Origin of the sequence: Hafnia paralvei (assembly GCF_020150375.1) — a bacterium.
Lineage (GTDB): Bacteria > Pseudomonadota > Gammaproteobacteria > Enterobacterales > Enterobacteriaceae > Hafnia > Hafnia paralvei.
On record NZ_CP083737.1, the window covers coordinates 1 to 56,957 of the forward strand.

Consider the following 56,957-nt stretch of genomic DNA (forward strand, 5'->3'; position numbering starts at 1 on the left):
GTGTCACTTTCGCTTTGGCAGCAGTGTCTTGCCCGATTGCAGGATGAGTTACCTGCCACAGAATTTAGTATGTGGATCCGTCCTTTACAGGCGGAACTGAGTGACAATACCCTGGCGCTGTATGCTCCTAACCGTTTCGTATTGGATTGGGTTCGTGACAAATATCTCAACAACATCAACGGATTGTTGAACGATTTTTGTGGTAGCGACGCACCTGTTCTCCGTTTTGAAGTTGGAACCAAACCTGCGACGGCTGCTATACCCGTTCAAAGTCCGGTGATGGCCAGTGTTTCAGCGCCGGTCATTCAGACTGCGGCTCGCAACGTGGCGCCTATGCGTCCTAGTTGGGATAACTCTCCCGCGCAGCCTGAATTGTCTTATCGCTCGAATGTGAATCCTAAGCATACGTTTGATAACTTTGTTGAGGGTAAGTCTAACCAACTGGCCCGCGCGGCGGCGCGTCAGGTGGCTGATAATCCTGGGGGTGCTTATAACCCGCTGTTCTTATACGGTGGTACGGGTTTAGGTAAAACTCACCTTCTGCATGCGGTAGGTAATGGCATTATGGCTCGCAAAGCCAATGCTAAAGTGGTTTACATGCACTCTGAGCGTTTTGTTCAGGATATGGTCAAAGCCCTGCAAAATAACGCAATCGAAGAGTTCAAACGTTACTATCGTTCCGTTGATGCTCTGCTTATCGATGATATCCAGTTTTTTGCCAACAAAGAGCGTTCGCAGGAAGAGTTCTTCCATACCTTTAACGCTTTGCTTGAAGGTAATCAGCAAATTATTCTGACGTCAGACCGCTATCCAAAAGAGATTAATGGCGTAGAAGATCGTCTGAAATCGCGTTTTGGTTGGGGGCTGACCGTAGCCATTGAGCCACCAGAGTTAGAGACACGCGTTGCGATTCTGATGAAAAAAGCTGATGAAAATGACATTCGTCTGCCGGGCGAAGTCGCCTTTTTCATCGCAAAACGTCTACGCTCTAATGTACGTGAGCTTGAGGGCGCACTGAACCGAGTGATTGCGAATGCCAACTTTACCGGCCGCGCTATTACCATCGATTTTGTGCGTGAAGCGCTACGTGATCTGCTTGCCTTGCAGGAAAAACTCGTCACCATCGATAATATCCAGAAGACGGTGGCTGAGTATTATAAAATCAAGGTGGCAGACTTACTGTCTAAACGTCGTTCCCGCTCAGTTGCCCGTCCGCGTCAAATGGCGATGGCGTTAGCAAAGGAGCTGACTAACCACAGCTTGCCAGAAATCGGTGATGCTTTTGGTGGTCGTGACCATACAACGGTCTTGCATGCCTGTCGTAAGATTGAACAGCTGCGTGAAGAAAGCCACGACATCAAAGAAGATTTTTCTAATTTAATCAGAACGTTGTCATCCTAATCAAATAACAGTCATCGTAGCGATATGAAATTTATTGTTGAACGTGAACATCTGCTAAAGCCGTTGCAACAGGTGAGCAGCCCGCTGGGTGGCCGACCAACGTTGCCTATTCTTGGTAATCTGCTGTTGCAGGTTGAAGACGGCCATCTATTGCTGACAGGCACCGACCTTGAAATGGAAATGATCGCCCGAGTTCCTCTTGCTCAAGAGCATGAGACAGGGGCAACAACGGTACCTGCGCGTAAGTTTTTCGATATCTGCCGTGGTCTGCCAGACGGTGCGGAAATCACCGTTGTTTTAGACGGCGATCGCATGCTGGTACGTTCTGGGCGTAGCCGCTTTTCTCTGTCTACGCTGCCTGCTGCTGATTTCCCTAATTTGGATGACTGGCAGAGCGAAGTGGAATTCACGCTGCCACAGGCGACGCTGAAAAAGCTGATTGAGGCAACTCAATTCTCTATGGCTCATCAGGATGTGCGCTATTACCTGAACGGTATGCTGTTTGAAACCGAAGGTGAAGAGTTGCGCACCGTGGCGACCGATGGTCACCGCCTTGCGGTATGTTCAATGCCTATTGGTCAGAGTGTGCCGAGCCATTCCGTCATTGTGCCGCGTAAAGGTGTTATGGAGTTGTCCCGTTTGCTGGATGGTGGTGAAACGCCGCTACGCCTGCAAATTGGTAGCAACAATATTCGTGCTCATGTAGGTGGTTTCATCTTTACTTCTAAGCTGGTCGACGGTCGTTTCCCTGACTATCGCCGCGTATTGCCGAAGAATCCGGACAAAACGTTAAAAGCAGGTTGTGATGAGCTCAAGCAAGCATTTGCACGTGCTGCCATTTTATCCAATGAAAAATTCCGTGGCGTACGTCTGTATGTCAGCCATAACCAGCTGAAAATTACGGCGAATAACCCTGAGCAGGAAGAAGCGGAAGAAATTCTAGACGTCAACTACGAAGGAACCGATTTAGAAATCGGTTTTAACGTGAGCTACGTTTTGGATGTGCTCAACGCTCTCAAATGCGAAGACGTGCATATGCTGCTGACTGACTCAGTATCCAGCGTACAGATTGAAGACGCGGCCAGCCAGTCGGCGGCCTATGTAGTCATGCCAATGCGCTTGTAACCATACCCATCATACTTCGAACTGCACGTGCGTTGGCTGCCTTCGTTCACCCAGTCACTTACTGACGTAAGATGCTGGGGATTCGCTCAGTGACCACCTTCTTGCAGCCCGAATTTTTTAGGGTATATGAATGTTGGCTTTGCTCGGAATAGCTTTTGATGGCTTTAACGCGTCTGACGATCCGCGATTTTCGCAATATTGAGTCTGCGGATCTCGCTCCCGCTGAGGGATTCAACTTTCTGGTCGGTGCTAACGGCAGCGGAAAAACCAGCGTGCTCGAAGCTATCTATACGCTGGGGCATGGGCGGGCTTTTCGTAGCTTGCAGGCAGGGCGAGTGATTCGTCACGATCAGAATGAATTTGTGCTGCATGGCCGCATTGATACCGGTGCCGAGCGTGAGCTTTCGGTCGGACTGAGCAAAAGTCGGGCGGGTGATAGTAAAGTGCGTATTGACGGTAGTGATGGGCATAAGGTGGCTGAGCTCGCGCAAATGTTGCCGATGCAGCTTATCACGCCGGAAGGTTTTACTTTATTGAATGGCGGGCCAAAGTTTCGGCGCGCTTTTCTCGACTGGGGATGTTTTCACAGCGACCCTGGTTTTTTTGTTGCTTGGAGCAATCTTAAGCGGTTACTCAAGCAGCGTAACGCGGCGCTTAGACAGGTTACGCGTTACTCTCAACTACGTCCTTGGGATCAGGAATTGATTCCGCTGGCTGAACGTATTAGTGCATTACGCGCGCAGTACAGCGCGGCGATAGCGGAAGATATTAGCGCTACCTGCGCGCAGTTTCTGCCTGAGTTTGCGCTAACGTTTTCATTCCAGCGTGGTTGGGATAAAGAAAGCGACTACGGAGAGTTGCTGGAGCGTCAATTTGAACGCGACAGAGCTCTGACCTATACCGCAGTGGGTCCACACAAGGCTGATTTCCGCATCCGGGCAGAAGGTACACCGGTTGAGGATTTACTTTCCCGTGGACAACTGAAATTACTGATGTGCGCGCTGCGTTTGGCACAGGGTGAATATCTTACCCGCCACAGCGGTCGCCGTTGCCTGTACCTTATCGATGATTTTGCTTCTGAGCTGGATACCGGTCGCCGACGTTTATTGGCCGACCGTTTGAAGGCAACTGGCGCGCAGGTTTTTGTGAGCGCAGTAAGTGCAGAACAGGTCTCCGATATGGTTGATGAAAAGGGCAAGATGTTCCGCGTGGAACAAGGTAAAATAGCGGTTTAATCACAGTTTTTTAATGAGCGAGAAAGGCTGATGTCAAATACTTATGACTCCTCAAGTATCAAGGTATTAAAAGGGCTGGACGCCGTGCGTAAACGCCCGGGCATGTACATCGGTGATACCGATGACGGAACCGGTCTGCACCATATGGTATTCGAGGTGGTGGACAACGCGATTGACGAGGCGCTCGCTGGCTACTGTAAAGACATTATCGTTACCATCCATAGCGACAACTCGGTGTCGGTGCAGGATGATGGCCGTGGTATTCCTACTGGCCTGCATGAAGAAGAAGGTGTTTCTGCCGCTGAAGTTATCATGACCGTGCTGCATGCCGGTGGTAAGTTTGATGATAACTCCTACAAAGTTTCTGGCGGTTTGCACGGCGTGGGTGTTTCCGTGGTTAACGCCTTGTCTGAGAAACTGGAATTGGTTATCCGCCGTGAAGGTAAAGTTCACGAGCAGACCTACGCGCATGGCGTACCTCAATTCCCTCTGAAAGTGGTTGGTGACACTGAAACGACCGGTACAACCGTGCGTTTCTGGCCAAGTATGGAGACGTTCTCCAATCATACTGAATTCCAGTATGACATTTTGGCTAAGCGCTTGCGTGAGCTCTCTTTCTTGAACTCCGGCGTGTCTATCCGTCTGCGTGATAAACGCGACAACCGTGAAGATCATTTCCACTATGAAGGCGGTATCAAAGCGTTCGTAGAGTATCTGAACAAGAATAAAACGCCGATCCATCCAAACGTGTTCTATTTCTCTACCGTGAAAGATGATATCGGCGTTGAAGTGGCGTTGCAGTGGAACGATGGCTTCCAGGAAAACATCTACTGCTTTACCAACAACATTCCACAGCGCGACGGTGGTACTCACTTGGCCGGTTTCCGTGCCGCGATGACACGTACCCTGAATAGCTATATGGAAAAAGAAGGCTACAGCAAAAAAGCCAAAGTTAGCGCCACCGGTGACGATGCGCGTGAAGGTTTGATTGCGGTTGTTTCTGTTAAGGTTCCAGATCCTAAGTTCTCTTCTCAGACTAAAGATAAGCTGGTTTCTTCTGAGGTGAAAACTGCGGTTGAAACCCAGATGAACGAACTGCTGGCCGAATATCTGCAAGAAAATCCGGGCGATGCAAAAATTGTCGTTGGCAAAATCATTGATGCGGCTCGTGCGCGTGAAGCAGCGCGTAAAGCGCGTGAAATGACACGTCGTAAAGGCGCATTAGATTTAGCCGGTCTGCCGGGCAAACTGGCTGACTGTCAGGAACGCGACCCAGCCCACTCTGAACTGTACTTAGTGGAAGGGGACTCTGCGGGCGGCTCTGCAAAACAGGGGCGTAACCGTAAGAATCAAGCGATCCTGCCGCTGAAAGGTAAAATCCTGAACGTCGAGAAAGCGCGTTTCGATAAAATGCTTTCTTCTCAGGAAGTTGCCACGCTGATTACCGCACTGGGCTGTGGTATCGGTCGTGACGAATATAACCCTGACAAGCTGCGTTATCACAGCATCATCATCATGACCGATGCCGACGTCGACGGTTCGCACATTCGTACGCTGCTGTTGACCTTCTTCTATCGCCAGATGCCTGAAATCATCGAACGTGGTCATGTGTTTATTGCTCAGCCTCCACTTTATAAAGTGAAAAAAGGCAAGCAAGAACAGTACATTAAAGATGACGATGCGATGGATCAGTACCAGCTTTCTATCGCCTTGGATGGCGCTGAGTTGCACATTAATGCGGATGCGCCAGCGATGTCCAACGAGCATTTAGAGAAGTTGGTGACCGAGCACTATCAGGTTCAAAAACTGATTGGTCGTATGGAGCGTCGTTATCCTAAGGCGCTGTTGAACCAGTTGATCTACCATCCAACGTTGGTGGAAGCTGATCTTGGCGATCAGGCTAAAGTTCAGCAGTGGATTGAGTCTCTAGTGAATATCCTGAACGAGAAAGAAGTTCACGGGAGTACGTACTCTGCGATTGTGACTGAAAACCGCGAGCGTCAGATGTTTGAACCGTCGCTGCGTATTCGTACTCATGGGGTTGATACTGATTACCCATTGGACTTCGATTTTATTCACGGCGCGGAATACCGTCGCATCTGCAACTTGGGCGGTACGCTGCGTGATATGATCGAAGACGGTGCGTTTGTGATGCGTGGTGAACGCCGCCAGCCGATTACCAGCTTCGAGCAGGCATTGGAGTGGTTAGTGAAAGAGTCTCGCCGCGGTCTGGCTATCCAGCGCTACAAAGGTCTGGGTGAAATGAACCCAGAGCAGCTGTGGGAAACCACCATGGATCCGCAAAGCCGTCGTATGTTGCGTGTTACTGTGAAAGATGCTGTGGCCGCTGACCAGCTATTCACCACATTGATGGGCGATGCGGTTGAACCTCGTCGTGCATTTATTGAAGAGAATGCTCTGCGTGCAGCAAACCTAGACTTCTAATCTTAAAGAAGTTAGCGAGAAGGGACGATTTATCGTCCCTTTTTTTATGTATTTGATCCTCATTTTTACCTCTCATAAGCAATGACAACCTGACCTAGATTGATTACCGTTACACTATTATTTTGATCCGAAGGGAAAATGTGATGTCGATTAAACTGATTGCTATAGATCTGGATGGAACCTTACTTAATAACGATCGGGCGGTTGCCCCTGCGGTGAAACAGGCTATTTTGGCGGCTAAAGCTCAGGGCGTACACGTATTGCTGGCGACGGGACGTCCGTTTATCGGCGCGCAGCAATATTTACGAGAGTTGGAGTTGGATAAAACGGGATGCTACTGCCTCTGCAATAACGGCGGTCTAATTGTTCATGCCGAAAATGGGGAACCGCTGTTCGAAACGCTGCTCGATAATGCCGACTATCTATATCTCGAATCACTATCTCGTCAGGTTGGCTCTCATTTTCACGCACTCGATCATCACAAGCTGTATACCGCAAACCGTGATATCAGCAAATACACCGTTCACGAGTCGTTTATCACTGGGATTCCACTATATTTTTGTCCTGCTGATGAAATGGATAAAGATATTCGATTCCCAAAAGTCATGATGATTGACCACCCTGAAGTGCTTGATGCAGCGATTGCGCGTATCCCTCAGGAAGCTTACGAACGCTATACCATGATGAAAAGTAGCCCTTATTTCCTAGAAATTCTGAACAAAGATGCAGATAAAGGGAAAGGCGTTGCACGCATGGCTGAATTCCTAAATATTCCACGTGAAAATGTGATGTGTATTGGCGATCACGGCAACGATTTGGCGATGGTAAAATATGCAGGCGTTGGTGTGGCGATGGGAAATGCTGAACCTTCCATTAAGGAAGCTGCTCAGTTTGTTACCACGACCAATCAGGAAGATGGCGTGGCTGTAGCAATCAACAAATTTGTATTTGAGAAGTAGAAGAGTCATTGAGTTTTTTTATAATTTCGCAACAGGGTGCTGGTTTTGACCTTTCAGTTACCGTCAGTTCTGTGAAAGGTTTCGTACGCCCATAACACCGAGTATCTCCTAAGCATCGTGTCTGCGTCCGAGCAAGGCGGCTCAATCGCCGCCGCCTTGCATCCCGGCTTGGCACCCCCTACCAGCCCGCTGCGCGGGTGCCCTCGTTTCATCATTTCGGTCTTAACGGAACGAACGGCAATCGCCATCCTGGCTCCTCCGTTCTTTCGCCTACATCTCTGTAGGCGAATCCTAACCTGCATGATTTACTCGGCTGAAGGTGCTCACACTTCAAATACACCTCACATCCCGTACGAGAAGAAAGCAAAACGGTGTAACTCGTACCTTCGGGCGCAAGGCCTGATGAGCCTGCATGATGTTTTCGAATAGGGTAGGCATCGTGTTTCCTTGTTTTTTCAATACTAAACAGATCAGTAAATCAACGCCTACAAATTGAACTAATTAGCCCGACAAATAAACCCCAGATGATTAAGAGCAGTAAACTGTCAATAATTGTCTATTTTGTGATCCAAATTGTAGTACCAAATTATATTTTAACAATACAATGTGTGCATTGGTGAGTGTGATTGGTTTTTGTTTTGTACTTCACTGATGCGGTTATTTTATTCGTTTGGCGGTAAAGTATTGAGCGATTAGCCCATCTCTATCCAAATGGAAAAATACAATGAACAAGACTGAATTGAGCAAAACCGACCGCATCATCGTTGAAATGGGACGACAAATTATCAGTGGGAAGTATGTCCCTGGAGCGGCGCTACCTGCGGAGGCGGAGTTATGCGAAGAGTTTCAAACATCGCGCAATATTATCCGCGAAGTATTTCGTGCGCTTACCGCTAAGCGATTGGTTGAGGTGAAACGGTATCGAGGGGCTTTTGTTGCGCCTCGTAACCAGTGGAACTACTTGGATACTGATGTTCTGCAATGGGTACTTGCAAATGATTATGACCCTCGTCTGATTAGCGCATTGAGTGAGGTACGTAATCTGGTCGAGCCGTCAATTGCTCGTTGGGCTGCTGAAAGAGCAACGTCTAGCGAGTTGGCGGTCATTGAGGCCGCATTAAATGACATGACAATGAACCACCAAGATTTTGATGCATTTAACGAGGCAGATATTCGTTTCCATGAAGCCGTATTGTCGTCGGTACATAACCCAGTGTTACAGCAGTTAAGTGTTGCGATTAGCTCTCTGCAACGGGCTGTATTTGAACGTACTTATATGCCAGATGAAGACAACATGCCGAGAACATTACGTGAGCACCAAACTCTGTATGACGCAATCCGTCATCAGAATGCTGATGCAGCAGAGAAAGCAGCATTAGCCATGATCGCCAGCTCGACAAGGCGTTTAAAGGATGAGACATGAGTGAAAATTTTATAGCGATTGATTGGGGCTCGACAAATTTACGAGCATGGCTTTATGTTCAAGGGTTGTGCGTTGATTTTCTAAGCTCAGAATCCGGTGTCACTCGTTTACAAGGGCAGACGCCACAACAGGTTTTTAGTCACCTGATGCAGCCGTGGTTCCAAGATTATGGTGATCTTCCGGCTATTATGGCGGGAATGGTTGGCAGCAATGCCGGATGGCAGGTTGTTCCGTATCTGCCCTGCCCAGTTGCATTAGGTGAGGTCACTCAACACCTGACAACAATCCGATCACCAAATTCTTCAGTGATCCACATTATTCCTGGGTTATGTATTAATCGTCCCGATAATTCCAATGTGATGCGTGGCGAAGAAACGCAGATTATAGGCGCTCACCAATTACACAAATCCTCACGTTATTTAATGCCGGGTACGCATAGCAAATGGGTGCAGATGTCAGGGGATTATGTTGATGATTTTCGCACGGTGATCACGGGTGAATTGCATTATTTACTGCTTCAACATGGGCTTATTGGCGTAGGTATCGGTGAGCAGCATGTCTCACAGGACGCATTCCGGCAGGGGTTGGACATCGGATTTAATGATGCTGGCGTGATACGAAATCTGTTTGAGGTCCGTGCGGCACATCTTCTTGGAAATAGAAGTAAAGGTACGGTGAGCGATTGGCTGTCTGGGGTGCTGATTGGTAATGAGGTTGCACAGATGCAACAGACCTACGCATTACACGCCAGCGACAGTGTGACGCTTATTGGTAGCCCAAAGCTCAATGAACGTTATGTCACTGCTCTGAATTTTGCCGGTATTGCCTATCAAACGATTGACGGTGATATCGCGTTTCAAACCGGAATAAGGAGCATTGCCAATGACTTGGGTTACTAAGTTACCGTTAATTGCGATCTTACGTGGGATTAAACCACAAGAAGTTGAAGAACATATTACTGCGTTATTGGCGGCTGGTTTTGATGCTATAGAGATCCCTTTGAATTCACCAGATTGGGAAAAAAGTATTGCCCTAGCCGTGAAGCTCTTTGGTCATCGCGCTTTAATTGGGGCTGGTACTGTCCTGAAAAGCGAGCAGGTAGATCTACTGCATTCCCTCAACAGTAAACTCGTTGTGACACCGAATACTGCACCCGACGTTATCCGCCGAGGTGTTGGATATCAAATGCAGGTCTGTTGCGGTTGTGCAACGGCAACAGAAGCATTTCAAGCAATAGAGGCTGGTGCGCAGGCGCTGAAAATTTTCCCATCGGCGGCATTTGGTCCTGACTATGTAAAAGCACTGAAGGCGGTTCTCCCTGCAACAATACCCGTGTTCGCGGTGGGGGGCGTCACACCGGAAAACCTGCATGAATATCTTAATGCGGGTTGTGTAGGCGCAGGTTTAGGCAGCGATTTATATCGCGCTGGGCAGGAGGTGCAACGTACGGCTCAACAGGCACAGGCTTATGTGAATGCCTATAAGGATGCGGTGAAATGAAAATTACTAAATTAACCACTTATCGTTTACCCCCAAGGTGGATGTTCCTGAAAATTGAAACTGATGAAGGCATTGTAGGGTGGGGAGAACCTGTCATTGAAGGTAAGGCCAAAAGCGTTGAGGCCGCTGTTCATGAGCTTAGCGAATATATTATTGGTCAGGATCCCGCACGGATTAACGATATTTGGCAGACGCTCTATCGGGGAAGTTTCTACCGCGGTGGCCCTATTCTGATGAGCGCAATTTCAGGCATCGATCAGGCGTTGTGGGATATCAAAGGAAAGGCGTTAGGGGTTCCTGTCTATCAACTGCTTGGTGGTTTGGTACGCGATAAAATTAAGGCTTACAGTTGGGTGGGGGGGGATCGTCCTGCCGACGTTATTGATGGTATTAAGAAGCTGATGGCGGGTGGGTTTGATACTTTCAAGCTCAATGGCTGTGAAGAGATGGGTATTATTGATAATGCTCGCAAAGTTGATGCGGCTATAGCGGTTGTGGCTGAGATCCGAGCTAAGTTTGGCAATACGATTGAGTTTGGTCTCGATTTTCATGGCCGCGTTGATGCGCCGATGGCCAAAATCTTAATCAAAGAACTTGAGCCTTATCGTCCGCTCTTTATCGAAGAACCGGTGCTTGCTGAACAAGCAGAATACTATCCACGCCTTGCTGCCCAGACGCATCTGCCTATAGCGGCGGGGGAGCGCATGTATTCTCGGTTTGATTTCAAGCGAGTGCTAGCGGATGGTGGTTTAGCCATTGTACAGCCCGATCTTTCCCATGCAGGGGGAATTACCGAATGCTTTAAAATAGCGGCGATGGCAGAAGCTTATGACGTTGCTTTAGCACCGCACTGCCCGCTAGGGCCAATTGCATTAGCGTCATGTTTGCATTTGGATTTTGTTGCACGCAATGCGGTGTTGCAAGAGCAAAGCATGGGGATTCACTACAACCAAGGCGCAGAGCTCCTCGACTACGTGGTCAATAAAGAAGACTTCAACATGGTTGATGGGTATTTTTCACCGCTCATGAAACCAGGCCTTGGCGTTGAAATTAATGAAGAGAAGGTGATCGCATGCAGTAAGAATCCACCAGACTGGCATAACCCGGTTTGGCGATACTCTGATGGTGCCGTTGCTGAATGGTAATTAACTTTCGTCATTGAACTTGTATCTGCGTTAGCTACTTTTGGTCACCCGAATCATTTGCTTGCCGCCGTGATACAAATCTAATTTTTTAGTTAACCATAGAAGTTAAAAATACGAATAACAATAACAAATAGTCGATGGCGTATTTTCTCCGCCGGGGATTCGTGCGCCTAAAAATCGCCTGAGCTAACAGGCTAATAAAAATATAATTAATCCGATAAGTGAGAAGAACATGAGTGATATAACACTATCTTCCGCACCAACTAAAAGGCGTTATTTAACGCTACTGATGATTTTTGTGACTGTAGTAATTTGCTATGTTGACCGTGCTAATTTAGCCGTGGCTTCGGCACATATTCAGGCCGAATTTGGTATTAGTAAATCAGAAATGGGATATCTCTTTTCTGCTTTTGCATGGACATATACTTTGTGCCAAATACCTGGTGGCCGTTTTCTCGATCGTGTAGGTGCAAAAACAACCTATTTTGTTGCCATTATGGGATGGTCTATAGGGACTTTATTTCAGGGATTTGCCAATGGTTTAGTCTCGCTTATCACACTGCGAGCGGTGACTGGAATGTTTGAGGCTCCCGCATTTCCTACCAATAATCGTATCGTAACCAGTTGGTTTCCTGAGCAAGAGAGAGCATCCGCGGTCGGTTTTTATACTTCTGGCCAGTTTGTTGGGCTCGCATTTCTGACACCGTTACTGATTTGGTTGCAGGAAATGACCAGTTGGCATTGGGTATTTATTGTTACTGGTGCGGTAGGTATTCTCTGGGCGGCTTTATGGCGTTTTGTCTATCAGCCTCCGCGTAAAAGTAAATATGCTAATCAGGCAGAGCTTGACCATATTGCTAACGGTGGCGGTATGATTGATGGTGATGTTGCGGCAGGTAAAAAAATGGCTGCGCCGTTAACCATATCAGACTGGAAATTGGTATTTCATCGTAAACTGGTCGGGGTTTATATTGGTCAGTTCGCCATCGCCTCGACGTTGTGGTTCTTCCTGACGTGGTTCCCTAATTACCTCACGCAAGAAAAGCATATCACTGCTTTGACCGCAGGATTTATGACAACCGTACCGTTTATGGCCGCTTTTGTGGGCGTTATTCTTTCAGGAGTTGTGGCGGATAAACTACTAAAGAGTGGTAAGTCGATTGGTTTTGCGCGTAAGACGCCGATTATTTGTGGTCTATTGTTATCAACCTGCATTATGGGGGCCAATTATACTAATGACCCTGTGTGGATCATGATACTGATGGCATTAGCGTTTTTTGGTAACGGATTTGCATCTATTACGTGGTCGCTCATTTCTTCTTTAGCACCTATGCGTTTGATCGGACTCACCGGTGGCGTATTTAATTTTATTGGTGGTTTAGGAGGAATAACGGTTCCATTAGTTGTTGGTTATTTAGCCCAATACTATGGTTTTGCTCCATCATTAACTTATATTGCGGTGGTGGCGTTAATGGGGGCGCTTTCCTACATATTGTTAGTCGGAGATGTGAAACGTATTGATTAAACCCAATGCTCCCTTGGATTATCTCTGTGGGAGCAGGTCGTTTCTGGTCAATGCCTATCCCCGACAAGACCTCTCGGTCGGTATTTTCTGCCTGAATGAGAAATACATCGGTAAGCTTCTGTGATTGAGGTCTTCGCTTGGTTTATGCTAGTGAGATAATGCGTTTATTTTGCTGAAGGAATCCACCATGTCTCGCTATGCTGAAAAACAGCTCACGTTCGATCCGCGAGGGCACCAGCTCACCAATATTAATGTCTGGACACCTGACAGTGAATGGTTAGCTTACGACGTTCGCCCTAGCGGCTCCTCTTTTACAGGCTTGTGTATTGAGCGGGTCAGGGTGGCTGATGGTCAGGTGGACGTGGTGTATCGTGCTCAGCATGGGGCTCATGTCGGCGTGGTGACGGTTAGCCCACAACAACCAACGCGTTACGTTTTTATTCACGGACCAGAGCATCCAGATTCTCACTGGCATTACGATTTTCACCATCGTCGCGGAGTGATTGTCAGTGAACCCGATAGAGAACTGGCTGAAACGCTAGACGCGATGGATATTACCGAGCCTTATACCGCAGGTGCCTTACGTGGCGGGACACATGTGCATGTTTTCAGCCCTGATGCGACCCGCCTTAGTTTTACCTACAACGATCATGTTATGCATGAAAAAGATGTGGCGCTCGATCAGCGTAATGTTGGTATTGCTTTACCACTGCATGCGGTTAACGTGCCGAAACAGCATCCCCGTGAATATGATGGGAGTCATTTCTGTGTTTTGGTTAGCCAGACAACGCCTCAACCACTGGCGGGAAGCGATCAAATTTCTCGAGCCTATGAAGAGGGTTGGATTGGCGACGAAGGCTATTTAAAGCCAGACGGAACCCGTCAGCGTTGGGCATTGGCTTTTATCGGTGACACTGTGGCTCAAGATGGTCAAAAAATCCCTGAAATATTTGTAGTCGATTTACCTGCGCAGGATTCGGCTTACGCCGAGGCCGGAAAATATCCACTTCAGGGCACGGCTGACAGATTACCTGCTCCGCCTGCCAGTGTTCAGCAGAGACGAATCACTTTTACCCATCAGCGTAAGTATCCAGGGTTGGCCACGACACCACGCCATTGGCTGCGATCTTCTCCCAACGGGGATGAAATTGCCTTTTTAATGCATGATGATGCGGGGATTGTACAGCTATGGACAATATCCCCTAACGGGGGCAACCCTCGTCAGATTACACATGGGAAACATTCAGTGCAGTCTGCGCTAAGCTGGCATCCTAATGGCGAGTCGTTGTTCTTCGCGATGGATAACAGCATTGTGCGCTGTAGTGCAAAATCTGGAGAGATTACCCGTTTGACGTTGCGTTCTGAACAACCGCCATGTGCTGAATCTGTGGTTGTCTCACCGGATGGAAAAAAAGTTGCCTATATGCGTGAGATAGACGGTTGGCCACAGCTATTTGTGGTGAATCTATGATAATAGCGTGCCTGAGCATTTGGCTTAGACACCGCTCTAATCAATGTGATGGTGCAATGTTATTGACTCCGGATGCCTGCTCATTGCGTAAAACACGTGCGCGTGGCGACTCATCTTCGGGGTTAGAATCCGACCGATAATAATCGTAAGGCAACAATAGCGTATCAACTACGGCAGATAATGGTAGGTCTAGTGCGAGAAGTGGCGTCATAGCCCAGCCAGTGTCCTCATGTTTGAGCATTTTGACGTCGTTTTTTGCACCCGAATAGTATCCCTGATTCGGTCCAACACGGGTCATGACGCTGGAACAGCCTCCAGCCATCAGCGCGGAGCTGGTAAGCAGAGATATCGTCAAGCATCTAATCCGTTGTTTCATAAATCCATCCCAATAGTGGCCGTGTATACGAAAGCCAAAGTTGTTGTGTTATAGCATCTATGTCGGAAAATCGACAAACCCACCTATTCGCTCTGTGGTTGTTCTCTCATTTCATACAAAAATGTAACAATATTCCAGTTATGCCTTGCCAGTTTATGACCTCTGCTTTAGGGAATCGTGCGTTCTGAAAAAATTTAAATTTCGCGTCTTGAAAAATTATTGACTGACACCATCTTATTAGCAGGCCAATGAGAAATATGCCGTAAGGGTATTTCGGCCGTGATTTAAATATAGTCTGTCCATGATGGAAGGCTATTTTTCCTCGCTGATTTTATTAGGAGGCATATTTTTTATGCGCAATTTCGATCTCGCACCACTTTACCGTTCTGCTATCGGTTTCGATCGCCTGTTTAATTTAATTGAGTCTGGTCAGAACCAGTCTAACGGTGGATATCCTCCATACAACGTTGAGCTCGTTGACGACAATCACTATCGTATTTCTATTGCCGTGGCCGGATTTGCAGAGCATGAACTGGATATCACCGCGCAATCTAATACTCTGATTGTAAAAGGTTCTCATCAGCCATCAGACAAAGAACGCACCTACTTATATCAGGGGATCGCTGAGCGTAATTTTGAGCGCAAATTCCAACTGGCCGAACATATTCAAATTAAAGGTGCCAACTTGGAAAATGGGCTGTTATATATCGATTTAGAGCGCATTGTTCCAGAAACACTGCAGCCGCGTAAAATTGAGATTAAGTAATTTAGTGTAGTCCGTTATATGTAAAGAACAAATAATTTTGCCTGCCTGCGGGGGGCTGAAGGTCGGCTGTTATCATCAAATGAAGCAGCCGAAAATATTATCTCGCTTCTTAGAAGGAGTATATATCTATGCGTAATCACGATCTTTCTCCATTACTTCGTCAGTGGATTGGTTTCGATAAGTTAGCAAATGCGATGCAGAGCAGCTTAGAACCCCAAGGGTTTCCGCCCTACAACATTGAGAAAAGTGACGACAACCACTATCGCATCTCTCTGGCCTTAGCTGGATTTAAGCAGAGTGAGCTGGATATTGAAGTTGAAGGCCCGCGCTTAACCGTGCGTGGCAACCCAGCTCAGTCAGAGAAACCGGTTGAATATTTACATCAGGGGCTGGTGTGCAAAGCCTTCGATCTGACATTCACCTTGGCAGAACATCTGACTGTGGATGGTGCCAAATTTGAAAATGGGCTGCTGAATATTGATCTGGTGCGTAACGTACCTGAAGCCTTGCAGCCTCAGCGCATCGCGATAGGTGGGCATACAACGCCTCCAGCGCTGGAGCAAAGTCAGGCTAGCGATGTAGAAACCAGCAACCAATAATACCGATTGATGTACCCCTCTCTATCTTTTTGGCGCAGGAAACTGCGCCTTTTTTTATTCCGTAGTTTTCATTTTTCCCAGAGTTATCTAAAAACAGGGTAATTTCCCGTGGGTTGTTCACCTAAGGCGTAGCAGGTATGGTGTCGGTTGGCTCCCATAATAATGACCTGCGATTGTTATCATGACTTTTTCTGTATTTGGCGACAAATTTACCCGCTACGCGGGGATTACCCGTCTGATGGACGATCTGAATGATGGCCTGCGTACACCAGGCGCCATTATGCTTGGTGGCGGCAACCCGGCCAAAATCCCTCAGATGACGGATTATTTCACTCAACTTTGTGCGGATATGCTGCGCGAAGGTAAGTTAACCGACGCATTATGTAATTACGATGGCCCACAGGGTAAAGATGCGCTTCTGCAAGCGTTGGCAAAAATGCTGCGCGATGAGTTTGGTTGGCAAATAGAAGCACAAAATATTGCGCTAACAAATGGTAGCCAGAGTGCATTTTTCTACTTATTTAATTTATATGCTGGACGATTTGCTGATGGCTCACGTCGACGTGTTCTATTCCCACTGGCTCCCGAATACATTGGCTATGCAGACGCAGGGTTAGACGAAGATCTGTTTGTTTCTGCTAAGCCGACTATCGAGCTGCTGCCTGAAGGTCAGTTTAAATATCACGTCGATTTTGAGCACCTTAACATTAGCGACGATGTGGGGCTGATTTGTGTTTCGCGTCCAACGAACCCGACAGGAAACGTTTTAACAGACGAAGAGCTCATTCGTCTTGATGCCATGGCGCAGCAGCGCAACATTCCATTATTGATTGATAACGCCTATGGGTTGCCTTTCCCTGGCATTATATTTTCTGACGTCAATCCGCTGTGGAATCCAAACATTATTCTATGCATGAGCTTGTCCAAACTTGGTCTGCCGGGATCGCGCTGTGGAATTGTTATTGCTGATGAAAAAATAATTAGCGCCATCAGTAACATGAACGGCATTATTAGCCTATCACCTGGCAGTCTCGGTCCAGCCGTTGCGCTCGAAATGATAGAGCGTGGTGACTTACTTCGTTTATCGAATGAGGTGATAAAACCGTTTTATCGCCAACGAGTAGAACAAACTATTGAGGTCTTGCGCCGTTACTTGCCGGAAGAGCGTTGTTTAATTCACAAGCCGGAGGGAGCGATATTCCTATGGTTGTGGTTCGTTGATCTCCCGATAAGTACCGAGATTTTATATCAGCGCCTTAAACAACGCGGGGTTCTGATGGTTCCGGGTCACTATTTCTTCCCAGGACTAGAACACGAATGGCCGCACACACATCAGTGTATGCGTATGAACTATGTGCCTGAACTTGACCAAATCGAGAAGGGCGTACAGATCTTGGCTGAAGAGGTTGAGCGTGCGCACCGAGAAGACGCGGGGAAGAAGAAACGTTATGTTGGAAAACGTTAGTTAATCTGTATCAATAAAAAAAGCCCCGCAATTGCGGGGCTTTTTTTAGCCAGAGTCTGATAATTTAGAACTCTTTTTTAGCGTAACCAGTAACGACTTTTAGGCCCATTTCACGGCCTAACGCCGTCATTGGGTGTACAACTTCAATACCACGTACCGCCTTTTTCAAAGACCCCATGTCGGCTTGTTCTTTTTTGGTGATTTCGCGGCTGAATGGCATCTTTAAAAGCTGCTGTGCTTTGGCACTGAAATGGCTGGCTTGAACTGCGCGCAGACGCTCGATCTCAGCGGTCAGCTTTTCCTGCTCGCTGCGATTTTCATCCAGAGCATGCGTGGTTACAGTGTCAATCTCTTGTAACAACAGGCCTGCTTCTTTACGACGCAGGGCATCCAGCTTGTCGCTAAGGCGTTTAATTTCTGCTTTTTCTTTCATGACGTATCTTCCGGTCATCAATACTTTTGGGGATTAGGAGATAGTTTAACAGTTGTAAGCATTAATGTGGGGATTGGCTGAAAAGAAGACGCTCCCAGTCTTGCAAACTGGGAGCTTAAAAGGCTTTTTTATGGCACAAACGAGTCACTAAGTCGGTGATGCTAAGGACTAGCGTAGAACGGACCATCTGCTGATAGCGCTGTTCCTGCATGTTGGCTAATGAGTCATCAACAACCTCTTCTGGCAGATGCAGCGTGGGTTGTGGTGGCAATGTAGTCATGCAGTGCAGCATATTTATCGGGCCAAGGATCTCGTCATCGGTAAAGCTGTAGATCTTATTCTCATGCTTTAATTCATTATTTAGCGCTAATAAAAGCTCAACGTCTTCATATTCATCGCGGCTAATCACGCCCAAGGCATAGATGAGTTTTAGTCGTACCGGTAAATCCGCCAGCGGACCGCTTCCTTCCAACAATGGTTCCACTGCATATTTCACTGCGTAATCATCTTTCCGAAAGGCTTGGATAATCAGCAGGTCAACCGCCTCAGCCAGTAATCCGACCGTAGCCTGAATGAACCCTGAGACCGTTTGACGAGCATTGAGCCTTTCTAGAATTCGATTCTCAAAAGCCTGATTTTTATAAAGGTCAGCTTCTTCTATTGTTGCCATAATCGATGCTTCACGTTCCGATAACCGCGGGTTTTCTGGTGCCTCGGTTTTTGGAAGGTGCTCTTTTATTTCTGGTTGCGCAGTAGTGCGCATTCGATTCAATTTCATTATACCCTTCTCATTTGGAGCTGCCGCTTCGCTGCAACTCCAATCCTATGGGTTACATCATGCTTGACGTTGCATGGCGTTATACACATTCGCGATCTGTGCGACAAGCTCTGGCTGATCTTCTAGGCCACAAACCTGCTTCACGGTGTGAGTGATGCCTTTCTCATTAAGCAAATATGCCATTTCTTGAGCCTGTGGGTCTTGGTGGCTGCGATAGCTTAATGCCGCCGCAATGCCCATAAGCAGATTGTTGTTTGGCAAACCATACTCCAGCGTTCCTCGCAGTGGTTTGATTAAACGGTCGTTTTCACTCAGTTTACGCAATGGCTGACGTCCCACGCGTTCCACATCGTCATGTAGATAAGGGTTCTCAAAGCGCCCTAAAATCTTTTCGATATAAGCGGAATGCTGTTCTGGGTCAAAGCTGTAGCGTTTAATAAGTACCGCACCACTTTCTTCCATTGCCCCTTTAACAACATCGCGAATAGCCGGATCCAAAATGGCTTCACGAATGGTTTGATAGCCAGCCAGTTGGCCGAGATAGGCGGTGATAGCATGGCCCGTGTTGAGTGTGAAAAGTTTACGCTCAACATAGGCCATAAGATTCGCTGTGGACTCCATTCCTGCAATTTGCGGTAGCTGCCCTTTGAATTGGGTGCTATCGACAATCCATTCGCTGAAGGTTTCAACGGTTACTTCCAATGGATCGTCGTTAGCTGCGGCGCTAGGGGGAACAATGCGATCTACGGCAGAATCCACAAAGCCGATGTGTTCTTCTACCCAAGCATGGAGTTCAGCAGGGATTGCCAGTAAGACGTGCTGTTTAAGCTGGCTGGTACCACGCACCATATTTTCGCAGGCGATAATATTCATTGGCTGATGGTTACCGCTGTTGTAACGGACAATCAAGCCTTGAGCTAGCGTATTGGCGATTTTGCTGAGTACCTGTGGGCCAACCGCAGTGGTGATAATGTCTGCTTGAGCAATCTGCTGAATGGCATCTGGGCTATTACTATGAATGGCGCTGACGCGGTTTACTTGCTCAACGCGCGCATTTTCGCCGACGACATTGACCTGATAACTTTGTTGATGCGCAAGCTGATCGACCAAAGGCTGGTTGACGTCGGCAAATGTTAACTCTGCCTGAGCATCGGCTAAAAGTTTACCGATAAAGCCACGACCAATATTACCTGCACCAAAATGAATCGCTTTCATGATGTTAACCTCGAGAGAATCTATCCGTAAAAAGGGGGCCGGGGGAGGCCCCAAGAACGACACCGACAGCGAAGGCACTTTAGGCCGCTGGCTGCGGTGAACGGTGTCGTGTCATCGCCTTAAGCCGCTTGCTCTCCAGACAGGAGATCTAGGATTTCCTGTACGCTGGTGGTTTGCGCCAGTTTTTCTATGACGCCTTCGTCGTCCAGTGCGTTGGTTAAGCGGGCTATAACCTGAATATGCTCGTTGTTGCGGGCGGCAATGCCGATGACCAGCCGAGCCACGTCATCCGGCTCATCACCGAATCGTACGCCCTGTGGGTATTGGCAAATGACAATCCCGGTGCGGAGCACGCGGTCTTTGGCTTCTACGGTGCCGTGTGGGACGGCAATAGATTCTCCTAGATAGGTTGTGGTTAGCGCTTCTCGTGCCAGCATGGCGTCAATGTAATCAGGTTCGACATAGCCACCGGATACCAGCATTTCACCCGCAAAACGAATAGCTTGTTCTTTATTCTCTGCGGTTAAGTTAAGGAAGATGTTATCTGCGCTAAGCTTGAACAGATTTTCTTCGCGCTCGATTGACTCGAAAGAATCATCGTTGGCTGCAATAATTGTTTGGTTAATAAGGCGATTATCATTGGCTGCATGCGGTAGCTTTGCGGCCAACAAACGGGTGGTTAAATCAGTATACAATCCGCTATCCAGGAAATTGCTCAGTGAAATGTGCATAGCCTGCGGAGCATGACGCATTGCTCGTTCGGTTAAATCCTGATGGGTGATCACCAGATCCACATCGTCTGGCAGGCTATTGATCGCACAGTTAGCGACCGAAATATGATTCAGGCCAGCATCTTTCACCTTTTTGCGCAGAACGCCTGCACCCATCGCGCTAGACCCCATACCAGCATCACAGGCAACGATGATTTTACGCACATGATGCAGATCTTTAGATAAGTCGAGCGTTACGGCCTGCATTACGGGCTGAGGCTGGGTACCAGAAATCTTGCCACCTGATTTAGACTGCTGTTTCATGCCCTGCATACGACGAGTAGCTTCAGCCAAGCCATTGCTCTCTTCATCGCCTACGCGAGCACGTTTAAGCAGCATGGCAGAAGTAAGGAATGACACCAGAGTGGAGGCTAGAATCGACAATATAACGCCAACCAGTGAAGACTTTGGTGTCATTAGCAATACGGCAAAGATAGATCCTGGAGAAGCGGGAGATACCAAGCCAGCATTAAACAGGGTCAAGGTGAAGACGCCGGTCATACCGCCCAAAATGACGGCCAAAATGAGGCGTGGGTTCATCAATACATATGGGAAATAAATTTCGTGAATGCCGCCGAAGAAATGGATTATCGCGGCACCACCGGCAGACTGTTTCGCACTGCCTTTACCGAAGAACATATAGGCTAGCAGGACGCCCAGACCCGGACCTGGGTTCGCTTCGATTAGGAAGAAGATGGATTTGCCAGTTTCTGTTGCTTGCTGAATGCCCAACGGTGAGAAGATGCCGTGGTTAATCGCATTATTCAAGAACAGTATTTTGGCGGGTTCGACAAAGATTGAGGTTAACGGCAGCAGGTTATTTTGCACCATAATGTTAACGCCCGCCGCCAATATCTTAGACAGCGACTCAACCAGTGGTCCAATGGCCATAAATGCCAATATGGCAAGCAGCATACCGATAATGCCTGCGGAGAAGTTATTCACCAGCATTTCGAAACCGCTTTTGATTTTACCGTCGACCCAACGGTCAAAATGCTTGATTGCCCAGCCGCCTAGTGGACCTGCAATCATGGCTCCCATGAACATTGGCATATCTGCACCGACGATCACGCCCATCGTGGTGATAGCTCCCACTACGCCGCCGCGCTCACCACCGATGAGGCGACCACCGGTATAACCGATTAACAGTGGTAGCAGATAGGTGATCATTGGGCCAACCAATTTGGCTAGCGTTTCATTGGGTAACCAGCCCGTGGGAATAAATAGTGCGGTAATCAAACCCCAAGCGATGAATGCGCCAATATTGGGCATTACCATATTGCTGAGGAAGCGGCCAAAATTCTGTACCTTGACCTTGATATCTGGTGATAACATAAAACACCCCTCGTGGTGCGCGCTAAGATGTTGCGCGTCGTAATAGTTGTGGTGGTTTCGCCAAAAACCGTCCTGTCGTTCTGTATGCAAAATCGACTCTATCACGCCGTTTTCATCTCGCGTACCCCGTGGGGTTTTTGTGATCCTGATCTCATTCCATCCCCCTCTTAAGGGGTGTTTTGAGTGATTCAGATCACATAAATAGGCTGAAAGTCTCCTACAAAGTTAAAATAATGTCCTTGCTGGCCTCATTTACGTGATGAAAATCACCTTTATTGTTAGCATCTTTGTTTTTAAATTGTGATTCTCTTCACAAGATACTTTTACATCTCCCCCGTCTAACCTCATTTATTTATTCACCTCCACTCTTTGCGTCATAAAATTACATCCGTGAATGTTTAGGCGTAAAAAAGCCCCGCAAGGTTTCCCTGGCAGGGCGGGTATAACGTTAGATTCTATTAGTTTTGAAAAATAGCCGCGTTGCGGTTTTTCGCATTTAACAGTTCTTGATGTTTGGCTGCAATTGAGGTCATGAGCTGATTGTATTGATCGACCTGCTGTTGGGTTTGCAACTGGATGCTTTGGTTATCAAAGCGAGCCTGAGTCCCAATGCTTTGCAGGAAATCACCCACTTGAATCAAGTCTTGTGACAGGCTAGCGGCCATTGGGATAATAGGCATAACGGCATTCGCTGGGTCGGTAACGACTTTCGCAAAGGCTTGGTCATAAATCGCTTTTACATCATCAGGCTGTTTGAGTGCAGCACGCGCAGTGTCTGCGGTTGATTTCGCACTTTGAATCTGCTGACCGAGCAGATTTAGAGCCCCGGACTCCTGTCGTAGATCGTCACGTTTTAGCAGATAGTCCTGAGGAACACGTATCTGATCGATAGTGGTAAACAGCGGATTAAGGCTGCTATCCATCGAACGACTGAAATTCTGTGAAAAGGTCACCAAAATCGCGTAATCGCTGACATAATTGCCGAGTTTCTGCTTTTGGTCTTCGCTCAGCGTCGGCACAGTAATGCTACCGCGCATGACGGTATTTTGCAGATAGTCGATGAAAGCTTTACGTTGTTCTTTATCGTTGTCGCCACAGCCAGCCAGTTGGAACGCCATAATGACGGCGAAAATTGGCATCAACCAACGCTGTGCCTGTTTAGTTACTGCAAGTGACATGTAATTACTCCTGTAACCACGCGAAAAATGGGTCAATATCATTCGGTTGAAATTCTACTCATCAAGTTAGTTTAACCTGATAATTTAGGGATAACAGCCAGAATGTAAAAAACCCGCCGAAAGGCGGGCTTTATTTTACGTTCAGGTTTACTGCAGAACAGAGATATCAGCAACCTGTAGGAACAAATCACGTAGTTTGCTCAGCAATGTCAGGCGGTTGATACGCACTTGCTCATCTTCAGCCATCACCATAACCTGCTCGAAGAAATCATCAACAGGTTCGCGCAAAGCAGCCAGTTCAGACAGTGCTTCTTGATAACGCCCTTCGGCAAACAGTGGCTCTAATTTGTCACGTAGAACAACCAGATGCGTTGCCAGTTTGATTTCTGCTGCTTCTTTTAATACAGATGCATGAACGCGATCGGCCAGCACTTCGGTCGATTTCGCCAGAATGTTGGAAACACGTTTGTTGGCAGCAGCTAATGCCGCGGCTTCAGGCAATGTACGGAAGTGAGAAACTGCCTTCATGCGAGCATCAAAGTCAGCGGGCTTGGTTGGACGACGAGCCAAGACAGCCTGAATAGTATCTACGCTATGACCTTCTTCCTGATACCACGCACGGAAACGTCCCAGCATGAAATCAACCACGTCATCAACGACGTTAGCGTTGGTCAGCTTCTGACCATAGAGGCGAGCAGCTTCTTCGGTCAGCGTGACCAAATCCAGCGGCAGCTTCTTCTCAACGATAATACGCAGAACGCCCAGTGCCGCACGACGCAGAGCAAATGGGTCTTTATCACCCTTTGGATGTTGGCCAATGCCGAAAATACCAGCAAGAGTATCCATTTTGTCAGCGATCGCGACAGAACATGCCACCAGAGATTCTGGTAGTGCATCACCCGCAAAGCGTGGTTGATACTGTTCGTTTAGCGCAACGGCAACCTCTTCGTTTTCACCGTCGTGGCGGGCGTAGTGCATACCCATGACACCCTGAGTATCTGTGAACTCGAAGACCATGTTAGTCATCAAATCACACTTGGATAGCAGACCTGCGCGGGTTGCCAGATTCACATCGGCACCGATTTGCTCTGCAATCCAACCAGACAAAGCTTCAATACGATTAGTTTTATCGCGAAGCGTTCCCAGTTGTTGCTGGAACAACACGGTTTCTAGACGGGGTAGATTATCTTCCAGACGTTGCTTACGGTCAGTCTTAAAGAAGAACTCAGCATCGGCTAAACGTGGGCGCACAACTTTCTCATTACCAGAGATTATCTGCTGTGGATCTTTAGATTCGATGTTAGTGACGAAGATAAAGTTTGGCAGCAATTTGCCTGCGGCGTCATACACTGGGAAGTACTTTTGGTCACCTTTCATGGTGTAAACCAGCGCTTCGGCAGGTACCGCAAGGAATTTCTCTTCAAACTTAGCCGTCAACACCACTGGCCATTCAACCAGAGAGGTCACTTCTTCCAACAGGCTTTCGCTCATATCAGCGATGCCGCCGATTTTCTGTGCAGCCTGTTCTGAATCACGTTTGATAATTGCTTTACGGGTTTCGTAATCAGCAATGACTTTTCCGCGTTCCATCAGGATTTGCGGGTATTGATCGGCGTTGTCGATGGTGAACTGCGGTTCACCCATGAAACGATGACCACGGATCACGCGATCTGACGGTATACCAAGAATAGTAGCAGGGATAACTTCACTGCCCAGCAGCAGCGTGACGGTATGAACCGGACGCACGAACTGAGTGTCGTTATTACCCCAGCGCATCAGTTTTGGAATTGGCAGTTTGCCTAACGCATTAGTGACCAGCGTAGGCAGCAGTTGCTGCGCGCTCTGGCCTTTTTGATGAGCTCGGAACAGCAGCCACTCACCTTTGTCAGATGTCAGTCGTTCGGCCTGATCGACAGTGATGCCGCAACCACGAGCCCAACCTTCTGCGGCTTTAGTCGGTTTGCCTTCGGCATCAAATGCCTGCGCAATAGCTGGGCCGCGCTTTTCAATTTCGCGATCGGGCTGAGATTCATGTAGCGCAGCAACTTTCAGCGCTAGACGGCGTGGGGCCGCGTACCAAGTGACTTCGCCATGAGCGAGGTCTGCGTTATCAAGTTCAGCGGTAAAATTAGCTGCAAAAGATTCTGCCAGAGAGCGTAGCGCTTTCGGTGGCAGCTCTTCGGTGCCGATTTCCACCAGAAAAGTTTGTTGGGTCATGGCTGCCTCAAATATTCTCTAATTTAGAATCGTCGCTTTTTTTACACATTGGGAAGCCTAGCGCCTCACGAGAGGCATAGTAGGCTTCAGCGACCGCTTTGGTCAGGGTACGGATTCGCAGAATGTAGCGCTGACGCTCGGTGACGGAAATCGCCTTGCGGGCGTCCAGCAAGTTAAAGCTGTGTGCGGCCTTCAGAATGCGTTCATACGCTGGCAGAGGCAGAGGTTTTTCCAACTCCAACAACATTTTTGCTTCTTTCTCATACTGCTCGAAGCAGGAGAACAGGAAATCGACATCGGCGTATTCAAAGTTATAAGTGGATTGTTCCACTTCGTTTTGATGGAACACGTCGCCGTAGGTGGTTTTGCCCAGTGGGCCGTCGCTCCAGACCAAGTCGTAGACGCTGTCTACGCCCTGAATGTACATCGCTAAGCGCTCCAGACCATAGGTGATTTCACCGGTAACTGGCTTACACTCTAGGCCGCCAACCTGCTGGAAGTAAGTAAACTGGGTCACTTCCATCCCGTTGAGCCACACTTCCCAGCCCAAACCCCATGCGCCCAGCGTTGGGTTTTCCCAGTTATCTTCAACGAAGCGAATATCATTCACCAATGGATCCAAGCCGAGTTCTTTCAGTGAACCCAGATAGAGCTCCTGAATATTTTCTGGCGATGGCTTAATCACGACTTGGAACTGGTAGTAATGCTGTAAGCGGTTAGGGTTTTCGCCATAGCGTCCATCGGTTGGACGGCGTGAAGGTTGCACATAGGCAGTTGCCATCGGCTCTGGGCCGAGTGCGCGCAGGCAGGTCATTGGGTGTGAGGTGCCAGCGCCAACTTCCATGTCCAGTGGTTGAACAATGGTGCAGCCTTGGCGCGCCCAATAGTCCTGCAGAGTCAGGATCAGCCCCTGAAAGGTCTTGGTATCAAACTTTTGCATATTGGATGAGTTCGCGCGATACAAGTGGATTTATATAGAATGTTGCAGTATACCGCCTGAACGTAAGATATACAGCCCGAATCCCGTCTCAAAGCGAGGGATTTTGTGTCTATTTTGCCATAAAGCTGGGTAAAACTCGGGAACATTCGGCGTAAAAGGCTGGCTAAAAGTTTGCGCTGACGCCGATGTTGTACATAAATTGTTCATTGTTGTTAAGTCTATTGGTTTGCGATAGCTCGGCAAATGCCGCCATATTTCCACTCAAAGGAATATTGGCTCCAACGGTCACATCGATCCAGTGGGCTTCCTGATTAGGGATATCGCGGCTGAATAAACTCTGTGGTGCGCTAAATTCGCCTGCCGGCTTGTAGGATTCATTGCTGGATAAACGCTGGTAGCTGATTTCAGCGTATGGGGTGAATAATTCGAGGTTTGAATCCAACCGCCAACCCAGTGTGCCAACCTGTTGTTGTGTGGTCGGGTTCAACGCCGCTGAGGCTAATGAATTGCTTCCCACCCAATGCGTTGAGAATCCCGGTTCTATCGAGGTTGATGCGCGATCGATGGGCACAATATCACCCACGATTTCATCGTCGTGATTAAAAAAGATATCTTTTAAATCATAAGATAAAGCTGGTGACGAGAGCAAAATGCTGCCCATCAAAAATACGATAACCAGAGGTTTAATCATTGATGCCACTCCATCAAAAGGGAGGCGTTTTCATTGTTATTTTTAGGTTGCTGCACTCTTAACTATTTGACGTGGTTGTCGTGGCGTCAAGGTCGGTTGAAATAAAAACTTTATGCTGTAAAAAGCATGATAGTAATACCCGATATCATCAGCGTTTTAATCTGTTGGCATAAGGATGAAGCCTGACAATTAGCCTGTTTTTTCACGTAAGGATTAAGATTATGAGCCAGACGTTTGAAGATCAAAAAATTCGCTGTGGTTGGGTTTCTGCAGACCCTTTATACATCAGCTATCACGACGAGGAGTGGGGGCAGCCAGTATACGAAGATGCGCATCTTTTTGAGTTATTGTGCTTAGAAGGGCAACAGGCAGGGTTATCGTGGATAACCGTGTTGAAGAAGCGTGAAAACTATCGTCGAGCATTTCATCATTTTGACCCACGTAAAGTTGCGGCCATGACGGATGCCGATATAGACGCGTTGATGCAGGATGCAGGACTTATCCGTCACCGTTTGAAGCTAGACGCCATTGTCGTTAACGCACGTGTCTATATGAAAATGCTGCAGGAAGGAGAGAGCTTCTCTCAGTTCCTCTGGTCGTTTACCGATGGAAAGCCCGTGCTGAATCGCCCTGATACATTAGCGAATGTTCCGGCAAAAACCGAAGTCTCAGATTTGATGTCGAAAGCGTTGAAGAAAAAGGGATTTAAATTTATAGGATCAACGATTTGCTACGCCTTTATGCAGGCAAGCGGCATGGTGAACGATCATGTGAAAACCTGCTTCTGTGGGAAATGTTAAGTCATGATCCGCCCAGCAATACAACAAGATATGGACGCCATAATGGCGTTGTGGCTGGTGAGCACGACCGAAGCGCATCCGTTTATTTCTTCCCACTATTGGCGCGAAAGTGAAGCCGTAGTGCGCGATACCTATTTACCTCATGCTTTGACGTGGGTAGCTGAGAACGATGGTGAAATCGTAGGTTTTATCAGCGTACTTGAGATGCAATTCATTGGGGCTCTGTTTGTGGATAAACGTTTTCACGGTAAGGGGATTGGCCCACTGCTAATGCAGCATGTGAAAATGATTTTCCCGCAGCTAATGCTAGAGGTGTATACCGAGAATCAGCGTGCGCTACGTTTTTATCGTCACGAAGGTTTTGAGATACAAGATACCCAATTGAATGAAGATACCCAGCATATGACCGCGATTATGTTGTGGGAGAAAAGGCCCGGTGCTTGGTTGGAAGATTAAGCAAAATTTAGGTTATTAATGCGTTTCGGCCAATTTTTCGGAATTGTAGCCATTATTTTTTAACGATAATTTGCTGAAATGCCTTCCCCGCGGATCTTTGTCGTCCGTGATTTTTAAGTCTTGATTTTGGGTTGGCGTATTACCAGCCTTTTTACAGCAAATGATTTGAGCGATTAGGCTCTGTGCAAGATGAGGTTCCATAATGAGTAAAAGCCGTTTATGCATTGCTGGCGCAGTATGTGCAGCGTTGTTGCTGTCTGGTTGTACAACGAACCCATATACCGGCGAGTCTGAAGCGGGTAAGGCTGGCGTTGGTGCTGGGTTAGGTGCGTTAGTTGGTGCGGGCGTTGGCGTACTGTCCTCTTCTAAGCACGATCGTGGTAAAGGTGCGTTGATCGGTGCTGCCGCTGGTGCTGCATTAGGGGGTGGTGCGGGTTACTACATGGATGTTCAGGAGTCTAAACTGCGTGACAAAATGCGTGGTACGGGCGTAAGCGTGACGCGCCAAGGCGACAATATTATTCTGAACATGCCAAATAATGTGACGTTCGACTCAAGCAGCAGTACTTTGAAACCTGCGGGCGCGAATACGCTGACCGGCGTGGCCATGGTACTTAAGGAATATCCTAAGACGGCGGTTAACGTGGTGGGTTACACCGATAGCACCGGCAGTCAGGATCTGAATATGCGTTTGTCTCAGCAGCGCGCAGATAGCGTTGCAAGCGCGCTGATTGTTCAGGGTGTCGAAGCTAGCCGTGTTCGCACTCAGGGCATGGGGCCTGCAAATCCAATTGCCTCCAACAGCACGGCGGAAGGCAAAGCTCAGAACCGTCGCGTAGAGATTACGCTGAGCCCGATGTAATTCCCTTTCTTTAAGCCTCCCCCGTTTATAGGGGAGGCTATTTCGCAAACCTTATCTCATCAGTTCCCCTGTGGTTATGCTAAATTTGCGTATTCGTTGAATATGTGAGGAGCATATCGTGAGCAGTCAGGGATCCCGAGCCACCATTAGTGATGTCGCCAAGGCCGCTAAAACCGGTAAAACCAGCGTTTCACGCTACCTTAATGGTGAACAGCACCTGCTATCAGACGATCTCAAAAAGCGAATCGAGCAAGCTATTCAACGGCTTAATTATCGTCCTAGTCAAATGGCGCGCAGTCTGAAAGGTGGGCAAACAAGGCTCATCGGCATGATCATTGCTGATATCACCAATCCTTACTCCGTAGACGTTTTGCGCGGCGTTGAAGAGGCCTGCCGCGTGCAAGGTTTCACGCTTCTGGTGTGTAATACCAACAACGAAATTAATCAGGAACAGCATTATCTTGAGCTTTTAAGCAGTTATCGCGTTGAAGGTCTTGTGGTGAATGCAGTAGGTATGCGTGAGGAAGCGCTGTCTAAACTGCAACAATCTTTATTGCCAATGGTGCTTATCGACCGCAAAATTCCGGATTTCTCTTGCGATATGGTGGGATTAGATAACCACCGTGCAGCCACAGAAGCCACACAGCATTTGCTAGAGCAAGGGTTTGAAGCCGTTATGTTCTTAAGCGAGCCCCTTGGCCTAGTGAATACGCGTCTTGAGCGTTTACACGCTTTTCAAAAGGCAATGCAGGAACATCCAGAATTGACGGCTTGTCATGCCGAAGTCGTGCTCAATAAAGGCGAGTTGCTGGATCAAACGTTAACTCAGTTTTGTCACCAGCACCGCGGTATGCGCAAGGCCATCATGTCTGCGAACGGAGCGCTTACTTTACAGGTTGCCCGTTCCCTACGGCGTCTAGGTCTGAACTGGGGAAGTGATATTGGATTACTTGGCTTTGATGAGTTGGAATGGGCAGAGTTGGCTGGCGTTGGGATAACAACGCTTAAGCAGCCGACCTATCAGATCGGCTATGCTGCGTTAGAACTTTTGGTGAAGCGTATTCAAGGTGATGGTCAGCCTACCGTGGAGCAAAAGTATCCGGGTGAACTGATTGTACGTGGTTCAACATCACGCTAATCAGGAAGCGGAACCTTTACGCACCAGATAGCGATAGGGCGTTTGCTCAGTTTCTTGCGCAATCAATTGGTGATCCATAAAGCGGCAAAATCCCGGAATATCACGGGTGGTTGCTGGGTCATCTGCGATAATCAGCAGCGTTTGACCATCATCCATATGGCGCACAGTTTTACGCACCATCATTACAGGCTCAGGGCAACGAAGCCCAAGAGCATCCAGCGTTTTATCCGGATTAGCGAAAAGATCGGTCATGGTCGTTCTCTAAAGGCCGCGTTGTTAAACGATGAGCGCTACTCAATGTTAAAGATGCGCAATCGTATTAATAAAGGGCTGCGGCGTCGTGAAGTTTAAAACAGCCCTAGTTTACCTGTTGCGAAATAGTCTGCAATAGACGTGAACGTTTGCGTTAAAATTAACCATTGCGCATGAAAATTATCGCGGTATCATGCCTGCCGCATCTCGTATGCACTTATTTTTCTTGGGTTCCCTCACCCCAATCTCCAAAAAGGCTAAAATATGTTTGATTTTACTCCGCAACAGCGGATGAAAGCCCTTTGTTGGCTTTCGGTGTTTCATGTTCTGATCATTACTTCCAGTAACTATCTGGTGCAACTGCCGATCTCAATTTTCGGCTTCCACACCACGTGGGGCGCATTCACATTCCCGTTTATTTTCCTTGCGACTGACTTAACCGTCCGTGTATTTGGTGCGCCTTTGGCTCGCCGAATTATTCTGGCGGTGATGGCTCCTGCATTGCTGATTTCTTACTGCATATCGGCACTATTTTTCCAAGGAGAGTGGCAAGGTTTTGCTGCGCTGAGCTCATTTAATGTGATGGTTGCGCGTATCGCTGTTGCTAGCTTTATGGCCTATGTGCTGGGGCAAATTCTTGATGTGCACGTATTTAACCGTCTACGTCAGCGCAGTGCATGGTGGGTTGCACCAACGGCATCGACGCTATTTGGCAATATTAGTGACACGCTGGCGTTCTTCTTTATTGCTTTTTATCACAGTACCGATCCGTTCATGGCGGCCAATTGGGTAGAAATTGCATTGGTGGATTACACATTTAAGCTGCTGATCAGTTTAGTTTTCTTCTTGCCAATGTACGGTGTGATGCTCAACGTGGTACTGAAATATTTGTCTACGCATCGTTCTGAACCGCAACCACAGTTAAATTAATACCTTCTTACGATGCCGAGTACTTTTGCTCGGTATCGTATACTCTGATATCCCTGCCCCGGGGGATGTCATGCCCGCAATTACCGTCAAGCACTCCAACATTGAAGAGATTCATTTCCTCTATAGTTTGTTGCCAGAATTTTCCGCACTGCATAACCGACAAGACCTAATTAACCGACTGAATAATAAAGAAACTTGTGCTCTTGTTGCTTATAAAGAGGAAAAACCTGTCGGTTTTAAGTTGGGTTATGCTCTGAATGACACCACTTTCTATAGTTGGTTAGGCGGCGTGTTGCCTGACTATCGTCGTGACGGAATAGCCCAAGTCCTATTGCATACACAGGAAAATTGGGCTTTAAATCATGGGTATCAGTATATCGAAGTGAAAACGAGAAACTGTTTTCCCGCTATGCTGATTATGCTAATAAAAAATGGCTATCAATTAACTGCTTTGGAGCAGGCTGAGAATCTAGCCGACAACCGAGTACGACTGGTGAAATGCTTAACGCACGGAACCAATAATAAGTAGCGAAGCTACAATATGTTACTTGCATTTAATGCACTGATAAGGTGCGATACGTTTATTGGTCAATCGAGACGTTAGGACAATATAAGGAATTACCATGCGTAATTTAGTGAAGTTTGTGGGAGTGGGATTGTTAGTAGCAGGGCTTGCTGCCTGTGACGGTCAATCAACCGACAGCGCCAACTCTGCAGCTAAAGGCTCTACCTCGGCAGAAGCTAGCGTACCCGCGGGAGAAAATATTAGCCTACTTGACGGGAAAGTGACTTTTACTCTGCCAGCAGGGTTGACCGATCAGAGCGGTAAATTAGGCTCTCAGTCAAACAGTATGCACGTTTATGCGAATAAGAGTGGGCAGCAGGCAGTAATTGTAATTATGGCTCCGCTACCTTCTGACAGCCTGAGTACGCTGAGTGGGCGCTTGGTAGAGCAACAGAAAGCGCGCGATCCCAGCCTGAATGTGCTTTCTGATAAGAGTATTGAAGTCAGCGGGCAGCCAGCCCAAGAAGTGAATAGTGTGCAAACGGCGAAAGGCCAAGTCTCCTATTCCAGCATCGTACTGGCCAAAGCAGGCGATCAACTAATGACCATGCAGGTCGCCCTGCCAGGCGAAAATCAGCAAGAAGCAGCAAGTATCGCTAAAGGTGTAGTTAACACCTTGAAGATAAAAGAATAAATAGTTATGAAGCCCTCCCTTATGTAGGGAGGGCTAGCATATTAATTGACTACGCCATTCACCATTTTCTGTGTGAGCTGTTGTCCACTTGCGCTTTGCACATTCAACGTTGCGTTCACGCTTGGTTTCAGCGGTGCTTCACCGGTGAGTACGCCTTGCAGCTCTAACTGCATATTGACGTCCCCGCTTAACGGGAGAGCAGGCCAACCCCATTCAACCAATTGATTAGCTGGAACCGCTTGTCCCTTCAGATCCAGCGTTAGCTGACGTCCAGTCTGATTGAGCGACGCGCTAGCCTCCAGTATTCCCTTTTGTGACAGCGCGCTGAGTTCGCTCACGGCGATCTGCTGATCGTTGGCATTTAGCGTTATAGAAAGGCGTTGGAGATCAACTTTGTTGAAGGTTGCTCCGCTGGCGTTGAACGTTGCCTGTCCATCCCACAGGCCTAAAAGGCGATTGTGTACTAAGCGAATATTGCTGCCAAATCCATCAAGTGCGGTGATTTGGAAAGGGAATTCTGGATTAATATCAACAAGCAGGTTTCGGCTACCAGAAAATTTGGTCACTATGACATCGTTCAACCATGCTGGCAGTGGTGTCTGCCAAATCTCCCGCCAATTTTGAGGCAGAGTGTACTCCAAGCCCACAATGGTCATATCATCGATGGTTAAGCGTTTGTCATTGCGATGCCAATTGCCGCTTGCGCGCAGCAGGCTACCTTCCCAACGGGTACTTAACTGACGAATTGCAACGCCTGCGTTTGAGAGGTCGGCACTGAAGATAGGCTCAACAAAATGCACATTGCCCACCACAATGTCGTTAGCATTAAAGGCTATAGTGCCTTTTTCACTCTGCCAATCTCCTTTGCTCCATGTAATACCGTCCAGTTCGGCGTCTAGATCGCTGAGTGCCCAGCCAGCCCCTTCTAGTTTGGCATCGGTGACGCTAACTTTGCCGAAGGTCACTGTCGGCAGTTGCTCGAGTGGTGCAAAGAATGCGTCTATGGATTTATTGGTCTGCCAGTGAATATTACCTAGGCGCAGGTTATTGATCTGCCAACTGCCATCGGCTTTGCGCACGCCGTCGCTAGTCATCTGCCCCTGTGCGATATCAGCACCTGCTCTATTGATTGTCAGCAGACCTTGTTTGAAGCTGCCCTGTAGCAGTACATTTTGCGCTGGGACGTCATTAATCAATACCTTACCCGCACTGAACTGGAACTGATTATTATTGCCCAGAATCTGTCCTGCCGTTGGTTGCCAAGGTGAGATATAGCCATTCACCTGTGAGGCATTCAGTTTCTGCTGGGAATCATTTTGCTGTAACTGCATGTTAGCTAGGCGAAGGCTTTCAGCCTGAATCGGCAGTAAGGCTTTTGGTGGCGCTGAGAGAGACAGAGAACCATTTTCCAGCGTTACGCTGTCGAAATGTTTGGGGTCAGTGAACTGGCGTATGCCTAGCGACAAACTGACTTTCTCTGCACGCAAGAATGGTGGCTGACCGTCGGTGGCTAAGGTGACGTTATTTAATATCACCTCCGATGGTTCGCGGATATCGTGATGTATTTTTCCCAACGATAGACGGTACTGGGTGTTTTCGTTTACCCAAGCGCTGATCTGGCGCGCTCCCCATGTCGTTTGGGCTATGACATAAGCCACAATAACCAACGCTATGATGATAGCGAGCAGGGTTAATAGTATTTTTCCAATAAATTTCACGGCATTAGTCCTTCAGGCCAAAGGTACTTTAGTTTATGCCGTATTAAACCGGATGGCTCAAGGGATGAAATGTAAACAGCAATAAAAAAGGCCGAATGCAGATACATCCGACCTTTCCTTCACTGCTATGACGTCGCTAGTCTTCGTGCGGGAAAACGAGGTTTAGGACGATCGCGGTGATGCCGCCGGCAGCAATTCCAGAGGACAGCAGGGTTTTCATCCAATCAGGCGCAAATTGTAAGATCAGCGGCTGCTGAGAAACGCCAAGACCAACGGCCAGCGATAGCGCCATAATCATGATAGCGCGACGGTTAAGCGGCTCACGTGAGACGATACGCACCCCTGAAGCCGCAATAGTACCGAACATGACAATGGTTGCTCCGCCCAGTACAGGTTCAGGGATATGCTGAACGAAACCAGCTACTGCAGGGAATAGGCCTAGCACAATGAGCATCAGTGCAACCACAAAACCAACATAGCGGCTGGCGACGCCGGTGAGTTGAATGACGCCGTTGTTTTGACCAAAGCACGAGTTTGGAAAGGTGTTAAATACCGCAGATAGCATCGAGTTCAGGCCGTTAGCTAATACACCGCCTTTGAGACGTTTCATATACAGTGGGCCAGATACGGGTTGCTCGGACACATCTGAGGTGGCAGTGATATCACCAATGGTTTCCAGTGAGGTAACCATAAAGACCAACATCAGGGGAATCAACAGATTCCAATCAATGCCCAATCCATAATACAGCGGTGTTGGCACCATCAGCAGCGAAGTGGTTTTTTCCATATTGCCAGTGTCTGGCAGCATACCTGTCGCCCACGCCAGTGCGTAGCCCACGGCCATTGCAATCACCAGCGAAGAAACGCGCAGATAAGGATTTCGTTGGCGGTTAAGCAAAATAATGACAACCAGTACGGAACCTGCCAGCATCAAGTTACTCGGCGCCCCGAAGGTGTGATCGTTCATCGCCCCGTATCCACCACCGATGGAAACTAGCCCTACCTGAATTAACGATAGACCAATGATCATCACGACCACACCGGAAACCAGCGGCGTGATGATGCGGCGTGCCAAATGCAGGAAGCGAGACAGAATGATTTCGGTGCAGGACGCTAACATTAGCGTACCAAACAGCGTTGCCATCATGGTTGGAATATCGGCACCACCATTTTTTAAAGCCATGCCTCCCATAATCAGCGGGCTAACAAAGTTAAAGCTGGTGCCCTGAATCGATAGTAGACCTGAACCAACAGGTCCCCAGGTTTTAATTTGCAGAATGGATGCTAAACCCGATGCAAACAGAGACATGCTGATAATGTGCTGAGTATCTTGTGCTGGTAATCCTAAAGCCTGACAAATCAGTAAGGCGGGAGTAATAACGGCGACAAACATTGCCAGCAGATGTTGGCACGCAGCAAAAAGGGTTTGTGGAAGAGGTGGACGATCTTCGAGACGATAAATTAGCTCACTTTTGACAGGCGCTGTGGTGGTAGCAGGCTTCGCCGTTGAAGAGTGAACTTGGTCGAACTCAGTGGATGGCGTGGTCATAATCCATATTCCGGAAGCAACAATGCACGCATTTTAATGATAGCGGTCACAAAAGCAATCGGTTGCGTGTAAAGTTACCTAAAAATAGGGACACTTTTACATCGCATTTTTTGCTAAAGAAACTTGCCCTAACGTTAGGTTTTGCTTTCTAATTAATCGCTTATCATTTTTTTATAACGGTGAGAAAACTATAACTATTTGAAATTAAAATAATTATTACATGGAGTGATCAAATGATTCATCTGGACGTTTACGGTACGCTTGTCGCGGCGACCCTGGTGCTACTTCTTGGGCGCCAAATGGTACAGAAAATCCCCTTCTTAACGAAATATACTATCCCAGAACCTGTTGCCGGTGGTTTGCTGGTCGCTCTGGGGTTTCTCTTGTTAAAACAGACCATGGGCTTTGAGGTCAGTTTTGACATGTCGCTTAAAGACCCTTTAATGCTGGCATTCTTTGCCACGATTGGTCTTAACGCTAATCTGGCGAGTCTCAGAAAAGGTGGCAAGGCGCTTAGTATTTTCATTTTTGTCGTTGTGGGATTGCTACTGGTACAAAACGCGATTGGTATCGGTATGGCTAAAATGTTGGGGCTCGACCCGTTGATGGGACTATTAGCTGGGTCAATCACGCTATCCGGCGGTCATGGTACCGGTGCGGCATGGAGTAAGGTCTTCAGTGAGCGCTACGGATTTGAAAATGCGACAGAAGTAGCGATGGCCTGTGCGACTTTCGGATTGGTTCTGGGGGGATTAATTGGCGGTCCAGTGGCCCGCTATTTGGTTAAACACTCTTCAACGCCGAACGGCACGCCTGATGATACTGAGGTTCCAACAGCGTTTGAGAAGCCATACAGTGGCCGCATGATCACTTCGCTGGTATTAATTGAAACGCTGGCAATGATCGCCATTTGCTTAACCGCTGGTCATTTTATTGCCGACTTCCTGCGGGGCACCTCGTTTGAGCTTCCAACGTTTGTATGTGTGCTGTTTGTCGGGGTGGTGTTGAGCAACACCATGCATGCGATTGGTTTCTATCGCGTGTTTGAACGTGCGGTATCGGTGTTGGGGAACGTGAGTCTATCTCTGTTCTTGGCGATGGCGCTGATGAGTTTGAAGCTATGGGAACTGGCCTCACTGGCGTTGCCTATGCTGGCAATTTTGCTAGCGCAGACGCTGGTTATGGCGCTGTACGCGATTTTTGTCACTTACCGCGTTATGGGCAAAAATTACGATGCGGCGGTATTGGCTGCAGGGCATTGTGGTTTTGGATTAGGCGCAACACCAACTGCTATTGCCAATATGCAGGCAATTACCGATCGCTTTGGTCCCTCGCATTTGGCCTTCTTGGTGGTGCCGATGGTGGGAGCATTCTTTATCGATATCGTTAACGCGATAGTGATTAAGCTATACCTAATGCTGCCGGTGTTTCCTGCGGTGATGGGGTAATTTAGGTTTATCCCTCTATCTTCTCTCATGGCGGAGAAATAGAGGGATGCCTCTTTAAGCGTTGGTGTAGCGGCTACGCTCTGGCAACCAGCGCTCAATCAGCGCCTGCGCATGTTTGGGATAGTTTTGATGTATATGGCGTGCGATACGCTGTACTTCTGGGATCAATGCTTGGTCGCGTAGCAAATCTGCGACTTTGAATTCCGCGCTACCAGTCTGCTTAGTACCGAGTAGTTCACCAGGCCCGCGTATTTCCAAATCTCTCTGAGCAATCACAAAACCATCGTTGCTATCGCGCAGTACCTGTAAACGCTTTTGTGCCGTTTGGCTAAGCGGTGTTTTATATAGGAGTACGCAGTGAGAGGCTACCGCACCACGGCCTACACGACCGCGCAACTGATGCAACTGAGCCAAGCCTAAGCGCTCAGGGTTTTCGATGATCATTAGGCTCGCGTTAGGCACGTCCACGCCGACTTCTATAACCGTAGTGGCAACAAGAAGCTGAGTTTCGCCAGCCTTGAATGCACGCATCACTTCTTGTTTTTCTGCTGCCTTCATGCGGCCATGAACCAGCGCGACTTTGATTTCGGGCAGTAGCAGTTTGAGTTCTTCTGCTGTGGCTTCTGCCGCTTGAGCTTCTAACATCTCTGACTCTTCAATCAGAGTGCATACCCAATATGCCTGTCGCCCTTCTTTAAGGCAGGCATTTTTGACGCGCTCAATGATGTCAGTGCGACGTGAGTCTGGAATAGCCACGGTAGTTACCGGCGTTCTTCCCGGTGGAAGTTCATCAATGACAGACGTATCAAGATCGGCATAGGCAGTCATCGCCAACGTTCGTGGAATGGGCGTGGCGGTCATAATCAATTGATGTGGATGGAACCCTTGCTCCTCGCCTTTCTCCCACAGAGCAAGGCGCTGATGCACGCCAAATCGATGCTGTTCGTCAATGATAACCAATGCAAGACCAGAGAACTGAACCTGATCTTGAAAAATTGCATGGGTACCGACGATCATATCGACTTCGCCGCTGGCGATCGCCTCCATCTGAGTTTGACGTGCTTTGCCTTTTTGCTTGCCCGCAAGCCAACCCACTTTTAGCCCCAAAGGCTCGAACCACTGGCGGAAGTTATTGGCATGTTGTTCGGCAAGCAGTTCGGTAGGCGCCATGAGCGCAACCTGTTTCCCATGAGCAATCGTACGCAGCGCAGCGAGTGCGGCCACTAAGGTTTTACCTGAGCCAACATCGCCCTGAACTAAACGCATCATCGGTACTGGTTTTGCCATATCCGCTTCGATATCAGCCACCACACGTTCTTGCGCTCCGGTTGGTTTGAACGGCAAGGATGCGAGCATCAGGTTTTTGAGGCGGTCATCCGCTGAGAGCGATAGCGCTTTATGGCTTTGTGCTCCTGCCCGCACGGCCAGCATGCTGAGGTTGTGAGCCAGTAGTTCTTCTAAAATTAAGCGACGCTGTGCCGGATGTTTACCATGCTCGAGATCGGCCAGTTGCATATCTGGAGGTGGGCGATGCAGCATTCGCAGTGCGTCTGGTAGGCTCATTAGCCCGCGGCGTAGCTCATCTGGCAAGAGTTCGGCAATAGGAACGGTGTCAAGTAAGGATAATGCCTGATCGGTAAGCTTGCGCAGCGTGGCTTGGCGGATACCTTCAGTGGTGGGATAAACAGGCGTAAGTGCTTCTTGCAACTCAACGTTTTCTGTTTCACCTTGAATTTTGTATTCGGGGTGTATGATTTCCGCACCCAGATTTCCGCGTTTTATTTCACCGTAGGCCAAGACATGTTTGCCTGGTGACAGGCTATTCTTCATTGCCGCATTAAAGTTGAAGAAGCGCATGGTCAGCATTCCGGTACCGTCGCTAATCTGGCTGGTCATCATCCGGCGACGGCCAAAGCTGATATCGGTGCGGAGTACTTCCCCTTCTACCGTAGCAAAGAGGCCAGGCAGAAGGTCGTTAATGGCATACAGGCGAGTACGATCTTCATAGCGTAAAGGCAAATGAAGCAGAAGATCTTGGATATTCTCGAGACCGATTTTGGCGAGTTTACCTGCTTGGCTGGCACCAACGCCGGCTAAAGAGGTTAACGCAATCGCATCCAGCAAGCGGCCTTTCATCGTTAGCCTTTGGTTGCTTGCATGGCGTCCCACCATGCTTGAGGAGCATCTATTTGCCCTTCGTCATCGATACGCGGACGCGGCAGTTTTTTACGCTTGGCAACGTTCGCCAATACAGGGTAGCCCCCCTCCCACAGCAAACGTTGTTGATCTTCGTCGCTTAAAGGGCTGTGCTCACGCTGGTACATGCCCGCGTTTTGGCGTTGACGCTGAGCTTCATACAGGATTAACGCCGAAGCGACGGAAACATTCAGTGATTGCACCATCCCGATCATCGGAATGATGATGTCCTGATCTGCCAAAGCGAGCGCTTCAGCCGTAATGCCGTATTTTTCCTGTCCCATCAGAATGCAGGTTGGGCGAGTGTAGTCTATTTCGCGAAAATCAACGGCGGTGCTTGAGAGATTGGTTGCCAGAATCTGCATCCCTTCCGCTTTGAGCGTTGATACGGCAGAAGAGATATCTGGATGCGTTTTGACTGATACCCAGCTGTTGCTGCCTGCAGCGGTAGATACCATAGTGCGCATGGTTTTACCCGGCCACACGGCATGAACCTGATGAACACCCACGGCGTCAGCGGTGCGGATTACGGCAGAAACGTTATGCGGTTTGTGCACTTGCTCCATGCATACGGTCAGGTCCGGCTGTCGAGTGGCAAGCATCTGACAAATCCGCGCATAGCGTTGAGGAGTCATAGAATTAGTTTCGGTTGCGGTTAACTTTAATCACATCCGGCATGATACGAATTTTACGCATGATATTCGCCAGATGGACGCGATCGCGGGTGGTCAGGCGGATGAAAGCGCTGTAAACCCGGCCATCTTTCTCTTCGGTATTCATGCTTTGAATATTTGATGCAGTGGCATTGATTGCAGCCGTCAGATTCGCTAGCGCGCCCTGATGGTTAAACATATCCACTTTAATTTCAGCAATGAACTCTTGCTCAATATCCTTATCCCATTCAACGGCCATAAACTTCTCAGGCTCTTTCTGGTAACCGCGAATGTTGCGACAGGATTCGTGATGAATGACCAAGCCTTTGCCTGGGCTCACGTGAGCAATAATCGGATCTCCTGGGATAGGGCGGCAGCATTTGGCGAAGGTCAGCAATACACCGTCGGCGCCTTTTATTGGCAGCTTACGACCTGTGCTGGTACCGGTTTGCTGCGGATCGCCAAGCAGGTTTTTCGCCACGACCACACTCATGGCATTTCCTAAGCCAACTTCGGCTAGTAGGTCATCCATCGAGTGTAGTTTCATGCGATCCAGTTCACGCTGGATATTTTCTGGTGGCAGATCAGACAATTTGCGTCCGTTGCCAAGAGCATGATTAAGCAGACGACGACCAAGGCTAACAGAGTCATCGCGCTTGAGGTTTTTCAACATCTGGCGAATTTTAGCGCGTGCTTTTGAGCTAACGACAAAATTCAGCCATGCCGCATTTGGGCGAGCCCCCGGAGCGGTGATGATCTCGACATTTTGCCCACTGTGCAACGCCTGAGACAGCGGATATGGCTGTCTATCAACACGAGCACCCACACAGGCATGTCCAATATCGGTGTGGACTGCGTAGGCAAAATCGACCGGTGTAGCCCCCGCCGGCAGTTCGACGATGCGACCTTCCGGCGTGAACACATAGATTTCGTCTGGGAACAGATCGGATTTAACGCTCTCGATAAATTCGAATGAACTCCCAGCGCTTTGCTGTAGCTCAAGTAGGCTTTGCATCCAGCGTTGGGCGCGAATTTGCGCGGTGGTGCTAGATTCGCCTTCTTTATACGCCCAGTGAGCGGCGACCCCCATCTCTGCCATCTGGTCCATGTCTTCTGTGCGGATCTGCACTTCAACGGGAACACCGTGCGGGCCAATCAGCGAGGTATGTAGCGATTGGTATCCGTTGGCTTTAGGGATGGCGATATAGTCTTTAACGCGACCTGGACGCGGCTTATACAAGCTGTGCGCCTGACCTAAAACGCGGTAGCAGGTATCGACATCCTTGACGATGACGCGGAAAGCATAAATGTCCATGATGGAGTGAAAACGCTGCTCTTTCAGATGCATTTTGCGGTAGATCGAGTACAGATGTTTTTCTCGACCGTTAACGTGACACTCGATTCCCGCTTCGGTAAGACGACCTTCAATTTCGGAAAGGATCTTCTGAATCATCTCTTTACGGTTACCACGAGCGGCTTTGACCACCTCTTTGATAACGCGATAGCGGTTTGGATAAAGAGCTTCAAAACCCAGTTCTTCCAACTCAGTTTTTAGGTGATGGATACCTAAACGATGCGCCAGAGGGCTATAGATTTCGAGAGTTTCACGAGCAATGCGGCGACGTTTATCTGGGCGCAAAGAACCCAGCGTGCGCATGTTATGAGTGCGGTCGGCGAGTTTAATCAAGATCACGCGGATGTCCTGCACCATCGCCATGATCATCTTACGGAAGTTTTCTGCCTGAGCTTCTTTCTTGTCACGGAATTTCAGCTTATCCAGCTTTGATACACCCTCAACCAGTTCGGCAACGCTTTTGCCAAACAACTGTTCCATATCTTGGTAGGTTGCGGGAGTGTCCTCAATGACGTCGTGCAGTAACGCCGCCATTAAGGTTTCATAGTCGAGGCGCATTTCTGCAAGAATGCAGGCTACCGCGACCGGGTGAGTAATGTAAGGCTCACCGCTGGAGCGTGTCTGTCCCTCGTGCGCATCGCGCGCGACGAGGTATGCCTGTTTAAGGCGCTTGATCTGCTCTTCTGGCAGGTATTTTTGAATCAGCAGATTCAGGCTTTCAAACAGATACAAAGGCAGCTCTTCGTGTTAATTAACGACGGCCTTCAGCAATCGCGGTAACCGCTTGGATCTCTGCGGCTTCCTGCTCTTGCTGCTCTTGGCGCTCACGGACATCGAGGATCTGGTTATTGATCAAACCTTCTTCGATTTCGCGCAGAGCGATAACGGTGTACTTATCGTTTTCTTCTGGTACTAACGGATCTTTGCCGCCAGACTGCATTTGGCGTGCCCGACGAGCAGCGACCAACACCAGGTCAAAACGGTTACCAATTTTCTCTACAGCGTCTTGAACAGTTACGCGTGCCATAAATGTGCTACTCCACAGGTGAAGAAATGACTGGGCATGATACTGAAAGAGTCTTCAGTCTGCCAACAATTTGGTTATTAACGCGTCATGTCGCATTTTCTGGCGACCTAAACGCAGGCGTTCAGCGCGGATAATGGTTTTGAGATCGGATAACGCTAAATCAAAATCATCATTCACGATGAGGTAATCATATTCGGCATAGTGCGTCATCTCGGCAACGGCTTGCGCCATTCGCTTTGCAATGACTTCATCGCTGTCCTGACCACGACCGCGCAAACGGCGATCTAATTCATCTTTCGATGGTGGCAGAATAAAAATGCTGCGTGACTGCGGCATTTTTTTACGAATCTGTTGTGCGCCCTGCCAGTCGATATCAAGAAAGACATCCACGCCGGTCGACAAAATTTGCTCAATCGCTTTACGCGATGTGCCGTAATAGTTGCCAAACACTTCCGCATATTCGAGGAAGGCATCTTCCTCAATCATCTGGCGGAATTCGTCATGAGAGACGAAGTAGTAATGCTCAGCGTGATTTTCACCGGGACGTTTGGCACGAGTGGTGTGCGAAATCGAAACCTGCGTATCGTACAGCGGCTGAGTTTTCAGCAATGCCTGAATCAGGCTGGATTTTCCTGCTCCGCTCGGTGCGGAAACAATATAAAGCGTGCCTTGAACCATAGTGGGTCTTATTGATGTCGTTCGTGTTAAAAGAACAAAAGAAAGATACAACTCCGCGTAGTATACACGGCTACTCGTCGTGATGCAGCGCCCACTTTCAGTCTAAAGTGCGAATTTATTCTCCTCGTCCCATCATTGCGATCGTCTTTGTAAAGAATATAAGAACCATTGTCTACCGTTAAAACTCTCCTGAATGTATTTCGCAGAAATCTGCACACCCTATGGAATGCCGTTTTCATTGCGCTATTACTGGCGCAACAGGAGGTGAAAAATGGCATGGAATATATTGATGGTGCTTGTGGCGTGGCTGATTTCAAGTCTGTGTAGGAGTTGGGCTCAACCACCGTGTCCTGATTGGGCTGCCGAACGTGCAACCCATGAAATTAGCGCACTACAGCAGCAGATGGCTAAATGGGATGAGGCCTATTTTTTGCAGGGGTCTTCACCTGTTCCAGATGAGATATATGATCAAATGGCACAACGATTAAAATCATGGAAGCAGTGTTTTTTAACCAATAGCTCGTCTTCGAACTCTGCCCTTGAGCCGACAAGCCCACGCAACACGTTAAGTCATCCGGTGGCGCATACTGGACTGAATAAACTAGAGAATGAAGCGGCTGTAAGAGATTGGCTTAAAGGCAAGGAGAGCGTGTGGATTCAGCCCAAAATTGATGGTGTTGCTGTTACGCTTCATTACCAGCATGGCCGCCTAAAAAGCATGATTAGTCGTGGCGACGGTTTAATCGGGCAAGATTGGACTAAAGCATCGGCCTCTATTAGTGCCATTCCTAAAAGGATCCCTGACGATGAGGCATATACGGTGCTTCAGGGAGAGCTCTTTCTGAAAGTGACCGATCATCAACAAAAAAGGGACGGCGGCATTAATGCGCGTTCAAAAGTTGCAGGAGCAATGAGATTAAAATTTTTATCGGCTGAAACGGCGAATCAGTTGGAGATTTTTATCTGGGGCTATCCTGATGGCCCCGCCGAAATGCCGCAAAGGCTGAATAAACTTGCTCGTTTGGGATTCCCGTTAGCTGAACAATACACTCATGCTGTAACCGATGTTATTGATGTTGAGAAATGGCGTGAATATTGGTATCAGCAACCTTTGCCATTTGTGACAGACGGCATAGTGCTACATATGGCGCAGCAGCCAGCATCAGTGTTATGGCGACCTTCGCCTCCTGGATGGGCTGCGGCTTGGAAATATCCCTTAAAATCCTCCGTGACAGAGGTAAAAGATGTGCAATTCAGCATTGGTCGTAGCGGACGTATTAACGCGGTTTTATTGCTTGAGCCCGTAACCGTGGATGATAAGCGGGTCAGTCGCGTGAGTTTGGGTTCGGTTATGCGATGGCAGCAGTGGGATGTACAACCCCACGATCAGGTTTCGGTGGTGCTTGCTGGACAGGGTACACCCCATTTAGAAAAAGTTATCTGGCGTAGCCCTGAGCGGGTCATTGTGAATGCACCAGATCGGGGGAAATACCATTCTCTGAGCTGTTGGCACTATGCGCCAGGCTGTGAACAGCAGTTTATTGCTCGTGTCGTTTGGATGGCTCAAAGTTTGGGCATTACCGGTGTCGGTGAGGCTTTTTGGCGTGAGTTGGCACAGAGCGGGGAGTTGTCTGATTTAGATGATGTCTTGGCTCTCACGGAACACCGTTTGGTGAGTCGGGGAATGGGGATAAATCGAGCGCAAAGGCTTAGTGCAGCCATTGAAAGGATAAAACTTGTGCCTAGCGGTGCATGGTTGAGGGCATTGGGAATGCCCTCAACACTTGCTGACTGCGGATGGGAATATACCGGTTGCAAACTATCAGTGACGCAAAACAAACAATATCGCCAGATATGGCAGGACAAAGAATGGTTAGGATTAATGGAGAGGTTAAGGCTGCAAGGGGTCGCTGCCTTTAACCCATTTTCCGTTAGTGATCTGGCTGCTGATAGTCAAATACCGGTAGTCCCAAACGGAAGCGCAGTGCCAGTAGACGAGCGGTAAAACCAGCAAATAAGGTAATCATTACCGTCAGGTCTTGTGGGATAGCAATATACAGGAGTCCCATATATAGCCACGCAGCAGCAAACGAGATCCCGGCATAAAGCTCTTTTTGGAACACTAATGGGATGCGATTGCAGAACAAATCACGTAGCACACCACCAAAAACGCCCGTTACAACGGCGGCGATAGAGGCAATGATTGGCCCATGACCCATTTCTAAGGCAACCTGTGCACCAATAATAGAAAATACGACCAAGCCGACGGCATCCAAGACTAAAAAGAGCTTACGTAGGTGGGTCATTAATGGTGCAGCCCATGTTGTGACGATGGCGGCTACGGCAACAATGACAATATTTTCAGGGTGTTTAACCCAGCTTAACGGGTAGTGGCCTAATAGCATGTCACGTACTGAACCGCCGCCAATGGCGGTTGCCGAGGCAATGATAATGACGCCAAACATATCCATTTGGCGGCGGCCTGCGGCTAATGCCCCAGTCATGGCTTCGGCGGTGATTCCAACGATATACAGAATACTCAGTAACATGGCACAACAACCTTTGAGAACTGAAAAGAGATAGCAGTGGAGGAAGGTTAGTGACTTTATGTAACTATCTCGACTGAGTTTTTCTAAAGGATGTGGTTTCGGATTAATTTAAGTATTCTAAAAAATGTATTTATTGCTGAATAAGTAAGTATTATTTCATTTTCATATTTAATGATTGATTAGAATTTATAACCTGAAAGCTAAATGTTATCCCAATATGCAGGTGTGCCAAACTTCTGCACAAAGAAATCAATGACAACGCGTACTTTGAGGGGCAGACGTCGGCTTTGGGGATAAAGCGCCGCTAGCTGTTGTGGCTCTAGTCGGGTAGATACGGGATATTTCTCCATCAGGCTGACAAGGCGGCCATCCTTCAAGGCGTCACCTAGCAGCCATGTTGGGAACACGACAATCCCGAGCCCTTGGATGGCGGCATCTAACAGCGAATCGGCATTATTTCCAGTCAGAGAACCGTGTAGGTTGTATGGAACCCATTGGTTTTTACATTGGAAAAACCATCTCTGTGCGCCAGCGAAGCCTTTAAATACCAGACAGTTGTGGTGTTCTAGCTCTTCTGGCGAAGAGGGGACACCAAAGCGACGAAGATATTCAGGGCTTGCCGCGATGCGATAGTTTTGCTGAGCGAGAACTCTGCCTTGCAGATTGGAGTCCGACAAAATCCCAATGCGAAACAGGAGATCGGACGCATCCTGCATGGGATCGATAAAATTATCCGTTTGCACAAGTTCGACGCAAAGTTTTGGATGTTTATGACAGAGTTCAGGAATATATGGCGCAATATGTAATCGGCCAAACACCACTGGCGCGTTGATACGAACTAGTCCCGCGGGTTCAAGCTTCTTTTCTTGTAATGCCTGTTCAGCTTCTTCCAGTTGTTCAAGCACGCGACGTGCGTATGTTGCCAGCAGCCGGCCACTTTCTGTTACGGTTACTGCACGGGTATGACGATAGAGCAATTGCTGGTTAAGTGCCTGTTCCATCTGCTGCATTTGGCGCGAAATAGAAGATGGTGCAATGCCTTCATTACGTGCAACAGCAGAAAAACTGCCGTAGTCGATGACTGCGACAAAAAGCCGCAGCGATTTGATACTTAATTCGTTGAACGCTTGCATACTTGCTTATTCCGTAAAGGATTTTATCTATGGCGCGTTTTGGTCTTCAATTATTCTAGTTGCTCACCGGTGGTGCTTTCCCCTCTTCACTTGGAAGAGGGGCGTCGAGGATGGTTATTTTAAACCGCTGCGACGTGCGGACACATTAGCTAGCGCGGACCAGTCAAGGTTTCCATCACCTTGTGCAATGGCATCAATAAAGTTGTCGCGCAATACGCTAGCAAAAGGCATAGGTACGTTTTTCTCCTCAGCAGCCTGTTGCGCTAAGCGAACATCTTTTAAACCAAGAGTGAGTTTGAAGCCTGCGGGGGTATAGCGTTCTTCTGCGATCATTCCGCCATAGTTTTTGTATACCGGGGCTGAAAATAGCGTGCTGGTGAGCATATCAATAAAGTTTTTAGGCTCAATGCCATGAGCTTTAACTAGCGCTGCGGATTCGCCCACTGATTCAATGACGGTGGCTAACATAAAGTTTGCGGCAAGCTTCACTGTGCTTGCCTGTTCGGGTTTATCGCCAAAGTGCCATGTTTTTTGGCCTAATACGTCAAACAGCGGTTGCGCTCGCGCTAGCTGCTCTGGTTCACCGGCAGCCAAGATATTGAGATTGCCTGCAGCGGCAACATCTACGCGTCCTAGCACGGGGGCAGCAATATAGTGAAGCCCTCGCTCAGCACAGTAGGCTGTCATTTCGCGCGTTAGATCGTTAGATACCGTAGCCATATTGATGTACACCGCATTTTTATCAAGGGCGCTCAGTGCCCCCTGAGCCACCATCACATCATGGGTAATGTGGTCATCGGCCAACATAGATATCACCATTTCGCATTCGGCGATATCTGCAGGGGTTTTACACGATGATGCCCCGTTCGCAACAAGAGGTTCTACTGCAGCAGCGCTGCGGTTCCACACTTTGACTTCATATCCAGCTTTTAGCAGGTTTTGTGCCATGGGTTGCCCCATTGAACCTAATCCAAGAAAAGCGATTTTCATTGATAACTCCTGATTATTGTCTTCCGATCTGGTGGCAGGTTTACTTTATTTGTCTTCTCACCCTAGAGCTTGGCAGGAATGGAGCCAAGCGACTTCATGCTATGCGTAATACGCAAAACTGTTTAGCAACTCATGCTGTTTTTCGAAAGAAGGTAACTATTGATAATGCTCACTATCAGAAACAGCGTTTTGCGCTGAACGTTTAGTGATATGAGGTGAGAGATGACTGCGTCGGGACTATGTGAACCAGGCTCTATTAAACGTGCGGGCTATATTCCATTGGTCATTATGGCTGGAATGGGGCTTTCCGTTGAGGCGGGGTTGCTCGGGCCGTTGGGAGAGGAAGTGGGGCATTTATGGGCAACATTGAGCATCTTCGGTGTTGGTGCCGCTCTGCTATTCCTCCTATCGTTATTAACTGGGAAACCAAGCGAGCATCGACCATTCAGTACATTACCTCGTTGGCAATTGATCGGCGGACTGCTTGGGCCGGTCTACGTCATTATGCTAACGCTAGCCACACCGATCATTGGCATTGCGATGACGATGATTGCGATTCTTTCTGGACAGGTAGCTAAAAGCTTGTTGATTGACCATTTTGGTTGGTTTGGCATCCCGCGTAAAAGAGTCGGCATACAGCGCCTGTTCGCGTTAGCGTTGATAGTTGCTGCTTTAGTTTTAATCGCAGAGGGGGCGTAATTTATGTTTAGCCATATTGTGATGCTTGCGCTGGTGGTCATTGCTGGCGCGGTTTTAAGTATGCAGGCAGCAATCAATGGGCGCCTAGGGGAAAGTGTGGGTGTAATACGTAGCAGCCAGCTAACTTTCATCGTGGGTGCCGTACTGAGTGGGTTGTTGATTTTCTTTTTTGAGCCCGCCCATACGCAAACATTGCTAACAGTGCCGAAATGGCAATTGGCGGGTGCCCTTTTCGGGATGTTTTATATGCTGGTGATGGTTGCATCAGTGCCTAAGGTTGGAGTAGCAACCGCGACGGTGGCTGTGATTTGCGGGCAACTTTCCATGGGGATGATGATCGATACCTTTGGATGGTTTGGTAATCAGGCAATCGGGTTTTCTATGAGCCGAATGGCTGCCTTAATCTGTTTAGCTCTGGCGCTGGTGCTGATTTATCGCAGTAATCGTGAGGAAGAACAGTCTGTGGTCTGATGGATTTCGCCCATAGACGTTTTTGTCCATAACCCAAAGCCCAGCAGATAAGCTGGGCTTTGGGTGTTTAACATCGGCAGTTCATTATTCGATGTTCTGGATTTGTTCGCGCATCTGTTCGATCAGCACTTTGAGCTCGATAGCGGATGCGGTTACGTCTGCGTTGATAGACTTAGACGCTAAGGTGTTAGATTCGCGGTTGAATTCCTGCATCATAAAGTCGAGGCGACGACCGACGGCTTCTTTCTTCTTCAGAATCACATAGGTTTCTTTGACGTGTGCTTCCAGACGATCAAGCTCTTCAGCAACGTCGACGCGTTGTGCCATCAGAACCAGTTCTTGTTCCAGACGGTTGTTTTCCAACTGAACTTGAGCTTCTTCCAGCTTGCTGACCAGACGCTCACGCTGCCATTGCAGAATTTCAGGCATCTGCTGGCGAACTTTGGCAACTTCGGCAGAAACACCTTCTAAGCGTTGCTCGATCATTGCTTTTAGTGCGTTACCTTCACGTTCGCGCGCGTCGATAAAATCATCGATAGCCAGTTCTAAAGCAGCCATCAGTTCGGTGCTGATAACGTCTAAATCTTGCTCTGCGGCAGACATCACACCAGGCCAACGTAATACTTCTAGTGGATTAATCTCACCTTCATCGCTTTGCATTTTGACCCAGTTTGCGGCTTCAACCAGCTGTTTTGCTAGTTTTTCGTTCAAGATCATGGAACTCTGTGCGCTTGGGTCAAGTTCAAAGCGTAAGTTACATTCGATTTTCCCGCGAGTTAAACGCGTACGCAGTCTTTCACGCACCACCGGCTCAAGGCTGCGGAACTGCTCCGGCAGGCGAATATAGGTCTCAAGATAGCGCTGGTTAACGGAGCGAAGCTCCCAAGCTGCGCTGCCCCAGTTGCCTTTAATTTCACGGCGGGCGTAAGCGGTCATGCTACGGATCATTTTGCGTACCTGTAAAAATGAATGATGTCAGGATTATAGCCCCGCACCGTCTGCCATGATAGGCATAAGCTCACGAACGTCTACATTGGTCAACGATGAATTAACGGACCCCTTTCGGTGGTAGGCTTGCTGCAACTCGGATTAATTTGGGTATAATGCGCAGCCACATTGAAATAAATCTGATTGCTAGCCGGAGACAAGCGTATGCGTCCAGAAGGCCGAACTGCCGAACAAATCCGTCCATTAAAACTGACCCGTCATTACACTAAACATGCTGAAGGGTCTGTTCTGGTCGAGTTTGGTGAAACAAAAGTGCTATGTAACGCCACCGTTGAGGAAGGAGTTCCGCGCTTTCTAAAAGGTCAGGGACAGGGCTGGGTCACGGCAGAATATGGCATGTTGCCACGTTCCACCCATAGCCGTATGGCTCGCGAGGCGGCTAAGGGCAAGCAGGGCGGACGTACTATGGAGATCCAGCGTCTGATTGCGCGTTCTCTGCGTGCCGCTGTTGATTTGAAAAAACTGGGTGAATTCACGATTACGCTAGACTGCGACGTGATTCAGGCTGATGGAGGTACTCGTACCGCATCCATTACCGGTGCTTGCGTTGCGTTGGCTGATGCGATGAACGCTTTAGTTGCTGCGGGTAAACTGAAAGCCAACCCAATGAAAGGTATGGTGGCAGCGGTATCCGTAGGCATCGTTGATGGTCAAGCCGTATGCGATCTGGAATATGTTGAAGACTCTGCAGCAGAAACAGACATGAACGTTGTGATGCTGGAAGATGGTCGCATGATTGAAGTGCAGGGGACCGCAGAAGGCGAACCATTTAGTCATGAAGAGCTTTTACAGCTTCTGGCTTTAGCCAGAGGTGGGATAGATAAAATTATTCAGGCGCAGAAAGCGGCGCTAGAAAATTAATTGTTTTAGGCGACTTGTTAGTCGCCTTTTTTATGCCCGCAGTTCGGCATGAAAAAAACCAGTACCACTAAGTGAATCATTTAATTACCGACAATGTAGGAGATGCATGCATGAAAGCCTATCAGCGCCAGTTTATTGAGTTCGCGTTAAGCAAACAGGTATTGAAGTTTGGCGAGTTTACGCTGAAATCAGGCCGTACCAGTCCATATTTTTTTAACGCTGGTCTGTTTAATACCGGTCGCGATCTGGCCTTGTTGGGGCGTTTTTATGCGGAAGCCTTAGTCGATAGCGGAATTGAATTCGATTTACTGTTTGGCCCTGCTTACAAAGGTATCCCTATTGCGACAACTACGGCGGTTGCGCTTGCAGAGCATCACGATCGTGATTTGCCCTACTGCTTTAACCGTAAAGAAGCGAAATCTCACGGTGAGGGCGGGACACTTGTCGGTAGTCCGCTAGTTGGCAAAGTGATGCTAGTCGATGATGTTATTACGGCGGGTACGGCGATTCGCGAATCTATGGAGATTATTCAGGCCCATAATGCTCAACTGGCAGGCGTATTGATTTCTCTTGATCGTCAAGAGCGCGGCCGTGCGGAAATTTCGGCCATTCAAGAAGTTGAGCGTGACTATGGCTGTAAGGTGATTTCTATTATCACGCTGAAAGATTTAATCAGCTATTTGGAAGAGCAGCCTGATATGGCTAAATCGTTGGCATCGGTGAAGGCCTATCGCGAAGAATACGGCGTTTAACAGGCAAATGATGTACCAAATAAAAACGGCCACTTAGTGTGGCCGTTTGTTTAATGTGCCTTTGTTACTGAAGCTGGCTCGCAAGCAATGGCCAACGTAGATCAAACTCCTGAGTTGGACGATAGCGGAATTCTGAGCGTACAAAACGCGACAGCATACCTTCGCAGAACGCCAGAAGTTGTCCTGCTAGCAGCGTTTCATCGTGAGCAAAGCCTTGACCTTCGCGTATCTTTCTCTCTTTCAAGACTTGTCGGATTTGCGCTTCAATGCGTTCAAATAACTGATTGATGCGCCCCTGAAGGCGATCTTGTTCAAACATCAGCGCGTGGCCGGTCATGATACGTGTTAGCCCTGGATTTCTCTCCGCAAATCCTAGAATCAAAAGCAGAATAAGACGAAGCCTATTAAAGGTTTCCTTTTCATCCTGCAGGATAAGATTAATGCGGGTGATTAAGCTATCTTCGATAAACTCGATAAGACTATCGAACATCCGCGTTTTACTTGGAAAATGGCGATAAAGTGCAGCTTCTGAAACACCCACGTTCGCGGCAAGCTTTGCTGTGGTAATGCGTTGGCTACCATCGCTGGACTCCAACATTTGCGCCAGAGCCTGCAAAATTTCCTCGCGACGGTTCCTTTTCGTATTTTCTTTTTCTGCCATGCCAGACAAGATCCTTGCTAAGCGGTGATAACGGACACACCAAACAGTTAGCCACCATGAGACGGTGGCTTTTTGGTTTTTTTATAGCGTTGTGAGCGGCTTATTGGCGACCTGAATGGCCAAAACCACCGGCACCGCGCTCACTATCTTCGAAAGATTCCACCAGATTGAAGTCTGCCTGTACAACCGGCACTAGAACCATTTGGGCAACACGCTCACCCGGCTCAATAGTAAAGGTAGTTTGGCCACGGTTCCAAACAGAAACCATCAACTGACCTTGATAATCAGAATCTATCAAGCCGACCAGATTACCCAATACAATCCCGTGCTTATGGCCCAGACCAGAGCGAGGCAGGATGATAGCGGCCAAGCTCGGGTCTTCGATGTGAATGGCTAGGCCCGTTGGCAGCAGAGTCGTTTCGCCTGGAGCCAAAATGACGGCTTCATCCAAACAAGCGCGTAGATCTAGACCCGCCGAACCCGGCGTTGCATACGTCGGGAGTGGGAATTGTTCACCGATGCGCGGATCTAAAATTTTAACGTCTATTTTTTTCTTCATAATGGCTGACAATCTCGTCAATTAAATAGTGGCCCAACAAGGACTTATTGCTGAGTGGCAACGGCTTATCGCCCTGTGGCCAAAATAGGTGTAAGGCATTGGTATCGGTGTTAAACCCTTGCCCTGCTTGGGAAACATCGTTTGCACAAATCATATCCAGATTCTTACGTGCAAGCTTTTGCTTCGCGTATTCTTCCACATTCTGGGTTTCGGCAGCAAATCCTACTACATAGGGGCGATGCTCTTTTAGTGCTGCAACACTAGCGACAATATCTGGATTTTTCACCAGCTTAAGTGTGATTTCGTCGCCCTGTTTTTTTATTTTCTCGTCGCAAATTTGTTCGGCGCGATAGTCTGCCACCGCAGCGCAGGAAATGAAAATCTGATGTGCAGGAACCTGTGTTAGCACGGCATTTTTCATCTCTAACGCACTTTCTACGTCGATCCGAGCAACGCCGGCAGGTGTTTTCTGATTAACAGGACCGCTGACTAGGGTCACTTTTGCTCCACGTTTTGCCGCCGCTGCTGCAATGGAGAACCCCATTTTTCCTGAACTATGGTTGGTGATGAAGCGAACGGGATCTAAGGCTTCCCGCGTTGGCCCAGCGCTAATCAGGAAGCTGTATTGGGTAAGATCTTGTTGTTGTGCAAAATGTTCCTGAATCATCCCAACAAGAACCATAGGGTCGAGCATCCGACCCGGGCCAACATCGCCACAGGCTTGGCTACCGCTGTCTGGCCCCCATAAAAGAAGCCCTCGTCGCTCTAACGTGTTTAGGTTCTCTTGGGTGGCAGCTGCACGATACATCTGCTGGTTCATCGCGGGAGCCACCGCAATAGGGGCCGCAGTGGCTAAGCAGACGGTGCTTAGAAGGTCGTTAGCCATGCCTGCGGCAATACGAGCGATGAGATCAGCCGTTGCGGGGGCAAGAACGACGAGGTCGGCCCACTTGCCAAGCTCGATATGCCCCATAGACGCCTCTGCCGCAGGATCCAGTAAATCATCCGAAACGGGATAACCTGAAACCGCTTGTAGGGTCAGCGGCGTGATGAAGGCCTCCGCGCCTTTGGTCATCACGACGCGCACTTCTGCACCTCGCTCACGAAGTCGACGCACGATTTCTGGGCATTTATACGCAGCGATGCCCCCGCTGATACCTAATACGATACGTTTGCCTGTCAGTGCAGTCATGGTTGTTGTCCCAGTCGAGGCAGAAATTGACGTGATTTTACCATAAGCGGAGAAGATGACATGTGTTGCAGTCGTTGCGATCGTTTTTTGCGCACTGTTTCGCAGCAATGAGAACGTGTACTCGACGCTATTTTTGAATTTGCGAAGATGAGGCAAGGCGAGTTACAGGAATTTTTTGTTGATGGATGAAGTCGTAGAAATGCCTTATTGGCCCTCAGCGTTGGCACCGAGAGAGAAATTATTATCGTTAGGGAAAGAATCACTATCGGATCAGGAGTTGCTGGCGATATTTTTACGTACAGGCATTAAAGGAACCAATGTGATGGCGCTTTCATCACAACTTATACGAGAGTTTGGTTCAATTTATGCGTTGATGCAGGCCGATTATGACATTTTTTGTACAAAACCCGGTTTGGGAATATCGAGATATGCCCAGCTTCAGGCCGTGATGGAGTTGTCGAAACGCTTTTTACATCGACAGCTAACTGAACAAAGTGTAATCACTCGGCCAGAGTTAACGGCGCTATATTTGCAAAATGTGTTCTCTGGATACGAACGCGAGGCCTTCTTTGTATTATTTTTGGACAACCAGCATCGCGTAATTCGCTCTGAGGAGATGTTTTCGGGTACTATAAACTGTGTGGATGTATATCCACGTGAAATTGTGCGTGGCGCGCTAAAAGTTAATGCCGTAGCGTTAATCCTCGCACATAATCATCCGTCCGGAATAGCAGAGCCTAGTGCAGCCGATCGTGTGCTCACGGAAAGGGTGGTGAAAGCTTGCGCGTTATTGGACATCCGTGTGCTTGATCATATGGTGATCGGTCATGGCCAAAGCGTGTCTTTTGCCGAAAGAGGGTGGCTTTAGTCATTTTTTTCACGATCCTTTTGGGATCTTTGCTGTTCGGGTCTTGAGCACTTACGCTTCAGAGCGTATACTACGCCACCTTTGAGAATCTTGGTTGTAGCGTTAAGAGCCTATCTCAGCAGGTTTCGACCTGACTCAGAGTCTCCTCGGTGAAGTTTGCTGAGATGGGCTCTAAAGCCTGACGAGGCGGCTACTTCCTATACGAAGCTCGAGCTGATTTGATTTTTGGAGAATAGACATGTCCCGAGTCTGCCAAGTTACTGGCAAGCGTCCGGTGGCCGGTAATAACCGTTCCCACGCGATGAACGCAACCAAACGCCGTTTTCTGCCTAACCTGCATTCACACCGCTTTTGGGTTGAAGGCGAGAAGCGCTTTGTAACTCTGCGTGTATCTGCTAAAGGTATGCGTGTTATTGATAAAAAGGGTATCGAAACGGTCTTGGCCGAAATTCGCGCCCGCGGTGAGAAGTATTAAGGAACTGAATCATGGCTAAAGGTATTCGCGAGAAGATCAAGCTGGTTTCGTCTGCTGGTACTGGTCACTTCTACACCACTACCAAGAACAAACGTACCAAACCAGAAAAACTTGAACTGAAAAAGTTTGATCCGGTTGTACGTCAGCATGTGATCTACAAAGAAGCTAAAATTAAATAATTTTAGTGGATTTAAGAAAACCCAGCTTCGGCTGGGTTTTTTTTATTCTAAAACACCCCCACATGGTGATAGTCGCCATTGTAAGATGGCAAACTGTCTTTAACGCTGGGGAATGAAATGCCAGAACTACCAGAAGTCGAAACTAGCCGTCGAGGGATTGAGCCCTATTTAGTCGGTAATTCAATTGAACATCTTGTGGTGCGCCAACCTAAGCTTCGTTGGCCGGTTTCTGATGAGTTACTTCGATTAAGTGATAAGCCTGTGCTTAGCGTGCAGCGTCGTGCTAAGTATTTGCTGATTGAACTAGCCGATGGATGGATTATTGTTCATCTCGGTATGTCTGGTAGCGTACGTATCCTGCCCGCAGATGAGCCTCCCCAAAAGCATGACCACGTCGATATGATTCTATCGAGCGGTATGATGCTGCGCTATACCGACCCACGCCGTTTTGGCGCATGGCTTTGGTGCAAGGATTTAGATTCATCCAATGTCCTTGCCCATCTCGGCCCTGAGCCGCTCAGCGATGAGTTTAACGGTGATTACCTGTTCCGTAAGTCGCGTAGTAAGAAAACCGCCGTGAAGGCGTGGCTAATGGATAATAAAGTGGTTGTCGGCGTAGGGAACATCTACGCCAGTGAATCATTATTTACTGCGCGTATCAGCCCCGATAGACCCGCCGGTGATTTGACTCAAGCAGATGCCGAAGTATTAGTCGCGACGATCAAGGCGGTGTTGCTGCGTTCTATTGAGCAGGGTGGTACAACGCTAAAAGACTTTTTGCAGTCAGATGGAAAACCTGGGTATTTTGCGCAGGAACTACAAGTTTATGGCCGCGCTGGAGAAGCCTGCAGGGTATGTGGCGAGAAAATATTGAGTGGAAAACATGGGCAGCGTACGACGTTCTTTTGCCCTCGCTGCCAGAAATAACCGTTATGCGAGTTTTTCACCTAATGCCTGAGCAATCTGCTCGGGCACAAATGGCGCGATATCTCCGCCATGACGAGCGACTTCTTTGACAAGCGATGATGAGATAAATGACCATTCTTTTGATGGCATCAAAAAGACGCTTTCAAGCGTAGGCATCAAGTGGCGGTTCATGTTTGCGAGCTGCATCTCATATTCGAAATCAGATACTGCTCTTAAACCACGTACCAGAATATGGGCATTCTGGTGCTGAGCGAAATGTGCCATCAGCTCACTAAAACCTAAGACTTCAACGTTAGGAAGATGAGCCGTTACTTGTGTTGCTAAGGCCACTCGCTCTTCCAGAGTAAACATAGGCTTTTTGCTCGGGCTGGCTGCGATCGC

At 48.3% G+C, this 56,957-nt stretch carries 56 protein-coding genes (1 of these 56 running past the window's edge); 31 read left to right on the top strand and 25 right to left on the bottom strand.

Annotated features, from left to right (window positions below; all coding sequences use genetic code 11):
* From dnaA to K9N75_RS00060, 11 genes are all read left to right on the top strand, one after another.
* Positions 1 to 1,401, top strand: coding sequence for a chromosomal replication initiator protein DnaA (dnaA, locus tag K9N75_RS00005; protein WP_008815726.1), 1,401 nt, complete (start codon positions 1 to 3; stop codon positions 1,399 to 1,401).
* A gap of 24 nt (positions 1,402 to 1,425) precedes the next feature.
* The gene (dnaN, locus tag K9N75_RS00010) at positions 1,426 to 2,526 is read left to right on the top strand and encodes a DNA polymerase III subunit beta (protein ID WP_004093991.1); all 1,101 of its coding nucleotides are present in this window, start codon (positions 1,426 to 1,428) and stop codon (positions 2,524 to 2,526) included.
* Positions 2,527 to 2,684: 158 nt separating this feature from the next.
* Entirely contained in the window at positions 2,685 to 3,761 is a 1,077-nt protein-coding gene (gene recF / locus K9N75_RS00015) for a DNA replication/repair protein RecF (protein WP_004093995.1), read from the top strand.
* Positions 3,762 to 3,791: 30 nt separating this feature from the next.
* Positions 3,792 to 6,206 carry a DNA topoisomerase (ATP-hydrolyzing) subunit B gene (gene gyrB, locus K9N75_RS00020; RefSeq protein ID WP_061059374.1) on the top strand — a complete coding sequence of 805 codons (2,415 nt, stop codon included), beginning with the start codon at positions 3,792 to 3,794 and terminating at the stop codon, positions 6,204 to 6,206.
* Positions 6,207 to 6,349: 143 nt separating this feature from the next.
* The gene (yidA, locus tag K9N75_RS00025; protein WP_114445953.1) at positions 6,350 to 7,165 is read left to right on the top strand and encodes a sugar-phosphatase; all 816 of its coding nucleotides are present in this window, start codon (positions 6,350 to 6,352) and stop codon (positions 7,163 to 7,165) included.
* Between the two features lie 724 nt (positions 7,166 to 7,889).
* Positions 7,890 to 8,588, top strand: a complete 699-nt coding sequence (gene dgoR / locus K9N75_RS00035) for a D-galactonate utilization transcriptional regulator DgoR (protein ID WP_008815729.1) — start codon at positions 7,890 to 7,892, stop codon at positions 8,586 to 8,588.
* The gene (locus K9N75_RS00040) at positions 8,585 to 9,487 is read left to right on the top strand and encodes a 2-dehydro-3-deoxygalactonokinase (protein WP_224452102.1); all 903 of its coding nucleotides are present in this window, start codon (positions 8,585 to 8,587) and stop codon (positions 9,485 to 9,487) included. The genes dgoR and K9N75_RS00040 overlap by 4 nt, the downstream gene beginning before the upstream one ends.
* Complete coding sequence (locus tag K9N75_RS00045) at positions 9,471 to 10,088, top strand: 2-dehydro-3-deoxy-6-phosphogalactonate aldolase (protein WP_224452103.1); 618 nt, start codon at positions 9,471 to 9,473, stop codon at positions 10,086 to 10,088. The genes K9N75_RS00040 and K9N75_RS00045 overlap by 17 nt, the downstream gene beginning before the upstream one ends.
* The gene (gene dgoD / locus K9N75_RS00050) at positions 10,085 to 11,233 is read left to right on the top strand and encodes a galactonate dehydratase (RefSeq protein ID WP_224452104.1); all 1,149 of its coding nucleotides are present in this window, start codon (positions 10,085 to 10,087) and stop codon (positions 11,231 to 11,233) included. Before K9N75_RS00045 ends, dgoD begins: the two co-directional genes overlap by 4 nt.
* Positions 11,234 to 11,465: 232 nt before the next feature.
* Positions 11,466 to 12,758 (top strand): MFS transporter, encoded by a 1,293-nt coding sequence (locus K9N75_RS00055; RefSeq protein WP_008815733.1) that lies wholly within the window; start codon positions 11,466 to 11,468, stop codon positions 12,756 to 12,758.
* A 187-nt stretch (positions 12,759 to 12,945) separates the two neighbouring features.
* On the top strand, positions 12,946 to 14,229 hold the full coding sequence (locus K9N75_RS00060) for a YidR family protein (RefSeq protein WP_224452105.1): 1,284 nt from the start codon (positions 12,946 to 12,948) through the stop codon (positions 14,227 to 14,229).
* Positions 14,230 to 14,269: 40 nt separating this feature from the next.
* Here the strand turns inward: K9N75_RS00060 and K9N75_RS00065 are convergent, their stop codons facing one another.
* A complete protein-coding gene (locus K9N75_RS00065) occupies positions 14,270 to 14,605 on the bottom strand; it encodes a YceK/YidQ family lipoprotein (protein WP_020303920.1) in 336 nt (111 codons plus the stop codon).
* Between the two features lie 352 nt (positions 14,606 to 14,957).
* Here K9N75_RS00065 and ibpA point away from each other — a divergent pair, with 352 nt between their 5' ends.
* The 3 genes from ibpA (at position 14,958) to K9N75_RS00080 (ending at position 17,435) form a co-directional block, all read left to right on the top strand.
* Positions 14,958 to 15,371, top strand: a complete 414-nt coding sequence (gene ibpA, locus K9N75_RS00070; protein WP_004094024.1) for a small heat shock chaperone IbpA — start codon at positions 14,958 to 14,960, stop codon at positions 15,369 to 15,371.
* 128 nt (positions 15,372 to 15,499) lie between these two features.
* Entirely contained in the window at positions 15,500 to 15,970 is a 471-nt protein-coding gene (ibpB, locus tag K9N75_RS00075) for a small heat shock chaperone IbpB (RefSeq protein WP_064575538.1), read from the top strand.
* Between the two features lie 181 nt (positions 15,971 to 16,151).
* Positions 16,152 to 17,435 carry a valine--pyruvate transaminase gene (locus K9N75_RS00080; protein ID WP_008815738.1) on the top strand — a complete coding sequence of 428 codons (1,284 nt, stop codon included), beginning with the start codon at positions 16,152 to 16,154 and terminating at the stop codon, positions 17,433 to 17,435.
* 64 nt (positions 17,436 to 17,499) lie between these two features.
* On the opposite strand, the gene K9N75_RS00085 is transcribed toward K9N75_RS00080, so the two are convergent.
* From K9N75_RS00085 to K9N75_RS00120, 8 genes are all read right to left on the bottom strand, one after another.
* Entirely contained in the window at positions 17,500 to 17,868 is a 369-nt protein-coding gene (locus tag K9N75_RS00085; RefSeq protein ID WP_039185120.1) for a YibL family ribosome-associated protein, read from the bottom strand.
* A gap of 115 nt (positions 17,869 to 17,983) precedes the next feature.
* The gene (locus K9N75_RS00090) at positions 17,984 to 18,538 is read right to left on the bottom strand and encodes an MltR family transcriptional regulator (protein ID WP_223283597.1); all 555 of its coding nucleotides are present in this window, start codon (positions 18,536 to 18,538) and stop codon (positions 17,984 to 17,986) included.
* 165 nt (positions 18,539 to 18,703) lie between these two features.
* Entirely contained in the window at positions 18,704 to 19,861 is a 1,158-nt protein-coding gene (locus tag K9N75_RS00095) for a mannitol-1-phosphate 5-dehydrogenase (protein ID WP_008815741.1), read from the bottom strand.
* A 119-nt stretch (positions 19,862 to 19,980) separates the two neighbouring features.
* Positions 19,981 to 21,966, bottom strand: coding sequence for a PTS mannitol transporter subunit IICBA (locus tag K9N75_RS00100; RefSeq protein WP_008815742.1), 1,986 nt, complete (start codon positions 21,964 to 21,966; stop codon positions 19,981 to 19,983).
* Between the two features lie 458 nt (positions 21,967 to 22,424).
* Positions 22,425 to 23,144, bottom strand: coding sequence for a DUF3053 domain-containing protein (locus tag K9N75_RS00105; protein WP_008815743.1), 720 nt, complete (start codon positions 23,142 to 23,144; stop codon positions 22,425 to 22,427).
* Positions 23,145 to 23,291: 147 nt separating this feature from the next.
* Positions 23,292 to 25,361 (bottom strand): glycine--tRNA ligase subunit beta, encoded by a 2,070-nt coding sequence (gene glyS / locus K9N75_RS00110; RefSeq protein WP_008815744.1) that lies wholly within the window; start codon positions 25,359 to 25,361, stop codon positions 23,292 to 23,294.
* Between the two features lie 7 nt (positions 25,362 to 25,368).
* Entirely contained in the window at positions 25,369 to 26,301 is a 933-nt protein-coding gene (glyQ, locus tag K9N75_RS00115; RefSeq protein WP_004094047.1) for a glycine--tRNA ligase subunit alpha, read from the bottom strand.
* Positions 26,302 to 26,464: 163 nt separating this feature from the next.
* Positions 26,465 to 26,992: an autotransporter domain-containing protein gene (locus tag K9N75_RS00120; protein WP_020303922.1), complete on the bottom strand. Its 528-nt coding sequence runs from the start codon at positions 26,990 to 26,992 to the stop codon at positions 26,465 to 26,467.
* Positions 26,993 to 27,213: 221 nt separating this feature from the next.
* On the opposite strand from K9N75_RS00120, the gene K9N75_RS00125 reads away from it, so the two are divergent.
* From K9N75_RS00125 to K9N75_RS00140, 4 genes are all read left to right on the top strand, one after another.
* Complete coding sequence (locus K9N75_RS00125; RefSeq protein WP_008815746.1) at positions 27,214 to 27,792, top strand: DNA-3-methyladenine glycosylase I; 579 nt, start codon at positions 27,214 to 27,216, stop codon at positions 27,790 to 27,792.
* A 3-nt stretch (positions 27,793 to 27,795) separates the two neighbouring features.
* Positions 27,796 to 28,248, top strand: a complete 453-nt coding sequence (locus tag K9N75_RS00130) for an N-acetyltransferase (RefSeq protein ID WP_008815747.1) — start codon at positions 27,796 to 27,798, stop codon at positions 28,246 to 28,248.
* Positions 28,249 to 28,450: 202 nt separating this feature from the next.
* Positions 28,451 to 29,110 (top strand): OmpA family lipoprotein, encoded by a 660-nt coding sequence (locus K9N75_RS00135; RefSeq protein WP_004094059.1) that lies wholly within the window; start codon positions 28,451 to 28,453, stop codon positions 29,108 to 29,110.
* A gap of 118 nt (positions 29,111 to 29,228) precedes the next feature.
* Entirely contained in the window at positions 29,229 to 30,248 is a 1,020-nt protein-coding gene (locus tag K9N75_RS00140) for a LacI family DNA-binding transcriptional regulator (protein ID WP_008815748.1), read from the top strand.
* Here K9N75_RS00140 and tusA read toward each other — a convergent pair whose 3' ends face one another.
* Complete coding sequence (gene tusA, locus K9N75_RS00145; RefSeq protein WP_004094061.1) at positions 30,249 to 30,500, bottom strand: sulfurtransferase TusA; 252 nt, start codon at positions 30,498 to 30,500, stop codon at positions 30,249 to 30,251.
* A 264-nt stretch (positions 30,501 to 30,764) separates the two neighbouring features.
* On the opposite strand from tusA, the gene K9N75_RS00150 reads away from it, so the two are divergent.
* The 3 genes from K9N75_RS00150 (at position 30,765) to K9N75_RS00160 (ending at position 32,629) form a co-directional block, all read left to right on the top strand.
* Positions 30,765 to 31,430, top strand: coding sequence for a 7-cyano-7-deazaguanine/7-aminomethyl-7-deazaguanine transporter (locus K9N75_RS00150; protein ID WP_008815749.1), 666 nt, complete (start codon positions 30,765 to 30,767; stop codon positions 31,428 to 31,430).
* Positions 31,431 to 31,500: 70 nt separating this feature from the next.
* The gene (locus K9N75_RS00155; protein WP_008815750.1) at positions 31,501 to 31,959 is read left to right on the top strand and encodes a GNAT family N-acetyltransferase; all 459 of its coding nucleotides are present in this window, start codon (positions 31,501 to 31,503) and stop codon (positions 31,957 to 31,959) included.
* Positions 31,960 to 32,053: 94 nt separating this feature from the next.
* Positions 32,054 to 32,629, top strand: a complete 576-nt coding sequence (locus tag K9N75_RS00160) for a DcrB family lipoprotein (protein ID WP_008815751.1) — start codon at positions 32,054 to 32,056, stop codon at positions 32,627 to 32,629.
* 41 nt (positions 32,630 to 32,670) lie between these two features.
* Here K9N75_RS00160 and K9N75_RS00165 read toward each other — a convergent pair whose 3' ends face one another.
* Together K9N75_RS00165 and K9N75_RS00170 are read right to left on the bottom strand one after the other, a co-directional pair.
* Complete coding sequence (locus K9N75_RS00165; RefSeq protein ID WP_224452106.1) at positions 32,671 to 34,347, bottom strand: AsmA family protein; 1,677 nt, start codon at positions 34,345 to 34,347, stop codon at positions 32,671 to 32,673.
* Positions 34,348 to 34,483: 136 nt separating this feature from the next.
* Positions 34,484 to 35,896 (bottom strand): nucleobase:cation symporter-2 family protein, encoded by a 1,413-nt coding sequence (locus tag K9N75_RS00170; RefSeq protein WP_004094067.1) that lies wholly within the window; start codon positions 35,894 to 35,896, stop codon positions 34,484 to 34,486.
* 233 nt (positions 35,897 to 36,129) lie between these two features.
* Between K9N75_RS00170 and gltS the strand changes: the two genes are divergently transcribed.
* Positions 36,130 to 37,344, top strand: a complete 1,215-nt coding sequence (gene gltS / locus K9N75_RS00175) for a sodium/glutamate symporter (protein WP_008815753.1) — start codon at positions 36,130 to 36,132, stop codon at positions 37,342 to 37,344.
* Positions 37,345 to 37,398: 54 nt separating this feature from the next.
* Here the strand turns inward: gltS and recG are convergent, their stop codons facing one another.
* Genes recG through gmk form a run of 5 tightly spaced genes read right to left on the bottom strand, consistent with a single transcriptional unit; the run spans position 37,399 to position 43,252 of the window.
* On the bottom strand, positions 37,399 to 39,480 hold the full coding sequence (recG, locus tag K9N75_RS00180; RefSeq protein WP_224452634.1) for an ATP-dependent DNA helicase RecG: 2,082 nt from the start codon (positions 39,478 to 39,480) through the stop codon (positions 37,399 to 37,401).
* A gap of 2 nt (positions 39,481 to 39,482) precedes the next feature.
* The gene (trmH, locus tag K9N75_RS00185; protein ID WP_008815755.1) at positions 39,483 to 40,175 is read right to left on the bottom strand and encodes a tRNA (guanosine(18)-2'-O)-methyltransferase TrmH; all 693 of its coding nucleotides are present in this window, start codon (positions 40,173 to 40,175) and stop codon (positions 39,483 to 39,485) included.
* A gap of 4 nt (positions 40,176 to 40,179) precedes the next feature.
* Positions 40,180 to 42,279: a bifunctional GTP diphosphokinase/guanosine-3',5'-bis pyrophosphate 3'-pyrophosphohydrolase gene (gene spoT, locus K9N75_RS00190; RefSeq protein ID WP_004094074.1), complete on the bottom strand. Its 2,100-nt coding sequence runs from the start codon at positions 42,277 to 42,279 to the stop codon at positions 40,180 to 40,182.
* 19 nt (positions 42,280 to 42,298) lie between these two features.
* Positions 42,299 to 42,574 carry a DNA-directed RNA polymerase subunit omega gene (rpoZ, locus tag K9N75_RS00195; RefSeq protein ID WP_004094076.1) on the bottom strand — a complete coding sequence of 92 codons (276 nt, stop codon included), beginning with the start codon at positions 42,572 to 42,574 and terminating at the stop codon, positions 42,299 to 42,301.
* Positions 42,575 to 42,628: 54 nt separating this feature from the next.
* Positions 42,629 to 43,252 (bottom strand): guanylate kinase, encoded by a 624-nt coding sequence (gene gmk / locus K9N75_RS00200; protein WP_004094079.1) that lies wholly within the window; start codon positions 43,250 to 43,252, stop codon positions 42,629 to 42,631.
* Positions 43,253 to 43,523: 271 nt separating this feature from the next.
* Between gmk and ligB the strand changes: the two genes are divergently transcribed.
* Entirely contained in the window at positions 43,524 to 45,257 is a 1,734-nt protein-coding gene (gene ligB / locus K9N75_RS00205) for an NAD-dependent DNA ligase LigB (RefSeq protein ID WP_224452107.1), read from the top strand.
* Here ligB and K9N75_RS00210 read toward each other — a convergent pair.
* The 3 genes from K9N75_RS00210 to K9N75_RS00220 all read right to left on the bottom strand — a co-directional run bounded on the left by K9N75_RS00210 (position 45,184) and on the right by K9N75_RS00220 (position 47,924).
* Positions 45,184 to 45,801, bottom strand: coding sequence for a trimeric intracellular cation channel family protein (locus K9N75_RS00210; protein WP_004094081.1), 618 nt, complete (start codon positions 45,799 to 45,801; stop codon positions 45,184 to 45,186). The genes ligB and K9N75_RS00210 overlap by 74 nt on opposite strands.
* A 200-nt stretch (positions 45,802 to 46,001) precedes the next feature.
* The gene (locus K9N75_RS00215) at positions 46,002 to 46,934 is read right to left on the bottom strand and encodes a LysR family transcriptional regulator (RefSeq protein WP_064575524.1); all 933 of its coding nucleotides are present in this window, start codon (positions 46,932 to 46,934) and stop codon (positions 46,002 to 46,004) included.
* A gap of 114 nt (positions 46,935 to 47,048) precedes the next feature.
* Positions 47,049 to 47,924: an NAD(P)-dependent oxidoreductase gene (locus K9N75_RS00220; RefSeq protein ID WP_061059366.1), complete on the bottom strand. Its 876-nt coding sequence runs from the start codon at positions 47,922 to 47,924 to the stop codon at positions 47,049 to 47,051.
* Positions 47,925 to 48,146: 222 nt separating this feature from the next.
* Between K9N75_RS00220 and K9N75_RS00225 the strand changes: the two genes are divergently transcribed.
* Both K9N75_RS00225 and K9N75_RS00230 read left to right on the top strand, forming a co-directional pair.
* Positions 48,147 to 48,623 carry a DMT family transporter gene (locus K9N75_RS00225; protein WP_224452108.1) on the top strand — a complete coding sequence of 159 codons (477 nt, stop codon included), beginning with the start codon at positions 48,147 to 48,149 and terminating at the stop codon, positions 48,621 to 48,623.
* A 3-nt stretch (positions 48,624 to 48,626) separates the two neighbouring features.
* Positions 48,627 to 49,094, top strand: coding sequence for a DMT family transporter (locus K9N75_RS00230; protein ID WP_064575519.1), 468 nt, complete (start codon positions 48,627 to 48,629; stop codon positions 49,092 to 49,094).
* Between the two features lie 84 nt (positions 49,095 to 49,178).
* Here the strand turns inward: K9N75_RS00230 and K9N75_RS00235 are convergent, their stop codons facing one another.
* On the bottom strand, positions 49,179 to 50,042 hold the full coding sequence (locus K9N75_RS00235) for a YicC/YloC family endoribonuclease (RefSeq protein ID WP_004094088.1): 864 nt from the start codon (positions 50,040 to 50,042) through the stop codon (positions 49,179 to 49,181).
* A gap of 204 nt (positions 50,043 to 50,246) precedes the next feature.
* Here K9N75_RS00235 and rph point away from each other — a divergent pair, with 204 nt between their 5' ends.
* Complete coding sequence (gene rph / locus K9N75_RS00240; protein WP_224452109.1) at positions 50,247 to 50,963, top strand: ribonuclease PH; 717 nt, start codon at positions 50,247 to 50,249, stop codon at positions 50,961 to 50,963.
* A gap of 110 nt (positions 50,964 to 51,073) precedes the next feature.
* Entirely contained in the window at positions 51,074 to 51,715 is a 642-nt protein-coding gene (gene pyrE / locus K9N75_RS00245) for an orotate phosphoribosyltransferase (RefSeq protein WP_008815762.1), read from the top strand.
* Between the two features lie 64 nt (positions 51,716 to 51,779).
* Here the strand turns inward: pyrE and slmA are convergent, their stop codons facing one another.
* From slmA to coaBC, 3 genes are all read right to left on the bottom strand, one after another.
* Positions 51,780 to 52,376: a nucleoid occlusion factor SlmA gene (slmA, locus tag K9N75_RS00250; protein WP_004094094.1), complete on the bottom strand. Its 597-nt coding sequence runs from the start codon at positions 52,374 to 52,376 to the stop codon at positions 51,780 to 51,782.
* Positions 52,377 to 52,476: 100 nt separating this feature from the next.
* The gene (dut, locus tag K9N75_RS00255) at positions 52,477 to 52,935 is read right to left on the bottom strand and encodes a dUTP diphosphatase (RefSeq protein ID WP_004094096.1); all 459 of its coding nucleotides are present in this window, start codon (positions 52,933 to 52,935) and stop codon (positions 52,477 to 52,479) included.
* A complete protein-coding gene (coaBC, locus tag K9N75_RS00260) occupies positions 52,913 to 54,127 on the bottom strand; it encodes a bifunctional phosphopantothenoylcysteine decarboxylase/phosphopantothenate--cysteine ligase CoaBC (RefSeq protein WP_008815763.1) in 1,215 nt (404 codons plus the stop codon). The genes dut and coaBC overlap by 23 nt, the downstream gene beginning before the upstream one ends.
* 199 nt (positions 54,128 to 54,326) lie before the next feature.
* Between coaBC and radC the strand changes: the two genes are divergently transcribed.
* The 4 genes from radC to mutM all read left to right on the top strand — a co-directional run bounded on the left by radC (position 54,327) and on the right by mutM (position 56,576).
* Positions 54,327 to 54,995: a RadC family protein gene (gene radC, locus K9N75_RS00265; protein ID WP_371272902.1), complete on the top strand. Its 669-nt coding sequence runs from the start codon at positions 54,327 to 54,329 to the stop codon at positions 54,993 to 54,995.
* Positions 54,996 to 55,233: 238 nt separating this feature from the next.
* Positions 55,234 to 55,470 carry a 50S ribosomal protein L28 gene (rpmB, locus tag K9N75_RS00270; protein ID WP_008815765.1) on the top strand — a complete coding sequence of 79 codons (237 nt, stop codon included), beginning with the start codon at positions 55,234 to 55,236 and terminating at the stop codon, positions 55,468 to 55,470.
* Positions 55,471 to 55,481: 11 nt separating this feature from the next.
* Positions 55,482 to 55,649: a 50S ribosomal protein L33 gene (rpmG, locus tag K9N75_RS00275; protein ID WP_001051798.1), complete on the top strand. Its 168-nt coding sequence runs from the start codon at positions 55,482 to 55,484 to the stop codon at positions 55,647 to 55,649.
* Positions 55,650 to 55,766: 117 nt separating this feature from the next.
* Positions 55,767 to 56,576 (top strand): bifunctional DNA-formamidopyrimidine glycosylase/DNA-(apurinic or apyrimidinic site) lyase, encoded by an 810-nt coding sequence (gene mutM / locus K9N75_RS00280; protein WP_004094113.1) that lies wholly within the window; start codon positions 55,767 to 55,769, stop codon positions 56,574 to 56,576.
* A 3-nt stretch (positions 56,577 to 56,579) separates the two neighbouring features.
* On the opposite strand, the gene coaD is transcribed toward mutM, so the two are convergent.
* A protein-coding gene (coaD, locus tag K9N75_RS00285; protein ID WP_008815766.1) for a pantetheine-phosphate adenylyltransferase crosses the window boundary here: on the bottom strand, positions 56,580 to 56,957 show its 3' portion. 102 nt of this gene lie beyond the right edge of the window; 378 of the gene's 480 nt are visible here — the last part of the coding sequence; its start codon lies off the right edge, out of view; the stop codon is at positions 56,580 to 56,582.

Coding starts and splice junctions, on each gene's coding strand:
- glyQ (WP_004094047.1), bottom strand. CDS start 26,301: ATGCAAAAGTTTGATACCAAGACCTTTCAGGGGCTGATCCTGACTCTG.
- tusA (WP_004094061.1), bottom strand. CDS start 30,500: ATGACCGATCTTTTCGCTAATCCGGATAAAACGCTGGATGCTCTTGGG.
- recF (WP_004093995.1), top strand. CDS start 2,685: ATGGCTTTAACGCGTCTGACGATCCGCGATTTTCGCAATATTGAGTCT.
- recG (WP_224452634.1), bottom strand. CDS start 39,480: ATGAAAGGCCGCTTGCTGGATGCGATTGCGTTAACCTCTTTAGCCGGC.
- K9N75_RS00100 (WP_008815742.1), bottom strand. CDS start 21,966: ATGTTATCACCAGATATCAAGGTCAAGGTACAGAATTTTGGCCGCTTC.
- ligB (WP_224452107.1), top strand. CDS start 43,524: ATGGCATGGAATATATTGATGGTGCTTGTGGCGTGGCTGATTTCAAGT.
- dgoD (WP_224452104.1), top strand. CDS start 10,085: ATGAAAATTACTAAATTAACCACTTATCGTTTACCCCCAAGGTGGATG.
- K9N75_RS00215 (WP_064575524.1), bottom strand. CDS start 46,934: ATGCAAGCGTTCAACGAATTAAGTATCAAATCGCTGCGGCTTTTTGTC.
- K9N75_RS00220 (WP_061059366.1), bottom strand. CDS start 47,924: ATGAAAATCGCTTTTCTTGGATTAGGTTCAATGGGGCAACCCATGGCA.
- K9N75_RS00090 (WP_223283597.1), bottom strand. CDS start 18,538: ATGGCAACAATAGAAGAAGCTGACCTTTATAAAAATCAGGCTTTTGAG.
- K9N75_RS00080 (WP_008815738.1), top strand. CDS start 16,152: ATGACTTTTTCTGTATTTGGCGACAAATTTACCCGCTACGCGGGGATT.
- K9N75_RS00040 (WP_224452102.1), top strand. CDS start 8,585: ATGAGTGAAAATTTTATAGCGATTGATTGGGGCTCGACAAATTTACGA.
- K9N75_RS00065 (WP_020303920.1), bottom strand. CDS start 14,605: ATGAAACAACGGATTAGATGCTTGACGATATCTCTGCTTACCAGCTCC.
- ibpB (WP_064575538.1), top strand. CDS start 15,500: ATGCGTAATCACGATCTTTCTCCATTACTTCGTCAGTGGATTGGTTTC.
- K9N75_RS00160 (WP_008815751.1), top strand. CDS start 32,054: ATGCGTAATTTAGTGAAGTTTGTGGGAGTGGGATTGTTAGTAGCAGGG.
- slmA (WP_004094094.1), bottom strand. CDS start 52,376: ATGGCAGAAAAAGAAAATACGAAAAGGAACCGTCGCGAGGAAATTTTG.
- dnaN (WP_004093991.1), top strand. CDS start 1,426: ATGAAATTTATTGTTGAACGTGAACATCTGCTAAAGCCGTTGCAACAG.
- glyS (WP_008815744.1), bottom strand. CDS start 25,361: ATGACCCAACAAACTTTTCTGGTGGAAATCGGCACCGAAGAGCTGCCA.
- K9N75_RS00210 (WP_004094081.1), bottom strand. CDS start 45,801: ATGTTACTGAGTATTCTGTATATCGTTGGAATCACCGCCGAAGCCATG.
- K9N75_RS00045 (WP_224452103.1), top strand. CDS start 9,471: ATGACTTGGGTTACTAAGTTACCGTTAATTGCGATCTTACGTGGGATT.
- K9N75_RS00150 (WP_008815749.1), top strand. CDS start 30,765: ATGTTTGATTTTACTCCGCAACAGCGGATGAAAGCCCTTTGTTGGCTT.
- K9N75_RS00120 (WP_020303922.1), bottom strand. CDS start 26,992: ATGATTAAACCTCTGGTTATCGTATTTTTGATGGGCAGCATTTTGCTC.
- K9N75_RS00125 (WP_008815746.1), top strand. CDS start 27,214: ATGAGCCAGACGTTTGAAGATCAAAAAATTCGCTGTGGTTGGGTTTCT.
- rph (WP_224452109.1), top strand. CDS start 50,247: ATGCGTCCAGAAGGCCGAACTGCCGAACAAATCCGTCCATTAAAACTG.
- radC (WP_371272902.1), top strand. CDS start 54,327: ATGCCTTATTGGCCCTCAGCGTTGGCACCGAGAGAGAAATTATTATCG.
- K9N75_RS00085 (WP_039185120.1), bottom strand. CDS start 17,868: ATGAAAGAAAAAGCAGAAATTAAACGCCTTAGCGACAAGCTGGATGCC.
- K9N75_RS00235 (WP_004094088.1), bottom strand. CDS start 50,042: ATGATCCGTAGCATGACCGCTTACGCCCGCCGTGAAATTAAAGGCAAC.
- gmk (WP_004094079.1), bottom strand. CDS start 43,252: ATGGTTCAAGGCACGCTTTATATTGTTTCCGCACCGAGCGGAGCAGGA.
- dgoR (WP_008815729.1), top strand. CDS start 7,890: ATGAACAAGACTGAATTGAGCAAAACCGACCGCATCATCGTTGAAATG.
- K9N75_RS00095 (WP_008815741.1), bottom strand. CDS start 19,861: ATGAAAGCGATTCATTTTGGTGCAGGTAATATTGGTCGTGGCTTTATC.
- rpoZ (WP_004094076.1), bottom strand. CDS start 42,574: ATGGCACGCGTAACTGTTCAAGACGCTGTAGAGAAAATTGGTAACCGT.
- pyrE (WP_008815762.1), top strand. CDS start 51,074: ATGAAAGCCTATCAGCGCCAGTTTATTGAGTTCGCGTTAAGCAAACAG.
- K9N75_RS00170 (WP_004094067.1), bottom strand. CDS start 35,896: ATGACCACGCCATCCACTGAGTTCGACCAAGTTCACTCTTCAACGGCG.
- mutM (WP_004094113.1), top strand. CDS start 55,767: ATGCCAGAACTACCAGAAGTCGAAACTAGCCGTCGAGGGATTGAGCCC.
- yidA (WP_114445953.1), top strand. CDS start 6,350: ATGTCGATTAAACTGATTGCTATAGATCTGGATGGAACCTTACTTAAT.
- K9N75_RS00225 (WP_224452108.1), top strand. CDS start 48,147: ATGACTGCGTCGGGACTATGTGAACCAGGCTCTATTAAACGTGCGGGC.
- K9N75_RS00135 (WP_004094059.1), top strand. CDS start 28,451: ATGAGTAAAAGCCGTTTATGCATTGCTGGCGCAGTATGTGCAGCGTTG.
- coaBC (WP_008815763.1), bottom strand. CDS start 54,127: ATGACTGCACTGACAGGCAAACGTATCGTATTAGGTATCAGCGGGGGC.
- trmH (WP_008815755.1), bottom strand. CDS start 40,175: ATGACTCCTCAACGCTATGCGCGGATTTGTCAGATGCTTGCCACTCGA.
- gltS (WP_008815753.1), top strand. CDS start 36,130: ATGATTCATCTGGACGTTTACGGTACGCTTGTCGCGGCGACCCTGGTG.
- rpmB (WP_008815765.1), top strand. CDS start 55,234: ATGTCCCGAGTCTGCCAAGTTACTGGCAAGCGTCCGGTGGCCGGTAAT.
- K9N75_RS00130 (WP_008815747.1), top strand. CDS start 27,796: ATGATCCGCCCAGCAATACAACAAGATATGGACGCCATAATGGCGTTG.
- K9N75_RS00155 (WP_008815750.1), top strand. CDS start 31,501: ATGCCCGCAATTACCGTCAAGCACTCCAACATTGAAGAGATTCATTTC.
- K9N75_RS00055 (WP_008815733.1), top strand. CDS start 11,466: ATGAGTGATATAACACTATCTTCCGCACCAACTAAAAGGCGTTATTTA.
- ibpA (WP_004094024.1), top strand. CDS start 14,958: ATGCGCAATTTCGATCTCGCACCACTTTACCGTTCTGCTATCGGTTTC.
- gyrB (WP_061059374.1), top strand. CDS start 3,792: ATGTCAAATACTTATGACTCCTCAAGTATCAAGGTATTAAAAGGGCTG.
- K9N75_RS00060 (WP_224452105.1), top strand. CDS start 12,946: ATGTCTCGCTATGCTGAAAAACAGCTCACGTTCGATCCGCGAGGGCAC.
- rpmG (WP_001051798.1), top strand. CDS start 55,482: ATGGCTAAAGGTATTCGCGAGAAGATCAAGCTGGTTTCGTCTGCTGGT.
- K9N75_RS00230 (WP_064575519.1), top strand. CDS start 48,627: ATGTTTAGCCATATTGTGATGCTTGCGCTGGTGGTCATTGCTGGCGCG.
- K9N75_RS00105 (WP_008815743.1), bottom strand. CDS start 23,144: ATGTCACTTGCAGTAACTAAACAGGCACAGCGTTGGTTGATGCCAATT.
- dut (WP_004094096.1), bottom strand. CDS start 52,935: ATGAAGAAAAAAATAGACGTTAAAATTTTAGATCCGCGCATCGGTGAA.